Here is a 47942-nt window from a genome sequence, read left to right on the forward strand (position 1 = left end):
CAGCGTCCTGGAGTGCGCCGGCCCTCCGGCGCTTTCGAGCGTCCTCGGGCCTGCGAAAAGCTCCAGAGGCCTGGAGCACTCCAGAACGCTGACGCGCCTGCGTGAGCTCACTGGCATCGTAACGGCTGAGGCCAAATCGTCCGGTCCTCCCCACGACACACGCTGACGCTTGCCACCAGCGCCACGAGGCCGCCGCGTTAGAACGAACCAATTTGTGGGTAAAGGTCAGGCGCTTTCGTGGGCCAGACGACGTTCGAAAAGCTCCAGAGGGCTGGAGCACTCCAGGACGCTCACGCGGCTCTCGAACACGTCGTTGTTCAGCGGAAAAGCTTCGGCGCAAACTCGGCGAGGTAGTCGCGCCAGATGGGCCAGGAGTGGTCTCCGGGCGTGAGACGCCATTCATGGGTCACGCCGTGGGTTTTGAGCGTGCTGACGAGCTGCGTGTTGCGTTCGAGCAGGAAATCCTTCTCGCCGCAGGCGATCCAGAGCAGCTTCAGCTTCGCATTCGTTCCCGCGGCGTCATCGAGCGCGGGTTTGATCTCGTTTTCATCGACCGCACCGCTGAAGGAGCCGATCCAGGCGAATTTATCGAGGTTTGTCATGCCGGTGCTCAGCGACTGCCAGCCACCCATGCTCAGGCCGGCGATGGCCCGCTGCTCGCGGTCGGATGAAACGCGGTAGAGCTTCTCCACCAGTGGCAAAGCGTCCTGGAACAGCTCGTTTTTGAAGGCTTTGAGTGATTCTCCGCGCTTGTCGGCCATTTCCCGCGGCACCATGCCCAGCGGATGGCCGTCGATCATCAGGACGATCATCGGTTTCGCCTTTCCTGCGGCGATCAGATTGTCGAGAATCCAGTTGGCCTTGCCATGCGTCACCCAGGTCTCGTGGCGGTCACCGGAGCCATGCTGGAGGACGAGCAGCGGGTATTTCGTCGTCGTGTCAGCCTCGTAGCCGGGCGGTGTGTAAACCCACGCGCCGCGCTGTTTCCCCAGGGCTTTCGAGAGATAGGTGTGCTGGTGCACGGTGCCGTGCGGCACGTCTTGGAAGTCCCACACGTTCGGCGGTGAGCCGGGGATGTGCAGGATGCTGGCGCTGGGATTGCGCTGGGGTTTCTGCGCCGGGTTGGCGGGATCGATCAGCGTGAGTCCATCGACGATGAAGCTGTATTCCCAGACGCCGGCGGGGACCTGTGGCACGGAGATGCTCCAGACGTTGTCGTCGCTCTTTGTCATTTCCACCGGCTGCTTGTTCCACTGGCCGCGCAGGGACACGCTTTGTGACTTTGGCGCACGGATGCGGAAGGTGACGCTGCGGTCGTCCTGGATCTCAGGCGAGACGATGGGAGCGGCGCGTTGGGCGAGGACAGGGAGGGATGAGGCCCAAAGGAGGCAACAGATCAGGCGGCGGTTCATGGGCGAGTGAAACGCCGCCTCGCCTGACGGCTTTCACCCGGCGATTTCCTGCTTCGCCAGCGTGTGGACGAACGGACTGGTGGGTGCCAGCTTGTATTGCCGGATCGCGGTGGACCAGAAGGGTGCGAGCTCGTGATCGGCGGCGCTCCACAGGCGGTAATGCAGATTCGTGACGGAGTCGGTGTCGTGCATGAGCGCCTTCAATTCCTGCGGATTGAGCGATTGCGGCCCCTGCGTGATCACGCGATGCGCGATCTCGTCGAGGTAGCTGCGGGACACATCGATGGTGCGGCGGCGGCGCAGCAGGCTGACGTGCAGGCCGTTCACATACGGGTCGAGGCAGACCTGCATCAGGCCGAAGTGACGCTCCAGTTCCGGCGGGAGCTGGAGGCGGTCTTTGATCTCATCCAGGTTCTGCTGCATGTTCTTCAGCACGGTGGGCGGCTCGTATTCCTCCGGGGTGAGGAAGATGCTGACGCGTTTGCCGCTGCGGCTGCCGGAAACGAGTGCTGCGACGAGGATGGAGGTCAGGAGCGAGGTGAGGATCGGGCTGATCCAGACGAGGAAGGCAAACGTGCCGACTTTGAAGCCGATGGCGACGCCGGCCGCGGCCCACAGCACGCCCAGCAGCGTGACGCTGGCGAAGGTGAGGATGATCTCGCTCCAGTTCACGCCGCCGTCGATCTTGCGGCGCTGCGTGACCCAGCTCACGCTTTTGCCGATGAGCGTGTAGATGACAAATCGTGCGTGGAAGACCATCAGCACCGGCGCCATGAGCGTGAACACGATGGTGTCGAGGATGCTGCTGAAGAAGGTCAGCAGCCGCAGCCGCAGCGGCTTGAACATGCGGCCGGTGATCACCTCATCGAGCAGGATGACGGTCTTCGGCAGGAAGATCAGCATCGCCGTGACGCCGAGGAGGATTTTTTCCGCCAGGAAGGACTGCGCCAGCTCGTGTTTCACGGGTGTGGCGGCCAGATACGTCGCCAGGGCGAGGAAGAAGAACCACAGCAGCGAACTGACATAGCTGAGGATGCCGTGGATGAAGTTCACCCGGCTCATCGGATGCCAGCCTTTGGCAAACACGAGCCACAGGTGCTGGATGTTGCCCTGGCACCAGCGGCGGTCGCGTTTGAGCATGTCCACCAGCGTGGGCGGGCCTTCCTCGTAGCTGCCGCGAGTGGTGGGCAGCAGCCGCACGGCGTAGCCGGCTTTGCGCATGAGCGCGGCCTCCACGAAGTCGTGACTCAGAATGTGGCCGCCGAAGGGAGCGTTGGCCGGCAGCGGCGGCAGCGCGCAGTGCTCGATGAACGGCGCCAGACGAATGATGGCGTTGTGGCCCCAGAAATTCGCCTCCCCACACTGCCAGTAGTCGAGTCCGGCCATGAACGGCGGCCCGTAGAGCGCCTGGGCGAACTGCATGACGCGGCCCAGCAGGGTGTCGGCGGCGATCTGCTTCGGGAAGGTCTGGAGAATGCCGATGCCCGGGTTTTTCTCCATGATGCGCACCATGTTCGTGAGCAGGGCGCCGGACATGAGGCTGTCCGCGTCGAGAACGACCATGTAGCGGTAGCGCTTGCCCCAGCGGCGGCAGAAGTCGCTCACGTTGCCGCTCTTGCGGTTGATCGGCTTGCGGCGCTTGCGGTAGAAGATGCGGCCGAAGGCCTTCAACTGGCGGCAAAGCTCCAGCCAGGCGGTCTCTTCCTCGATCCACTGGCTGGTCTTGTCGGAGTCGCTCAGGATGAAAAAGTCGAAGTTCTTCGACTGCCCGGTCGCCTCGAGGGAGAGATAAATCGAGCGCAGACCTTCATAAACACGCGTCACGTCCTCATTGAAGACCGGCATGATGATGGCGGTGCTGGCCGTGACCGGCTGCTCGTAGTCGTCCGCGTTCAACGTGCGCCACAGATCCAGCGGATCAGGCTTCGGGCGGTTCATCAGCCACACGCCGAACATCGCCGTCCAGAAGCCGACGTTGAGCTGGTAGTAGAGCGGGATGAAGACCAGCAGCAGCGCCCACTCCGCCATGCGCATGCCGTGTTCGGACAGGAAGATGAAGGACAGCCAGGTGCCCACGATCGTGCCCAGGCCGACCAGGGAGAAAAACGTCGCACGTCGCGTGCGGGAGACGCGCTTCGGCGGCATGCCGGCGGTCATGGCGAGGTTCGCAGTCTGGCTGCCGATGGGTGCGCTCATGCGAAGAGAGAATAGAGATAACCCAGCACGCCGAACACGATGACAAACAGCACGGAGTAGCGCAGGATCGGATGACGGCCGAGCTTGCCAAAGGTGTCCTCCGCCACGTCGGGAATGAGGCCCAGGTCGATGTCACGCGGTGTCATCTTGCTCACGCTCATGCCCGGGCCGGAGGTGCGGAGGGCGGAGCGCATGGCCTCCGCCATGTCATCCGGCATGTTTTCCTCATCCAGGAAGAACTGCGGCCAGCGGACGGGCCCGCCAGCGAGGTGGAAGCCCAGGCGGCCCGTCGCTTCGAGCTGGGCCTCGCTCAGATTGAGGTCGCTGTAGATCGCGCCCAGCCATTCCCGCAGCATGAGCCGCGCCTGCTCGATGGCATGAGCCGTGGGCGTGCGTGAAGGGTCCTGGGCATGGGCTCCGGCGGCCTTCCGCAGCGTTTCGAGAATGAGCTGCGTGCGGCGGATGCGGTTGTGGAGCTGGTAGGAGCGGAAATAATCGGCGAGACGGGCATACGCCTCGTTCCATTCCTCCTCGGTGCCTGTTGCGGGGGCAAACTGGATGTTGACTGCTTCCATGTGGGCTCAATTCGGAGCCGCGCGGAGATTGCACCGAATTGATGCGCTGGAAAGGAGATGATTGAAGCCGCACGCATTTTGCTGCGGCGCACAGCGGCGGGACCCGGGAATCCCCGATGCCGCCACAAGCGTGATGGGGTTTCTGGATGGCCGGCAGCACGGCCGCCGTCTGGCTGAAGAGAGACGAAAGATTGGACCCTTGCGGGTCGTCGCTACGGGTCGCCTCATGAAACCCTTCCTTCTCCTGGCCTGTGCTCTCGCCGTGCCGTTTTCCAGCTTCGCGGCCCTGCCAAACATCATCCTCATGATGGGGGATGACCACGGCTGGGAGGAGACGGGCTACAACGGCCATCCGCATGTCAAAACGCCCGTGCTCGACGAGATGGCGGCGCAGGGATTGAAGTTCGAGCGCTTCTACGCCGCGCACCCGAGCTGCTCGCCCACGCGTGCGAGCTTTCTCACCGGCCGCCACCCGAACCGCATGGGCACCTTTGCGCCCGGCTGGTCGTTCCGGCCGGAGGAGGTCACCAGCGCGCATCTGCTCGCGAAGGCCGGCTACCACTGCATGCACCTGGGCAAGTGGCATGTGGGTGCGGTGAAAAAGGAGTCGCCTGTCAGTCCGCTGGCCATGGGATTCCACGAGAACCTGTCCCACGACAACTTTTTCGAGATGAATCCGTCCTTCTCGCGCAATGGCGGCCCGCCGGAGCTGTTCGAGGGCGAAAGCTCCGACATTCTCATCCGCGAAGCCATCGCCAGCATCGAACGTGCGCTCAAAACCGGCAAGCTGGTGTTCCAGATCATCTGGTTTGGCTCGCCGCATGAGCCCTACAGCGGTCTGCCGCAGGATCTGGCGCTCTACGACGATCTGCCGGCCAGGTACACGAAGAAGGTGAAGCTCACCTCGAACGAAACGGGCGGTGCCACCACGCGGCCGCAGGGCGAGGTGCTGCGGGAGCGCTACGCGGAGATCACCGCCATGGACCGCGCGATTGGCAGGCTGCGCAGCCACTTGAAGGAAACCGGCCTGCGTGACAACACGCTGCTGTTTTACTGCGGCGACAACGGCACCTCGCCCGAGAGCGCTCTCGGCCAGCCGCACCGCGGAGCGAAGGCCACCTTTTATGAAGGCGGAACGCTCGTTCCAGGCCTCATCGAGTGGCCGGCACGCATCCCGCAGCCGCGCAGCACCAGCGTCCGGGCCTCCACCAGCGATTTGCTGCCTACCGTGGCGGCGATCGCCGGCCAGCCGCTGCCAGACCGGCCGCTGGATGGCATCGACCTCGCACCGGTGCTCGATGGCACCATGACCGCGCGACCCACGACGCTGCAGTTTTGGGAGTATCGGCCGGATGGCGGCAAAAAGACGGACTCGAAGCCCTACATCGCTCCCGAATTGCAGCAGGGCACCACGCCGCTGGTGAAAAAGATGGGCGGCAAGGCCACACGCGACTTCAACAACTTCCTCCATCCCGTCATCACCGAGGAGGACCACCTCGGCTCCCGCTCGATCATCGAAGGCGACCACAAACTCGTCATCCACGACTCCAAGAAAGGCGGCCCGAAAGTCGAGCTGTTTGATTTGAAGGCCGATCCCGCCGAAAAGACCAACCTTGCCAGCCAGCAGCCCGAACTCGTGACCTCGCTGCAAACCAAGCTCCGCGCCTGGCAGGACAGCGTGCTCAAAAGCCTCACTGGCGCCGACTATCAAAAGTGATCCCGACCATGAAACACCTTCCACCAATCCTCCGTGTCACAGCTTGTCTCTTCGCTCTTTGCCCTTCGCTCTTCGCGGCCAAGCCCAACGTCGTTTTTATCCTCGCGGATGATCTGGGCTACTCCGACCTCGGCTGCTACGGCAGTGAGATCGCCACGCCGAACCTCGACTCGCTCGCGAAGAACGGCCTGCGCTTCACGCAGTTCTACAACACCGCTCGCTGCTGGCCCACGCGGGGTGCCTTGATGAGCGGTTACTACGCGCAGCAGATTCATCGCGACGCCCTGCCTGAAGTGGGCGGCGGCGGTCAGGGCGTGCGGCAAAAGTGGGCGCGGTTGCTGCCCGATTTTCTCAACCCGGCCGGTTATCGCAGCTACCACAGCGGCAAGTGGCACATCGACGGTCCGGTGCTCGAAGGCGGCTTTGACCGCTCGCTCGACATGAAGAACCAGGGGAACTTTTTCACCGCGAAGGGCAACTCGATCGACGACGTGCCGGTGACGCCACCCGCCGATGAAAAAGGATACTACGCCACCATCGCCACCGCCGACCACGCCATCGATTGCCTCAAGGATCACGCCGCGAATCATGCCGCGAAGCCCTTCTTCCACTACATCCCCTTCATCGCGCCGCATTTCCCGCTTCACGCCCTGCCGGAGGACATTGCGAAGTATCGCGACAAGTATCTCGATGGCTGGGAAAAGCTGCGCGCGGCCCGATTTGCCCGTCAAAAGGAGATGGGACTCACCAACACGAGCCTGTCGGCTCTCGAGCGTGAAGTCGGCCCACCGTATGCGTTTCCGGATGACATCGTCAAACTCGGTCCAGGCGAGGTAAACCGCCCGTTGCCATGGAGCGAGCTCACGGAGGAGCAGCGCCGCTTCCAGGCCACCAAGATGGCGATTCATGCCGCGATGATCGACCGCATGGACCAGGAAATCGGCCGCATCCTCGCGCAGCTCAAAGCGATGGGTGCTTTCGACAACACGATCATCTTCTTCGCCTCCGACAACGGTGCGAGCGCCGAGATCATGGTGCGCAACGGCGGCCATGATCCCGCCGCGTCTCCCGGCAGCGCCGCCAGCTACCTCTGCCTCGGCCCCGGCTTCTCCAGCGCCGCAAACACGCCGCACCGCCGCCACAAAACCTGGGTGCACGAAGGCGGCATCAGCACGCCGCTCGTCGTGCATTGGCCCGCCGGCATCGCCGCGAAAGGCGAGTTGCGCACCACGCCCGCGCACGTCATCGACTTCGTGCCCACCGTGCTCGATCTGGTCGGCATCGAGAAGCCGAAGCAGTGGGAAGGCGAGCCCATCCCCGAAGCGCCGGGCAAGAGCCTCGTGCCGGCCTTTGGCAAAGACGAAACCATCGCGCGTGAATCACTGTGGTGGCTTCATGAAGGCAATCGCGCCATCCGCGTCGGCGATTGGAAGCTCGTCGCCGCTGAAGGTGACGCGTGGGCTCTTTACGACCTCAAAACCGACCGTGCCGAGCAACACGACCTCGCCGCCAAAATGCCTGAGAAAGCCAAGGAGCTCGCCGATCTCTGGCAAAAGCAGACCGACGCCTTCACCGCCCTCGCCAAGCAAACCCTCGCCGACCAGCCGAAAGGCAAAGGGAAGGGCAAGAAGGCGAAGAAGTAGCTTTAATTGATAACCGAACTCCAAATTCAATATGCGCCCGCTCATTGTCCTCCTTTCGTCATTCGTCATTCTGCATTCGTCATTTGCCGCGGAGCGGCCGAACGTTCTCTTCATCGCCATCGACGATCAAAACGACTGGATCGGCCACCTCGGCGGTCATGCGATGGCGAAGACACCGAACCTCGACAAGCTCGCCGCCCGCGGCACGACGTTCACCAATGCGCACTGCAACATGCCGCTGTGCAATCCTTCCCGCACGAGCCTGCTGCTCGGCCTGCGCCCGACCACGACGGGCATCTACGGCCTCTCACCTTGGTTCCGCACGCTGCCGCAATGGAAAGACCGCGTGGCCTTGCCGCAGCACTTTGAAAATCACGGCTACCTCACCGCCGCCACCGGCAAGATCTACCACGGCGGCACCGGCGGTGCGGCAGGAGCCAGGGGCAAAGGCAAAAACGGCGCGAAGAACGCCGCACAGTCCAAACCCGAGTTCATGGTCACCGCTCCGTATGGCGGCGTGGGCACGAAACCGCCGCAGAAGCTCGTGAACCCCACCCCGATGGGTAATCACGCCCTCGTGGACTGGGGCGTGTGGCCCCTCGACAACGACGACACCAGCAAAGGCGACTACCAGGTGGCCTCGTGGACGGCCGAGCAGATCAAAAAAGCACCGAAGGACCAGCCCTTCTTCATCGCCGCCGGATTCTTCCTGCCGCATGTGCCTTGCTACGCCACACAGAAGTGGTTCGACCTCTATCCCGATGATGACAGCGTGCTGCCGAAGATCATCGAGAACGACCGAGCCGACACGCCACGCTTCTCGTGGTACATCCATTGGGAACTGCCGGAGCCGCGATTGAAGTTCCTCAAAGAAGCCAACCAGTGGCGCAACCTCGTCCGTAGCTACCTGGCCTGCACGAGCTTCGCCGATGCGCAGATCGGCCGCCTGCTCACCGCGCTCGATGAGTCCGGTCATCGCGATGACACCATCGTCGTCGTGTGGGGCGATCACGGCTGGCATCTTGGCGAAAAAGAGATCACCGGCAAAAACACGCTCTGGGATCGCGGCACGAAGGTTCCGCTCATCTTCGCCGGACCCGGCGTCACCGCAGGCCAGCGCTGCAACCAGCCCGCCGAGCTGCTCGACCTTTACCCCACGCTCGTCGAGCTCGCCGGTTTGACGAAACGCGATGATTTGGAGGGCCTCAGCCTTGCCCCGCAGCTCAAAGATGCCGCCACGAAACGCGAGCGTCCCGCCGTCACCAGTCACAACCAGGGCAACCATGCCGTGCGCAGCGAAAAGTGGCGCTACATCGTCTATGCCGACGGCAGCGAGGAGCTCTACGACATGGTCAACGACCCCAACGAATGGACCAACATCGCCGCCAAGCCCGAAAACGCCGCCATCATCGCCGAGCATCGCAAATGGCTGCCGAAGATTGATGTGCCACCCGCTCCAAACAGCGCCAGCCGCGTGCTCACCTACGACAAAAAGACCGACGAGGCCGTGTGGGAAGGCAAGACCATCAAGCGCAGCGATCCGATCCCGGAGTGAACCTCATGCGTCTTCCGCTTCTTTTCGTTTCGGTCTTCGGCTGCCTGGTTTCGTCATTCGCTGCTCCGACGCGCCCGAACATCCTCTTCATCTACACGGACGATCACTCGTACCGCACGCTGTCCTGCTACGAAGGCGCCGAGTCGTGGACGCGCACGCCGAACATGGACAGACTGGCCGCACGCGGGGTGCGCTTCACGCACGCCTACATCGGCACCTGGTGCATGCCCTCGCGCACGACGATGCTCACCGGGCGGCATCAGTACGGCGTCGCCACCATGCGGATGACGCCGCCTTATCCGGGTGCGACGTATGATCCGCAGCAGTGCCGATTCTGGCCCGCCGTTTTCCGCCAGCAGGGCTACCACACCGCGCAGATCGGCAAATGGCATGCGGGGAACGATGCCGGTTTTGGCCGCGACTGGGATCACCAGATCGTCTGGAACCGCCCACGTCATCCCGACAACGCGCCGAACTACTACCACGATCAACTCCTCTCCATCAACGGCGGCGAGCCGCACGTGGTGAAGGGCTACTCCACTGACAACTACACGCGCTGGGCCGTGGATTACATCAAGGGCGCCAACCGCGACGCTGACAAGCCATGGTATCTCTGGCTCTGCTATGGCGGCGTGCACGCGCCCTACACGCCCGCGGATCGTCATCTCGACGACTACCCTGGCGCCACGGTGGAAACCCCCGCGGACATCTACCCCCCTCGTCCGGGCAAGCCCGGTTACATGCAGAAGATCGCCGCCTGGGAAAAAGGCCCCGATGGAGAGCCTGTCCTCAGCGACAAAGCCATCGGCAGCGAAGTGGGCGATGATTTCGAACGCGATCGCGGTCGTTCGCTGTCGAAGTGGTCGCGCCAGTATCATCAGGCCGTGCGTTCGCTCGACGAAGGCATCGGTCAGGTGCTCGCCGCGCTGGAGCAGAGCGGCCAGCTCGCGAACACGCTCGTCGTTCTCACCGCCGATCAAGGTTACGCCTGGGGACAGCACGGCTTCCGGGCCAAACTCGCGCCTTACGACGCGAACATCCGCAGTCCGCTCATCATTTCGATGCCTGGCACGATCCCCGAGGGCAAAGTGTGCCGCGTGCCCGTCGGCGGCGCGGATCTGCCGCCGACGTTCTTCAGCTTCGCGGGTCTGGAGCTGCCGTGGGAGATGCACGGACACGATCTGACCCCGCTTTTGAAAAAGCCAGACGCGAACTGGCCGCACACGACGATGATGCCCTTCACCGCGGACAAATTCGGCGCCGATTGCGATGCCGTGCCGCCGCCGCCCGGCAACATCCACAAAGCGGGCGTGCCGTGGTATGTGATGATCGTCGAAGGCCATCACAAGTACATCCGCACGCTGATGGCGGGTGAACCGGAGGAGCTCTACGACCTGCAATCCGACCCCGAGGAGCTCACCAACGTCGCGTCACTTCCCGAGAACGCGGATCTGCTCCAAAAACTCCGCGCCGCCGCCATCGCCGAGCTCAAACGCACCGGCGCCAAGATGGTCACCACGCTGCCGCCGGTGAAGGAATGAACTCACCTGCCATGCGCCTCGTCATCTTTCTCGCTCTCCTCCCCTGGTTCTCCGCCCTCTCGGCCCCGCCGAACGTGATCTTCATCATGGCCGATGACCAGGGCAGCGTCGATCTCGGCTGCTACGGCACGAAGGAGCTCGTCACGCCGAACACAGACGCCCTCGCGGAGCGTGGTGTGCGTTTCACACAGTTCTATTCAGCCGCGCCGGTGTGCTCGCCGTCGCGTGCGGGCGCTATGACGGGCCGCTGGCCGGTGCGCGCGGGCGTGCCGAACAACTGCGCCTCGCAACAAGGGGCCAAGGGCGCCCTGCCGCCGGAGGAGGTGACGATGGCGGAGATGTTCAAGGCCGCAGGCTATGCGACTGCGCACATTGGCAAGTGGCACATCGGTTACACGCCGGAGACTTTGCCGCAGGCGCAGGGATTTGACCACAGCTTCGGCCACATGGGCGGCTGCATCGACAACTACTCGCACTTCTTCTACTGGAGCGGGCCGAACATCCACGATCTCTGGCGCAACGGCGTGGAGGTCTTCCACGACGGCACCTTCTTCCCCGATCTCATGGTGCAGGAGGCCTCAGAGTTCATCGAGAAGCATCCCGCACAGCCCTTCTTCATCTATTACGCCATGAACACACCGCACTACCCCTACCAGGGCGATGCGAAGTGGCTCGAGCACTTCAAGGACATGCCGTATCCGCGCAAACTCTACGCCGCGTTCGTCGCCGCGCAGGACGAGCGGCTTGGGAGGTTGTTTGCAAAGCTCGACCCACTCGGACTTCGCGAAAACACGATCATCGTCTTCCAGAGCGACAATGGGCACTCCACCGAGGAGCGCGCGCATTTCGGCGGTGGCAGCGCAGGTCCGTATCGCGGGGCGAAGTTCAGCCTCCTCGAAGGCGGCATCCGCCTTCCGGCGATCATCTCGTGGCCAAAGTCGCTGCCGCAAAACCAGGCCCGTGATCAAACCGCCCATGCCTGCGACTGGCTGCCCACGCTGGCCGAATTGACCGGCGTGAAGCCGCCGCAGAAGCATCTCGATGGCCGCAGCCTCGCCACGATCATCCGCGATGCGAAAGCGCCATCGCCTCATGAAAAGCACGCGCTGCACTGGCAGATCGGCAACGGGCCGAATGCCGACTGGGCCGTGCGCGATGGCGACTGGAAGCTGATCGGACGTTCCCGCGACACGAGCAGTTCTGATGGCAAGTCCATCCAACTCGAGAACCTGCTCTTCAACATCTCCTCCGATCCCGGCGAAAAAACCGACCTCGCCGAGCAGCATCCCGACATCCTCGCCCGTCTGCGCCAGTTGCACGACGGGCACCTCAAATGAATCATCTCATGCGCCTTGTCCTCCTCCTTTCGTCATTCGGAATTCTTCATTCGTCATTGGCCGCGGCCTCGTCCTCCGAAGCTTTAGCGAAGGATGGAAGCCCCAACATCCTCCTCATCCTGCCCGACCAGATGCGTGCGAGCGCGATGGGCTGCGATGGCAATGCGGAGGTGAAGACGCCGAACATCGACCGCATGGCCGCCGAGGGCATCCTTTTCAAGCGCACCTATGCCAACGTGCCCGTGTGCTGCCCGGCGCGCTCCATTCTCATGACGGGCACCTATCCGCATGTGAACGGCATGGTCGCGAACGACCTGCGTTTGCGCGAGGAGCGCGTCACCATCGCCGAAATGCTGCGCGATGTCGGCTACCGCACCGGGTTCATCGGCAAGTGGCATCTCGACGGCGGCCCGCGTGACCCGGGTTTCGTGCCACCGGGGCCGCGCCGGCAGGGATTCGAGTTCTGGGCGGCCTACGAGTGCCACCACAAGCACTTCGAGCCCGATTACTTTCGCGACACACCGGAGCGCATCGTCGTGAACAAGTTCGAGCCCGAGGCCTCCTGCGATTTTGCAGTCGAGTTCCTCAAATCGCAACCGAAGGACAAACCCTTCTTCCTCACCGTGCAGATGGGCCCGCCGCACGATCCGTATGGCGCGCCGGACAACTACATGAAGCTCTACGACGCGGAGAAACTCACGCCGAATGCAAGCTGGCAGGCCGGCAGTGAAGGACGACCGACACCGAAAGGCGGACTGCGCCGCGGTCCGCTGGCGAATCGCTTTGTGCCCGTCGGTGGCAAGGAGGAGATCGCCGCCTATTATGCCGCGATCACGGCGATCGACGATCAGGTGGGCCGGCTGCTCGCCACGCTGAAGGAAACGGGCGCGGATGAGAATACGATCATCCTGTTCACCTCCGACCACGGCGACATGCTGGGCGACCACGGCATGCGCCGGAAACGAAAGCCCCACGACGAGTCCGCCCGCGTGCCGGGCATCCTGCGCTGGCCCGCCCGCGTGCCGAAGGGGCAGGTCGTGGACACGCTCTTCAGCCATATCGACATGGCGCCCACATTGCTCGCGCTCGCTGGACAAACGGTGCCAAAGGACATGCAAGGCGCGGATCTTTCCCGTGTCGCGCTTGGTGAAACCACGGACGGACCCGAGGCCGTGCTGCTGCAGATTTTTGTGCCGTTCACGCCTGACGGCATCACCACGCCGTGGCGCGGCATCATCACGGCGGACCACACCTACGCGCGTTATGAGAACGAGCCATGGGTGCTGTTCGACGACAAAGCGGATCCGCATCAGATGAAAAACCTCGCCACTGATCCCGCCGCGAAGGATCTGCGCGAGAAACTCGGCGCGCAGCTCGCCGCGCTGATGAAGAAGAATGGCGACTCGTGGAGTTTCAACTCCCCCGAACTCGTCGAAGAAGGCGGCCGCCTCTACAAGCACGGCACCTTTTACACCGTGCAGGAATACCTCGACTGGGCGAAGGCGCATCCGGGAAAGTAGCCGTGTTCCTGTGGAACACGGGAACCTTGTTGCACAGCAACAAGGCAACTGTGACATCGGATGAAGAAACACGCGCGCCTCACGTTCCCAGCGCGTGATTAACCGACTCGTATTTCTTCTCTCTCTTTGCCCGCTGTTTTCCGCCCTCGCGGCGCAGCCGAACATCCTCTGGTTCGTCGTCGATGACATGTCGCCGAGCTTCGGCTGCTATGGCGAGACGTTGATCCAGACGCCTGCGGTGGACAAACTGGCGGCGGAGGGGACGAAGTTCACGCGCGCCTATGTCACCGCGCCGGTGTGCTCGACGTGTCGCTCGGCGCTGATCACGGGGATGTATCAGACCACGATCGGCGCGCATCATCATCGCAGCGGACGCGGCGAAATGAAGATCCACCTGCCGCCGGAGGTGACACCGGTGCCGGAGCTGTTTCAAAAGGCGGGCTACTACACCTGCATCGGCAGCGGATTGCCAGGCTTCGACCATCGCGGGATGCCCTTCACTGGTGGCAAGGGCAAGAAGAAGGCGGGCGGCGGCTCGCGCCTCGGCAAAACGGACTACAACTTCGAATGGGACCCGAAGATGTACGACAGCCACGACTGGGAAGGGCATGGCGACAAGCCGTTCTTCATGCAGGTGCAGCTTCACGGCGGAAAACTGCGCGAAGGTGATGAAAAGGCGCGTGCGGCCTTCAAGCAGCGTGTGATCGCCGAACTCGGCAGCGCCACCGATCCGGAGAAGGTCACGCTGCCGTCCTACTATCCGCGTGATCCGGTGATCCTCGACGACTGGGCGCTTTACCTCGATGCCGCGCGCATGACGGACCAGCATGTGGGCCGCGTGATCGCACGACTCGAAAAGGAAGGACTGCTGGAGAACACGTTCATCATTTTCATGACCGACCACGGCATCAGCCATGCGCGCGGCAAGCAGTTCCTCTACGATGAAGGCACGCACATTCCGTTCGTCGTGCGCGGTCCGGGCATCGCGAAAGGAGCGGTGCGTGATGATCTCGTCATGCAGATCGACATGGCGGCGATGTCGCTCGCCGCCGCCGGCATTTCCATTCCACCGTCCATGCAGGGACGCGACATCCTCGCGAAGGATTACCAGCCGCGCGATGCCATCTTCGCCGCGCGGGATCGTTGCGATGAAACCGTCGAGTATCTCCGCAGCGTGCGCACGGACCGCTTTCTCTACATCCGGAACTTCCTGCCGCTGCGCCCGCATCTGCAACCCAACGCCTACAAAGACGGCAAGGCCATCGTGCAGACGCTGCGTTCGCTGCATGCCGAAGGGAAACTGCCGTCCGTCTCCGAAGACCTGCTCTTCAGCCCCACGCGTCCGACGGAGGAACTCTACGACTATCATGCCGATCCCTTCCAAGTCACGAATCTCGCAGCCAATCCCGACTTCAAAGCTGAACTCGAAGCACGCCGTGCCCAGCTCGATCGATGGATCGTGGAATCGGGCGACAAAGGCCCTGAATCCGAGGCCATGTATGACAGCGACATGGTCGAGTACACAAAGAAGAAGAATCCCGAGGTGGAGAAGAACATCGCGCTCATGAAGCAGTGGGCGAAAGAGGGGAAATGACGAAACCAGAATGATGAATGACGAATGAAATCCCAAGCCATGAAACACCTCGCGCTGCTCATCCTCCTTTCGGTATTCCTAATTCGTGCTTCGTCATTTTCGGCGCAGCCGAATCTCATCCTCATCCTCGCGGATGACCTCGGTTACTCCGATCTCGGCTGCTACGGCAACACCTTCAACGAAACACCCAACATCGACCGTCTGGCGCGCGAAGGCATGCGCTTCACGCAGTTCTATGCGGGACCGGTGTGCTCGCCGACACGCTGCAATCTGCAGAGCGGGCAGGATCAGGCACGCTTCGGCATCACGCAGCACATCCCGGGACATAAGCGGCCGTTTGCGAAGCTGTCCGATCCGGTCGTGCCGCTGCAGATGCCACTGGAAGTGGAAACGTTCGCCGAATGTCTCGCGAAGGCGGGCTACGCGACCGGTTACTTCGGCAAATGGCATCTTGGCGGCGCGGGTTTCGGCCCGGCGGACCAGGGATGGCAGACCGCGCTCGAATGCAATGGCAACACCCAGCCCCCGAGAGTCACTGGAAGCGCGGAAACACGACGCACCACCGACTTCCTCGCCGACAAGGCCATCGAATTCATCAACACGCACAAGGACAAACCTTTCCTGCTGCAGGTCTCGCACGGCGCCGTGCACATCCCGCTTTCGACGACGCCAGAGCTGAAGAAGAAGTATGAAAACAAATCGCCGATGCCCGGTTATCCGAGCAATCCCGAATACGCCGGCCTCACCGAAGAGCTCGATCAAAGCGTCGGTCGGGTCGTCGAGGTCGTCGAGAAGGCCGGCATTGCCGACAGCACGCTCATTCTCTTCCTCAGCGACAACGGCGGACTCGAGCACGAGCAAAGCGGACGCGTCGTCACCTCCAACAAGCCGCTGCGCAGCGAGAAGGGCACGCTTTACGAAGGAGGCATCCGCATTCCCGCCATCGCCCGCTGGCCGGGGAAAGTGCCTGCCGGCAGCCAGTGCGACACGCCGCTCATCACCATGGACGTGCTGCCCACTTTCGTCGAACTCGGTGCCGCGGCGATGCCGAAGAACCAGCCTTGCGACGGCGTGAGCCTCGCCGCTGTGCTGCGTGATCCCGCCGCCACGCTGGCCCGCGACACGCTCTACTGGCACCTGCCGCACTACCATCACAGCTCGCCCGCCAGCGCGATGCGCAAGGACGAATGGAAGCTCATCGAGTTCTTCGAAAACGGCGCACTCGAGCTCTACGATCTGAAAAACGACCCAGGCGAGGAGAAGAACCTTGCCATGGCGGATCCAAAACGGGCGAAGGCCATGCAAACTGCGCTGCAAGCCTGGCGCAAGGAAGTGAACGCCCTCATGCCGGAACCGAACCCCAACTACGATCCTGCGAAGGCCGATCAACTCGGCAAAGGGGACAAGACGAATCGCAAGAAGCGCAACGAGGAGTGATGCCTCACTTCGGATCGAGTCCCTTTCTACCTGCTTCACCTTCCAATCTTCATCGCCATGCGAGCCCTCCTCCTGCTATCGTCATTCGTTGTTCTGACTTCAACATTTGCAGCCTCACCGCGTCCGAACATCCTCTTCGTGCTCTCAGACGACCACAGCTATCCTTTCATCGGCTGCTACGGGCGCAAGGAGATGAAGACCCCGAGTCTCGATCGCTTCGCGGCGGAGGGGATGATGTTTCGCCGCATGTTCACCGGTGCGCCGCAGTGTGTGCCGTCGCGTGCGACGATCATGACGGGTCGTTCACCGGTCGCGGCACGCATCACACGCTTCTCCTCGCCGCTGCCGCGAGATGAGATCACGTTTCCGGAGATCTTGAAGAGCGAGGGCGGCTACTTCGTCGGCGTGTGCGGTCGCAGTTATCATCTCGACGGTTCCGGCCGCGCTCCGGCGGCCACGGAGGCGGTGTTTGACGAGCGGCAGATGCGCACATTTCACGAACGCTTCGATTTCGTCGATGCCACCGGGCAGGAGAACGTGCCGGCGAAGATGAACGAGTTCTTCGACCAACGTCCCAAGGACAAGCCCTTCTTCCTCTGGGTGAACTTCAGCGATCCGCATCATCCCTGGAACAGCGGCAAAAATCCGCCCGATCCTGCGAAGCTTGAAGTGCCGGGTTTCCTGCCGGATCTGCCCGGCGTGCGCGAGGATCTCTCGCGTTACGAAGGCGAGATCGAACACTGCGACGGCGACTTCCAGCGAGTGCTGGACATCGTGAAAGAGCGTGCCGGTCTCGACAACACACTAGTCATTTTCATGGGCGACAACGGGATGGCATTCCCCGCTGGCAAAGGCTCGCTGCATGATCCTGGCTTGAACGTGCCACTGCTCGCCTGGTGGCCCGGCGTGGTGAAACCCGGCGGCGACACCAGCGCGCTCATCTCCGGCGAAGACATCGCGCCGACCTGTCTCGAAGCCGCGGGTCTCAAAGTGCCGCAGCGCATCAGCGGCGTGAGTTTTCTGCCCTTGCTCAAAGGCGAATCCTTCCCGAACGAACGGAAACACATCTTCGCCGAACGCGGACCGCATGGCAGCGCCACCTTTGACCTGAACACCGCCGCCAGCGCCGTGGATTACAGCCGCTGCGTGCGCAGCGCCCGCTACAAGCTTATCTATAACGTCACGCCGCATCAACGCTACGCGCCCGTGGACAGCGCCGGCGATCCGGGCTGGAAGGACATCGTCAAAGGCCACGAGGAAAAGACGCTCGCCACCGAATTCGAGGAACTCTGGTTCACCAGCCCGCGTCCGGTGTATGAGCTTTACGATCTGGAGTCCGACCCGAATGAACTGCACAATCTTTACGGCCAGAAGGGCCTCGAAGAGGTCACACTCGAGCTCAAGACGACGCTGCAGCGCAAGATGATCCTCGATTTCGACTACCTGCCGCTCCCCATCGCTGCGGATCCGAAGGGCAAAGGCAAATCGAAGGGCGACCCGAAACGCGCCGAGATGTTCAAGAAGCTCGACACCGACCACGACGGCAAACTCAGCGCCGTCGAGTTTGGCAAGGGCCGCAAACCCAACGAAGCCGAGGCCTGGTTCAAAGCCCGTGACCGCAACGCCGACAGCTTCCTCGACGAAGCCGAATGCACCGCGAGCAGCGTGCCGAACGCTCCGAAGTTTTGATCTCGAATTCACTCACCATGCGCTTGTTGCTCATTTTTTCGTCCTTCCTCATTCTGCATTCGTCATTTTCGGCAGTCTTGTCCTCCGAAGCTTCAGCGGAGGATGGACAGCCGAATCTTCTGCTCGTCATGGTCGATGACATGGGTTTCTCCGACCTTGGTTGTTACGGCAGCGAGATCGAAACGCCGCATCTCGACAAACTGGCCGCGAATGGCCTGCGCTTCACGCAGTTCTACAACACCGCCAAGTGCCATTCATCGCGCGTGAGCCTCCTCAGCGGCCGCTGGTGCCGCCAGGCCGGTGACGAGAGTTTGAAGCGCGCCGCGATCATTCCCGAAGTTCTCGCTCCAGCGGGCTATTTCACCGCCATGACCGGAAAATGGCATCTCAGCCAGGAACCGACACATTTCGGCTTTCAGCGCTACTTTGGCCATCTCTCCGGCGCGACGAATTATTACCTCGGAGACAAAACCTTCCGTCTAAACGGCGAAAAATGGCCCGTGCCCGAAAAAGGCTTCTACACGACCATCGCAAACGTGGACCGTGCCATCGAGTTCATCAGCGAGGCGCGTCAGGCGAAGAAGCCGTGGTTTCAATACATCGCCTTCAATGCCCCTCACGCGCCTTTGCAGCCTCTGGAGCAGGATTACCGAAAGTATCTCGGCCGCTACGATGCCGGTTGGGACAGTGTGCGTGCCGCGCGAGTCGCCAAACAAAAGCAAATCGGCCTGCTGCCCGCGAATCTCGAAGAATCACCGCGTCCCGAGCACGTGCGTGCGTGGGATCAGCTCACGCCCGAGCAAAAAGCGTGGGAAGCGAAGCGCATGGCCGCCTACGCGGGCCTCATCGACCGTATCGACCAGGAAATGGGCCGCCTCATTGCCGATCTCGATCAAAACGGCGATCTCGCCAAGACCGTCATCCTCTTCGTCTCCGACAACGGCGCGTGTCCTTACGATCGCGGCCGCCCGGAGCCGGACGCGCAGCCGTTTGATCCCAAGACCACGTGGAGCGACAGCACCGGCTGGGCCTGGGCGCGGAACTCGCCCTTCCGCTACTACAAGCAGAACCAATTCGAAGGAGGCATCTCCACGCCCGCTATCCTGCACTGGCCCGCCGGTTTGAAGCAGAAGCCCGGCGCCGTCATCGACACGCCCGCGCATCTTGTTGATGTACTGCCCACCTTTGCCGAACTCGCCGGTGCGAAGCTGCCGGAGAGCTTTCCCGGCCGCGAACTCACGCCGCTCGCCGGCACTTCGCTCGCGCCCATCATCGCCAGTGGCGATTTGAAGGCACGTCCGCCGATTCATCTGCTCTTTTCGAGTGATCGCGGCCTACGCGATGGCGATTGGAAGCTCGTCAGCTTTCAAAGCGAGCCTTGGGAGCTCTACAATCTGCGCACCGACCGCACCGAACTGCACAACGTTGCCGCGCAGCATCGCGACATCGTGCAGCGCATGGTCAACCAATGGCACGACATGGCTGAGCACGTCCTCATGGCCCCGCCCAAGGAATGCGCGCCCGTTTCCACCGAACCCGGCGATCATCGCCACCGCGAATGGACCGACCACGACCAGCCACTCACCGCCGGCAAGGTCCGCCACGGCAAATCAACCGCCACCACGCTCCCTCGCGCCCGCAAAGGCACGAAACTCACCGTCGAAGGCGATCAACTCATCCTCCAATGCACCGGCGACGATCCCGGCCTCGCCTTCAGCGATCTGAATCTCACTGCGCCCGGCCCCTACGTCCTCGAATTCAAACTCCAAAGCCACGCCACCGGCCCCGCCGAACTCTACTGGACCACCGACTCCCAAACCATCCTCCCCAAAGGCAAACATCTCGACTTCGAAGTGAAACACGACGGCCAATGGCATGAGATGAAGCTCAATATCGATGAAGCGAAGACCCTCCATGCCCTGCGCCTCGATCCATGCGGCGGTGAAGGCGGGGCCCGCATTGAAGGGCTTGTTCTAAAAGCAGAGGACGGCAAGGAACTGGCCAAGTGGCCGTGAATTTGCTCAACTAGCCACGATAAACATGGACGTCATTGAAGCCGATCAACTCTTGCAACGACCGTTGGAGTCCAAAGACTTTAACCGGCTGGCGAAGTGGCTGCGTGAGATCTCCGATTCTATTCGACTGGATTTTTTTCGCCGACATTTGCATCTGAGCCATCCTGCTTTTTGGAGGCTCGCCACTTCTTGCATCAATAGTCGAGCTGAGGCGTTCGACTTATTCAAGCGAGGCTTGGATGACATTGTTTCAGCACATTCTCAGAAGACCAAAATCTGCACCCAATTCGGTGTGGCCAAGCTTGGAGCAAAGCGTGCGATTGCTGTAATTGCTGCCAGAATCGATTCTCAACCTCACGTGGTTGATATGGCACTTTACTGGTTGCCTTGCATGATTTCGAAGGATGCGCCAACGTTTGCCTTATTGAAAGCGCTGCAAGCAGAAGCCGAGCGCACAAACATCATCAAACCCACCAGAAGGATTGAAGGTGTCGGTGGCAGCGTCACATATGCTGATCGTTACGGGGCCGAATGATTGTCACATGGAGCATGATCAATGTCTTCCTCTGCGAGAGATGACGCCCGTGATCGTTTGCATCGTTAGATGTCCCGCATTCTCATCCCTCTCCTTCTCTTAACACTGTGCCCCCTAGTGTCTGCCCAGAAGGCAAAGGGTAGATCCAAACCCAATCAGGCCAACTCTCCCGACATGCAGTCGTATCGCCGGTCCCCTTGCTGCCGACGGGTGTCACGCATCACACCTTCCGCAGCGAGTCGATGAAGCGTGACGTGGGTTACTGCCTGTATCTGCCGCCGGGCTATGAAACGGACACGGAGTGGCGCTATCCGGTGATTTATCATCTGCGCGGCGCGGGCGGAAATGGCTCTCACCCCGCCTCGAACATCCGCTCAAACGGCACGAGGTAGTCGAAGTAGTCTTCGTCGGCGATGCCGGGGGCGAGTTCGCCTTGATAGACGAGGACGGTGCGGCAGGGCGTGCCTTTAGGGAGCTTCAGCTTGCGGATTTTTTCCTGCACGTCGGTGATGCAGGAATGGTCGATGCGGCTGCGGAGCTTGATCTCGACGACGTAGAGCGACTTCTTCGTGCGCAGCAGCAGGTCGATCTGACAGGCCTCCTTGCGCAGCGTTTTGCTTTGGAAATAGGGCGCGGCATTCAGAATGGGCGTGTTGCCCAGCTCGATGAGGCGCAGGAGCGCATCCCGGTTGCTGAGAACGAGGTTTTCAAACTGCAGTCCCATGAGCGTGTCCCACTGCGGCAGTGTCTCGAGCGCACGTTGGCGGAACAGGCCTTTGGCGATGCGCTTACGCTCGGGATCGACGTAGCGGAGGTAGAAGCGTGTGTAGTTGTCGCTCAGGCGATACTTGGCGCTGCGCTGCTCCGTGCCGGTGCTGGGATCAAACGGCAGGTCGCTGGTGATGAAGCCGGCGCTTTCGAGTTCCGCGAGCGCCTCGGTGACGATGCCGCCGCGGCCCACGTCGCGGTCACGGCTGAGTTCGGTGAGTGTTTTCGAAGGACCGCTCAGGGCGCGGCAGATTTCGCGGTAACGATCGGCACGGCGGCTGAAGACGCTGCTGAACAGGTCATCAAACTCCCGAAAGAGCAGCCCGCCCGGATCGAAGCACAGGCGATGGATGTTTTGTTCCGCCGTCTGCGCGGGATCGATCTCCTCCAGGTAGCGCGGCACGCCGCCGGTGACGGCGAGGGTCTTGATCTTCTCCAGCACAGGGATGCGCGAGGCCTTGCCACGCCAGAAGGGGATGCACTCCGGCAGCGGCATGGGCGGCAGGGTGAAGACCCACGAGCACCGGCCCACGAAGCCGGCGCTGTTGAGCAAATTTGCCTCGATCCACGATGACATGGAGCCGCAGAGCACGACGACGAGGTCTTTGCGGCGGCTGAAGAGGTTGTCCCAGGCGATTTTGAGATGCCCGGCAAAGTCGGGATCGCCAATGGCCATCCAGGAGATCTCATCGAGCAGCAGCACGGTCTTGCCCTTCTGCGGCAGCACGGTGGCGAGCGTCTGAAAGGCCTGAGGCCAGCTTTCGAGCGTCATCTTCGGCAGAGAGGTCTGCGCGGCAAGTTGCTCGGCAAAGCTGGCGAGTTGCTCCGCTTTGCCAATGCCCTCGCGTGGTCCCAATCCCTCGAACTTCAGGTAATGATCGCCATAGGTCTGCCCGCAGTGCCTGACGAAGGCGCTTTTGCCGATGCGCCGGCGCCCCTGCACCACGACGAGCGAGGGCTTCGTCTGCCGCAGCAACCGGGCGAACTGGTCCGCGTGAAAACGGCGGCCGTGGAAGGGAAAGTCGTCTGGCATGGCGAGGCGGAATGTCGATTCGGTGCTGTGTTTTGGTTGGAAAAAGAGAGCACGAAATCGACATTAAGTCAATTCGGTGCTGCTAGGGAGTCATTCTCTCGGCAGCACGAAATCGACGCCAAGTTGATTCGGTGCTGCTGTATGGATGGCACTGAGAGACACGACCCTCCGCGTCGTTTCCAGCCATCCATGTCTCACTGCCTTACAACCCTCCTGCTTCTTGCCTTCTGCTGCACTGTTTTCGCCCAACCAGCCAAAAAGAAGGCCAACCAGGCCAACTCTCCCGACATGTGGGTCACGTCGCCGGTTCCGGAGCTGCCGGTGGGTGTCACGCATCACACTTTTCGCAGCGAGTCGATGAAGCGCGACGTGGGCTACTGCCTCTATTTGCCGCCGGGCTATGAAAAGGCCACGGAGCGGCGGTATCCGGTGATTTATCATCTGCACGGCGCGGGTGGGAATGAGACGCGGAGCGTGTATTCGGCCGGCGTGCTGCACGAGGGCATTGTGGCGGGGAAGCTGCCCGAGATCGTGATGGTGTTTCCGAATGGCGGTCGCTCGACGATGTATCAGGACAGCGGCGACGGGCGCTTCATGGCGGAGACGATGATGATCAAAGAACTCATCCCGCACATCGACGCCACGTATCGCACGATCGCGGATCGGAAGGCGCGCTGCATCGAGGGCTTCAGCATGGGCGGTCGCGGCTCCACGAATCTCGCCATGAAGCATCCGCAGCTCTTTGGCTCGCTCTTCAATCAAAGCGGCAACGTGTATCGCGTCTCCGACGCCAAAAATCTCCCGAACGCCTATCTCGGTGACGATCCGCAGCGACTGCGTGACAACGATGCCTTCCTGAACTTGGAAAAGAATCTGGAGTACATCAAAGCGAACCTGCGCATGCAGGTCGCCTGCGGCACCGCAGACCCGGATCACCTCGTCACGGTGCGTGAATACCACGAAGCGCTGACGAAACTCGGCGTGACGCACAGCTACTTCGAGGTCGAGGGCCTCGATCACAATCAGAAGAAGATGATCGACGGCCGCAAAGACACGTGGTTCGATTTCCAGATCGAATCCCTCAAACTCAATCACGTCCCGCTCCACTACCTCAAACCATGAAACACCTCCTGATTCCGCTCCTCCTCGTCACCTCGCTCCAGGCCGATTTCATCACGCCATTGCTGAACGATGACTTCAACCGTGATGAAGCCACGCCGGGGAAGGAGGACATCGGCAACGGCTGGACCACGAACAGTGCGTGGCGGGCGAAAGGCCACCAGCAGGTCGATTTGATCGATGGTGTGATGCATGTGACGAAGCATGCTGAGGCTGATCATGGCGTGGCGATCTTCCACAACGTCGAATTCCAGGATGGCATGGTCGAACTGCGCTTCAAACTCGGCGAAGGTGACGATCTCGGCGTCGATTTCGTCGATCGGGAACTGAAAACGGTCCATGCAGGACACCTGTGCATGGCCCGGGTGACGAACAAGAGCCTCACCATCATCGATTCGAAGACGGGCGGAATGAACAACGAGATTCGTGAGCGGCGGCTGAAGGGCGACAAGTCGCCGGAGATCGCCGCGTTGCTGAAAACAAAGACCAAGGCCTTCAAACTCGATTTGAAGCCCGGAACCTGGCATACGATGCACATCAAGATCGTGGCCGATCAGATGACCGTCCGCATTGACGAGCTGGAGACCGGTTCCTTCAGCAGCGAAGGCATTGCACATCCGACGAAGCGCATGATTACCCTCGCCGTGAACAAGTCTGCGGATGTCGATGATGTGAAAGTGTGGAAGCTGAAGTGATCATGCGCATCGCGGTTGCCATTCTTCTCTGCACCACGGCGGCCTTGTCCCAGCCGTACGAGATCGTGCCCGATTGGCCGAAGCTGCCTGATGGGCATGTGCTGGGCCTTTGTGCTGGCGTCGGGGTCGATGCGCAGAACCGCGTGTTTGTGTTTCATCGCAGCGGCCGGAAATGGTCGAATCCGTTTCCGAAGGAGCCGATTCCGCAGCCGACGGTGAGCGTGCTTGATGGCGCGAGCGGCAAACTGCTCACCACGTGGGGTGAGAACCGTTTTATCATGCCGCACGGCCTGACGGTGGATCATGAGGGCAATCTGTGGCTTACCGATGTAGGCTTGCATCAGGTCTTCAAATGCACGCCGGAGGGCAAGGTGCTGCTCACGCTCGGCGAAGCGGGTGTTCCCGGCGCGGATCATGCGCATTTCAACCTGCCCACCGATGTCGCCGTGCTGACTGATGGCTCGTTTTATGTGAGTGACGGCTACAAGAACACGCGCGTGGTCAAATTCAGCGCCGAAGGAGGGTTCGAGTTCGAATGGGGTGCAAAAGGAAAAGGCAATGGTGAGTTCAATCTGCCGCACGGCATCGCCATCGACACGCAAGGCCGCGTGTATGTCTGTGATCGTGAAAACGAGCGCGTGCAGGTCTTCGATGCGAAGGGCGGTTTTCTCGATGTGTGGAAGGGACCGCAACTCGGCAAACCCTACGGCATCGAGATCGGTCCGAACGGGCATCTCTTCATTATTGACGGCGGATCGCCCTCGCTGAAACGCGAGTTGCGCGGCAAGGCGGTCGAACTCGACACGCAGGGCGCGGTGATTGACACCTTCGGCGGTTTTGGTGCAGCGCCGGGCGAGTTTCAGCTCGGGCATGACATCGCCGTTGGCCTCGACGGCGCCGTTTACGTCGCCGAAGGCACCGGGGCGCGGGTGCAGAAGTTTGTGCGCAAGAAGTGAGGCTGCAGGGTTGTTTTGCGACGCCATGAGCCGTCTTCTCGTGATTTTCGCCCTGATTGCCAGCGTCGTTCCATCCATGGCCGCGCTTCCCGGCGCCGATGCGCTGGCAAAACTCATCGCGAAGGAGTTCGACACGAATGCGGATGAGAAAATCGACGCAGGCGAGTGGCAGACGGGAGTGGCGGATGGTTTCACCCAGCTCGACTCAAGCGCCGACGGCTCGATCCAAACGGACGAGGTGTACGATCTGAAGGGAGACATCGCGGAGGAGTCCGGTGACATCGCCGCGTTGTTGATCGTGGAGCTGATCAAGCAGGTGCTCACGGGCCTGGACACTGACAAGGACAAGGCCGTTAGCCGCAAGGAGTATGATGAGCTGTCGCAATCGATCTTCGGCAGACTGGATGCCGACAAGAACAGCCATCTCACGTTGGCGGAACTCGCGGAGCTGCCTTTGAAGATGGTGGCGAAGTAGAGGAGCCCTGCCGCTGGTCAGGCGTTCGCACCACGGCTTTGCTGCGAAAGCAGACGATGCCACCCCGTAATCTTCGTCATCATGACCAACCGCCGCCGCTTCATCGCCACCACCGCCCTTGCCTTTCCCTTCATCGCACGCGGAGCCGCGCCGACGGCGAAGATTCTCGAGACGAAAGTCATCTCGCAACAACCTGAATACTATCACGGCTGGCCGACGTTGGTGCGGCGTGCGAATGGTGAGCTGTGGGTGTCATGGTCGGGCGGACGCGAGTCGCATGTGTGCCCGTTTGGGCAGGTGCATGCGATGACCTCGCTTGACAACGGTGCAACGTGGACCTTCCCGCGAGTGCTGCTCGACTCCGCCACGGATGACCGTGACTCCGGCGTTCTGGAAACCGCAAAGGGCACGCTGCTGGTGACCACCTTCACTTCGCTGGCCTATGAAGACTCCTTCAAGAAAGCCGCGGCGATGGCCGAGCTCACCGACAAGGGCTGGGTGTCGAAGGCAATGCCGGCGGAGCGTTACGCGAAGTGGAAGGCCGCTCACGAGCGTCTCAACGACGAGGAGCGCAGGGCCGAACTCGGTGAATGGCTCATACGCTCGACCGATGGCGGCAAATCGTGGTCCACGCGCATTCCGACGATCGCGAACAGCCCGCACGGACCGATCCAGTTGAAGGACGGGCGTCTGCTTTATGCCGGGAAGCAGTTGTGGACAGGGGAGAAGAAAGTGGGCGTGGCCGAATCGAAGGACGACGGCCTCACCTGGCAATGGCTGGCGGAGATTCCGACACGCCAGGGCGACGACGCCACGAAGTCGTATCACGAACTGCACGCCGTCGAGGCGGCGGATGGCACGATCATCGCGCAGATCCGCAATCACAACACGGCGAACAAGGGCGAGACGCTGCAGACCGAGTCGAAGGACGGCGGGAAAACGTGGAGCGAGCCGCACTCCATCGGCGTGTGGGGTTTGCCTTCGCACCTGCTGCGGCTGCGTGGCGGGCGCCTGCTGATGACCTACGGCCACCGGCGGAAGCCCTTCGGCAACCAAGCCCGCCTCAGCGCCGACAACGGCCAGAGCTGGGGCGAGGCGATGATCCTGTCCGGCGACGGCATTGGCGGAGATCTGGGCTATCCCAGTACGGTGGAGCTTCCTGACGGCACGTTTTTGACGGTGTGGTATGAGGCGATGAAGGAACCGAAACTCGCCGTGCTGAGGCAGGCGACGTGGCGGATCGAGTGAGCGGCCAGTTTGTAAAAGCAGCCAGGACTCGTCAGCAACAGGGGGCATTCAGGGTGCGCGATCCTGAATGTTTGTTTAGTTGTTTCTAGGGAAGACGGCGTAATGAATCGCCTAGCAACCTCTTTTTCCGAGTCACTCTGTCGGCAACTGATGCACGCGACATCTTCCACCGATCCTCCCAGCCACCGTCTCCTGTTTCAGGCGAAGGAGGCGACTGTTCGCGTTGCCAGTTCCGATGGGTAACCGAATGTCGAAGCAGAACCTTGGCAAATTCGGTCCCGTTTTGATTCCCCCTGTGGTGGCGCTGGCCCTGCAGTGGGCTTTGTGGCCCTGGCTGGAGCCGCAGCTCTTTGTGCTGTTTTACCTGGCGGTGATCGTCAGCTCATGGCTGGGCGGACTGCGTGGCGGCGTGGGCGGCACGGCGTTGTCGGCGATCCTAGTGTGGTACTTCTTCATGCCGGCGCAGTTTTCCTTCACGACGAAGGAGCCGCGGATGTTCATCGGCCTGGGCGTGTTCTGCGGCGTGGGAGTGCTGCTGGCGGCGCTGCATGAACGGCTGCGCATCGCCAACCACAAGCTGGAGAAGCGTGTGCGGCTGCGGACGCAGGAGCTGGAGACCTCCCGCCAGATGATGCACGAAAACGAGGCGAAAGTGTCTGCCATCGTCACCTCCGCGATGGACGCCATCATCAGTGTGGACGGAAACCAGACCATCCTCCTGTTCAACAAAGCGGCCGAGGCCATGTTCCGCTGCACCACGGTGGAGGCGTTGGGCCAGCCGCTGGATCGCTTCATCCCCGCGCGGTTCCGGGCGGCGCACAAAGGCCACGTGCAGGGCTTCGGCCAGACCGGCGTGAGCGCACGGTCCATGGGAGCGCTGGGCACCTTGAGCGCGGTGCGGGCGGATGGCGAGGAGTTTCCCATCGAGGCGTCCATTTCCCATGCCGAGGTGGGCGGGCAGAAAACGTACACGGTGATCCTGCGTGACATCACGGACCGCAAGCGTGCGGAGGAGTCCCTGCGCGCGCAGGAGGCGGAGTTCCGCGCCAGCTTCTATTCCGCCGCCGTCGGCAAGGCGCAGCTCGACCCTGCGACGGGGCGGCATCTGCGGGTGAACCCGAAATTGTGCGAGATCACCGGCTACACCGAGCAGGAGCTGCTCGAAAAGACCTCCCACGAGCTCACGCACCCCGATGATCGTGAGAAGGAGGCGGCCGCGCACGCGCAGCTCGTCTCCGGCGGCATGGGGGCGATCAACCTGGAGAAGCGATACCTCCGCAAAGATGACCGCATCGCCTGGGTGAGCGTCAGCGTGTCCCTGATCCGCGATGAGAAAGACCTGCCGCTGCGGATGGCGGCCGTGATCCAGGATGTGACTTCACGCAAAGAGGCCGAGAAGGCGCTGCGGGCGAGCGAGGCCCGCTTTGTGAAGGCCTTTCACTCGAATCCGGCCGCCATGTGCGTGACCACGATGCAGCAGGGGCGTTTCATCGAGGTCAATGAACACTACTGCAAGCTTTTCAACATGACGCGGCAGGAGCTGCTCGGCCGCTCATCCGTGAAGATGGAGATGTGGGCTGATCCTGAGGAGCGGACAGCGCTGGTGGAGCAGTTGAAGGCGGGCCGGCCGGTCCGTGACCATGAGACGCGTTTTGTGCGGAAAGACGGCCGCACGATCGATGCGTTGATCTCGATGGAGCTCATTGAGGTCGCTGAAGAAAGCGAGCCCGTGATCGTGTCGATGTTCATCGACTTCACCGCCCGCAAGCAGGCCGAGGCCCGGCTGAATCAATTGAACGCCGAGCTGGAGCGCCGGGTGGCGGAACGCACGGCGGAGCTGGAGGCGGCCAATGCGGAGCTACGCGGCAGCCGTGCGGAGTTGAAGAGCCTGTTTGAGTCGCTGCCGGGCCTGTACCTGATCCTGCGGCCCGATTTCACCATCGTCACCGCCAGCGACGCCTATCTGGAAGCCACCATGACCACGCGGGAAGGCATCATCGGCCGTGGTCTGTTCGAGGTGTTTCCGGACAATCCCGACGATCCCACGGCCACGGGCGAGTCGAATCTGCGTGCTTCCCTCGAACGCGTGCTGAAGACCGGGAGGCCGGACACGATGGCGATCCAGAAATACGACGTGCGGCGGCCGGACGGCGTGTTCGAGGAGCACTACTGGAGCCCGATCAATTCACCGCTGCTCGATGCCCGGAGGAAGGTGCACTACATCATCCACCGCGTGGAAAACGTGACCGACTTCGTGAGGAGCAAGGCGAAGGAGGCCGCTGACGGCACCCATAGCCTGGACATCCGCATGCAGCAGATGGAAGCGGAGATCTTCCACAGCGCCCAGAAGGTGCAGGAGGCGAACAAACAGCTCGAAGCCGCGAACAAGGAGCTGGAGGCCTTCTCCTATTCCGTGTCCCACGACCTGCGGGCGCCCGTGCGGGCGATGGATGGCTTTTCACGGGCGGTGCTGGAGGATTTCGGTCCGCAACTGCCGGCCGACGGCCAGCGCTACCTTCAAACCATCCGCAACAGCGCCCAGCGCATGGGCTTGTTGATCGATGACCTGCTCACCTTCTCCCGCTTGAGCCGTTTGCCGCTGAGCAAGCGGCCGATCGACACCGCCAGCCTCGTGCGAAGTGTGATCGAGGACCTGGCGCCGCAACGCGAAGGACGCCAGATCGACATCCGCGTGGCTGCTCTGCCCGGCTGCGAGGGCGATCCGGCACTGCTGAAGCAGGTGTGGGTCAATCTGCTCTCCAACGCCATCAAGTACACCCGCAAACGCGACGCGGCCGCGATCGACGTGGGCTGCACCACGGACTCCGGCGGGAACGTCTTCTTCGTGCGTGACAACGGCACCGGCTTTGACATGCGCTACGCCCACAAGCTCTTCGGCGTCTTCCAGCGGCTGCACCGCGCGGAGGAATATGAGGGCACGGGCGTCGGCCTCGCGATCGTGCAACGCGTCATCCACCGTCATGGCGGGCGTGTGTGGGCGGAGGCGGCCGTCGATCAAGGCGCGACTTTTTATTTCACCCTGGAGAACACCCCATCATCATGATTCAAACCCACATCGTCGAAATCCTCCTCATCGAGGACAGCCCGGAGGACCTGGAGATGACCCAGCGTGCCCTGCGGAAGATCAATCTCGGCAACTCCGTGCACGTCGCCCGCGACGGAGCGGAGGCGCTGGATTTCATCTTCTGTGAAGGCGAGTTTGCCAGCCGCCGCATCGAGGACACGCCCAAGCTCATCCTGCTGGACCTCAAGCTGCCGAAGGTGGACGGGCTGGAGGTGCTGCAGCGCATCAAAGGCGACACCCGCACGCAGAACATCCCCGTCGTCGTGCTCACCTCCTCCAAGGAGCAGGAGGACGTGGTCCGCAGCTACAAGCTGGGCGTGAACAGCTACATCGTGAAACCGGTGAACTTCGAAGGATTCACCAAGGCGGTCCAGGACGTCGGTTTGTACTGGCTGCTGCTCAACCAACCTCCCAAGCTCGACAAATAACCCGCATGAAACGGCCGTTGCGCGCCCTGATTCTTGAAGACAATCCGGCGGATGCCGAACTGCTGCTGCTGGAGCTGCGGCGGACCGACTTTGACGTCACCTGGCAGCACGTCTGGACGGAAGAGGACTACCTCGAGCGTCTGAAGCCGGATCTCGACATCATTCTCTCCGACTACGACATGCCCGGCTTCAACGGGCCGCAGGCGCTGAACCTGCTGCAGGAGCGCGGGCTGGACATCCCCTTCATCATCATCTCAGGAACCATCGGGGAAGATGTGGCGGTGGAGGTGATGCGTGCTGGCGCGGCCGATTATCTGCTGAAAGACCGCCTGCCCGGCTCGGCATCGCCATCAGCCACGCCATCGAGCAGGGCCGGCTCCGGCGTGAGACGAAAAGCGCCGCGGACATCCTGCGCCAGAGCGAGGAACGCTTCCGCCAGCTCGCGGAAAACATCCATGAGGTGTTCTGGATCACCGACACCCGCAAGCAGCAGATGCTCTACATCAGCCCGGCCTACGAGACGATCTGGGGCCGCAGTTGCGAGGGGCTCTATGCCGCGCCGCAGAGCTGGATGGATGCCATCCATGAGGAGGATCGCGAACGTGTGCGCCTGGCCGCTCTCGAGCAGGGCAGTGGCCGCTATCATGAGGAATACCGCATCGTGCGCCCGGACGGCGCCCTGCGCTGGATCCGAGATCGTGCGTTCCCCGTGTTTGATGCCTCGGGGGATGTCTATCGCGTGGTGGGCGTGGCTGAGGACACGACGGAGCGCAAGGCGGCCGAGCAGCGCCTGCAGGAGCAGGCCTCGCTGCTCAATCGTGCGCGTGATGCCATCCTCGTGCGCGACCTGGAGCATCACATCACGTATTGGAACCAGGGCGCGGAGCGGCTCTATGGCTGGACGGCCGAGGAAGTCGCGGGACGGAAGATCTCAGAACTGCTCTATCGTGACACCGCCGCCTTCACGGAAGGCACCGCCGCCGTGCTCAAAAACGGCGAGTGGCACGGCGAGATCCAGCAGTACAACAAGAAAGGCGGCCTGCTCCTGGTGGAGGCACGCTGGACGCTTGTGTGCGACGCCGCAGGCCGCCCGCAGAGCATTCTGGCCATCAACACCGACATCACGGAGAAAAAGAAGCTGGAGCAGCAGTTCCTCCGTGCCCAGCGGCTGGAGAGCATCGGCACGCTCGCCGGTGGCATCGCCCACGATCTGAACAATGTGCTGGCCCCCATCCTCATGTCGGTGGAGCTTCTCCGCCTGACGAGTCAGGACGAGCGCATGAAGTCCATCCTGGCCACCATCGAGACCAGCGCCCAGCGCGGGGCTGACATGGTGCGGCAGATCCTCTCCTTCGCCCGTGGGGCGGACGGGCGGCGGGTGCCCGTGGACCCGCGGCACATCCTGCGGGACATCCAGCACCTTCTGCGCGAGACTTTCCCCAAGAACATCGAGCTCCGGCACGATGTGGCACCCAATCTCTGCACCATCACCGGGGACCACACGCAGATCCACCAGGTGCTGCTCAATCTGTGCGTCAACTCGCGCGATTCGATGCCCTCCGGCGGCACGCTCACGCTTTCGGCGTCGAACCTTGCCGTCGATGCTCTCATGGCCTCCATGCATCCACATGCGAAACCGGGCCCGCATGTGCTCATCCGCGTGTCCGACACCGGCAGCGGCATCCCGCCGGAGGTCATGGACAAGATCTTCGATCCCTTCTTCACCACCAAGGAGGTCGGCAAAGGCACGGGCCTCGGCCTGTCCACCGTGCTCGCCATCGTGAGGAGCCACGGCGGCTTCCTCGAAGTCGAAAGCGAGTCCTCAGGCTCCGGCGGCACCACCTTCTCGATCTACCTGCCCTCACAGGCACCGGCCGTGGATGGCGAAGCCGGCGGCCTGCATCACGCCCTGCCGCAGGGCAATGGCGAGCTCATTCTCGTCGTCGATGACGAGTCCGCCGTCCGCACCATCACCCGGCAGACGCTGGAGGCCTTCGGTTATCGCGCCATCGTCGCCGCGGACGGCACGGAGGCGCTCTCCCTCTACACGCAGCACCAGGCGGAGGTGGCCGCCGTCATCACCGATCTCATGATGCCAGTGATGGATGGCACCGTCACCATCCAGGTGATGCGGCGCATGAATCCCGAGGTGAAGATCATCGCCGGCAGCGGCATCGCCACGGATGGCACCGCCGCACGGCTGGCCTCCCTCGGCGTGAAGCAGTTCCTGCCCAAGCCCTACACCGCGCAGAAGGTGCTCACAGCTCTCCACGAACTGCTCGGCACGGCCTGAAACGGCCGCTGCTTCAGGGCTGCCGTGGATTGCTGTCCAGATACGCCGCCAGCGCGCGGCCGAGGCCCGCACCGGTGTTGGAATAGCCTTCCACGGACATCAGCGGGCTGTTCCAGCCGGTTTCGAGCGTGACGGAGATGGTGAAATCGCCGGTGTGATTGCGCACCCAGCCGCTGCTCATGCGGCCGCGTTCTTCCTCGGTCTTCACGTAGGTGGCGAAGCGATACTTCGGCTCCACCGGACGTGGTTTGACGATGTTTGCCGCCGCAAGTTCCATCCAGCGGCGGTAGTTGCGCTGCTGGATGCCGGTCATGCGTTCGAAGGCGAACGGACCGAAGAAGAAAATGCCGTCGCCTGCGCCGGGATTGTGCAGGTCGATGTAGGCGTCGAGTCCGTGCTTTTGGTGAATCTCGCGGATCATCCGCTGCGCGGCGGCGACCTCGGGATAGGTGGGTTCGTCGGCCCAGTCGCGATTGTGATCGCGTGGCACGGCTTCTTTGCCGCCAGCGCCGATGGCGGCGTTGTCCACATCCATGATCGGGATGTAATGCAGGCAGGTTTGGGCCCGCAGCGCCTTCGCTTCGTCGCTGGCATACCAGCGGATGAAACCACGCCCCACCTGGCTGCCACCCGCTTCCCAAGCGTGATGCCGCGAGCCAACCCAGACCTGATGCGGCGCGTTTTCGTCGCCGATGCGGATGCCGTTCACCGCCCGGCCGTCGCGTGTTTTGGAAAGCTCGAAGCGTTTCGACTCCGGCAGCTTCGCCGCGATCTCGGCGAGCAGTTTCTCCGCATCCGCAGGCACAAACGGCGGCCCCCAGGCCACGCGCAGGCTCTCAGAGGCCGGTTTGAGCGTGTAGCTCATCACTTTGTCCTTGCTCAGCATTCCCGCATCGCTCGGCGACCACGTTTCGCCATCGTTGCTGAGCCACGCATGCTTCGGCTGGCACCACGCGGCGGCCAGCACCTGCTTTTCGCGAAACGGCTTCGTCTGCGCCTGCACTTCCAGCGTGAAGGCCTCGCCCGGCTTCAATCCATCGACTTGGAAATACCACCAGCACGGCCAGCCACGGCCTTCGTGCAGCTTCGGCATGATGCGCAGTGTTTTCTTGTTTTGATCCAGCGAGACGACCTCGGCGTTGCCGCCTTCAAAATCGGTCGAGACGCGGATTTCTGCCTGTAGTGGCAGGGAAAGGGCGGCGAGAAGGCAAAACAGGCGTTTCATAAGGTGCATGAACGAGGCAGGCATGGAAGATCGTGCAGAGGGTGGAAGACAAGCGCTGCTTTCCTCGTCTTGTGCGGCATGATTCGCTTTCGTTTTCTCTTCCTCATGCCGGTGATGGCATGCGCCGCCGATCCCTATCAGGAAAAGCCCTCCCTGTCCGTGCAGGACACTGTGAAGGAGCCTCTGCGGGCGGCTTTCTCGCTGGAAGCTGCGGCGGGCTATCTCGACAACAGGGCGCACCTTTCGGAAAACAACTGCTATGCCTGCCACTCGACCTTCACCTATCTTCCGGCGCGGAGCTTGATCGATCCGCTCGCGCCGGAGGTGATGCGCACGCGGGTGATGCTGGAGCGCCTCCTCACGAAGCTGCATGATCCGAAGGAAGCGCCGAAAGTGAAGACGCACCACATCCCGCGTGTGCGATTGCTCGCGGCGGTCGAGTTGGCGCGACATGACGCGGCCACGACGGGCAAGCTGAGCCCGATTACGCGGCAGGCCTTCGACTTCATCTGGACGAAGCTGCAAACGAAGGATGGCGGCATCGACTGGATCCGCGTGCGCGAGGCCCCGCAGGCCATCGACAACTGGTGGCCCGTGGCGCAGATCGCGCTCGGCGTGGCGGCTGCGCCGGAAAAGTATGCGGAGACGGAACTCGCGAAAAACGGCACGGAGAAGCTGCGCGGCTGGTTTCGTGCTCAAGTACCGCAGACGTTGCACGAGCGTGCATTGACGCTGCTGGCACATTCAGCCATCGGCGGCATCCTCGATGAAAAGGCATGCGCGGAGCATGTTGCGGCGATTTTGGCCCAACAGCATGCCGATGGCGGCTGGAGCATGGTCGATCTGGCTCCGTGGCAGCGGAAGGACAAGAAGCCGCTCGATCCGCAACTCACGGATGGCTATGCCACGGCACTTTGCGCGTATGTTTTGGCCCGCAGCGGTCAGCGCAATGAAAAAGCCGTCGCGTGGCTGAAGACGCATCAGCGTGAGACCGGCGGCTGGTTCACGCAGTCGCCGTTTGCGCGGGATCGCATCGCCAGCAACACGGGCACCTCGTTTGCCATCCAGGCATTGGCCGCGAGCGGAGAGATCACGCCGCCGAAAGTCACCGCGGAGCAGTTTGAGGCCGCACATGCCAAAGCGGAAGCCGAAGTGCCTGCGGACACCTTTTTTCCCGAACAAGATCATCCATGAAACACGCTCTGTTTTACCTTTTTACCCTCTCCAGTGCTCTCGCTGGCTCCAACTGGCCTCAATTTCGCGGCGAGGGAGGTCTTGGCATCGGCTCGGGATCGCCGCCGGTGGAGTTCTCAGCGGAGAAGAATGTAAAGTGGCAGACGGAGGTGCCATTCGGGCATTCGTCGCCTTGTGTGTGGGGCGACAAGATCGCACTCACAGGGCTCGCGGAGGGCAAGCTGGTCACGTTTTGCCTGAACGAAGGTGATGGGCGCGAGCTGTGGCGTGTGGCCGTGCCAGCACAGACCATCGAAGGCGCGCATCGCATCGGCAGCCCGGCCGCGCCGACCTGCTGCACGGATGGCGAGAGGTTGATCGCGTATTTCGGATCATTCGGGCTGCTGGCGTATGACTGGAACGGCAAGGAGCTGTGGCAGAAGCCGCTGCCAGCGCCCGTGGTGGAGTTTGGCACCAGCGCCTCGCCCATCATCGCGGATGGAAAGGTGATCCTCGTCGTCGATCAGGATGTGGGCAGTTACATGCTGGCGCTCGATGTGAAAACTGGCGCGGAGGTCTGGCGGGTGGATCGCAGCGAGTTCCGTCGCGGTTTTTCGACACCGTTCATCTGGAAGCATGATGGGGCTGAGGAACTGATCGTCTGCGGATCGCTGTGGACGCGGAGTTATGATCTGAAGGATGGAAAGCAACGCTGGTCCGTGCGTGGCATGGCGCGTGTCTCGAATGCCAGCCCCACGGCGGTCGATGGAGTGTTGCTTCTCGTGAGCTGGAATGTCGGCGGCGACGAGGACGACCGCGTGCTGATGGAGCCGCATGAGACTTTCCTGGCGGCCAACGACGCCGACAAGGACGGCGTGCTGACCCGTGATGAATTCCCGACGGGCAAGATCAAAGACCGCTATTCCCAGATCGATGCCGACAAAGACGGCAAGGTGACGAAGGCGGAGTATGAGGCGATGCGCGGCATGTTTGCGGATGCGGTGAACCAGCTCTTTGCCATCAAACCCGGCGGTAGCGGTGACATCACGGATACGCACATCGTGTGGCAGCAGAGCAAGCATCTGCCGTATGTCTCCTCACCCGTGGTGGCGAACGGGCGCGTCTTCACGATGAAGAGCGGCGGACTTGCCAGCGCCTATGATGCGAAAAGCGGCAGCCCCGTGTATCAGGCGGAGCGTGTGGACGCCTCCGGCGACTACTATGCCTCCGCGGTGACGGTGGGGGACCATGTGTATGTCGTCTCCCAGCGCGGCACGGTGGTGGTGCTCGATGCGACGGGTGACAAGCTCAACGTGCTGGCCCGCAACGAGCTCAAGGAGCCCGTGTTTGCCTCACCGGCCATCGTCGATGGCGTGATCTACATCCGCACGGACAGGCGATTGTTCGCCTTCGGGAAGTAGCACAAGTTTTCCCCGGTCACCAAACCTTCGACGCCCATCACCCAACCTCTCCCCGAAGAGCGATCAACCGGCCATGAAATTCATCGGCGGGGAGAGGGGATTCGTTTTGCGCGAACTCCGACGTCAAATCCCTCTCCCCAGCGCAAAGCATGGCAAACACCTTTCGCGTTTTTGGGGAGAGGTCAGGTGAGGGGCCTGCCGGACGCGCCTCGACGAGTGCAGCTACTTTCCCGGATGGAACGGGTCTCCCGTTTGTGACGGCAATCTAGACCCCGCGCAAGATCGGCACAGCATTGGGTAACTGACGGCGGAGCAGGGGACGTGTTTTCGCGTTTCTTGGGGCACAGTGAACGCGCCTGCTTTGGATCTCGACCGCTCTCGAGTGCCCGCCATGGGCTACGAGGGCTTTGACGTGCGCCCGTTTCTCGTCTTCTGGGAGATCACACGGGCCTGTGCGCTGGCATGCCGGCATTGCCGCGCTGAGGCGCAATCTCACCGCCATCCCGACGAATTGAATCGCGAGGAGTCGAGCCGACTCGTCCGGCAACTGGCCGAATTGAAGCCGCCGATGCTCATCCTGACCGGTGGTGACCCGTTGATGCGTAGCGACGCGCTCGATTTGGTGCGCGAGGCGACTGCTGCGGGACTTCACGTCAGTTTGAGTCCCTCGGCGACGGCCCGTCTGATGAATGCTGACTTCCATGAACTCAAAGCGGCCGGCGTGGAGCGCATCTCATTGAGCCTCGACGGTGCCACACGGCAGACGCACGACGCATTCCGCGGCATCGCGGGCACCTTTGACCGCACCATCGCCGCCGTGCATCGCGCCCATGCGGCCGATCTGGGCGTGCAGATCAACACCACGCTCACCCGTGGCAATCTGGGCGAGTACGAGGCCTTCAAGAAGCTCATGTTCGAGCTCAAGCCGGCGATGTGGAGCGTGTTTCTGCTCGTGCCGACCGGTCGGGCCGGCATCGCGGATCTGCCGGTCCCGCAGGACATCGAATTCGTCTTCCGAGACATGGCTTCGCTGGTCGGAAAGGCGCCTTTCGCCGTGAAAACAACGGAAGGGCATCATTTCCGTCGTGTCACGATCCAGACGCTCGGCGCACGTGCTGGAAAGCATCGCCCGGGCATGCGTTCGCCGCTCGGCATCCGCGACGGTCGTGGCGTGATGTTCATCTCCCACACCGGCGTCGTGTCACCCAGCGGGTTCCTGCCCTTCGACTGCGGCAATGTCCGCCAGGAGCATCCTGCCGAGATCTACCGGCATCATCCGCTCTTCGTTTCGCTGCGCGACAGTGACGCCCTCGGCGGCAAATGCGGCCGCTGCGAGTTCCGCAACGTGTGCGGCGGCTCACGTGCCCGAGCCTACGGCGTCACGGGCGATCCCTTCGCCGAAGATCCGGCCTGTGTTTATCAGCCGCGCGGCGTCGCTCCTCACCTTCTTCAAACCACACCTGCATCATGATCAATATCACCAAACTCTGGACTGGAGCCGCGCAGCCGGCCGACGCACTTCGCTACGGCACCGGCCGCCATCCGGGACATCCCGGCGGGCACACAGCCAGCACGCGCAAGCCGATCACCGTCTGGAACATCACCCGCACCTGCAATCTGCGCTGCGTGCACTGCTACTCCGACTCGCAGGCGATGAACTACCCAGGTGAACTGACCTGGGAGCAGATGGAAGCCGTGCTCGATGACCTTTCCGCCTATCAGGTGCCCTCGCTTCTGCTCAGCGGCGGCGAACCACTGATCCATCCGCGTTTCTTCGACATCGTGAACAAGGCCACCGCCGGTGGTCTCAAGCTGACGATCTCCACCAACGGCACGCTCATCACACCGGAAAAAGCAGCGCTGCTGAAAGCGGCGAATGTGGCCTATGTCGGCATCTCGCTCGATGGCATCGGCGCGGTGCACGATCAGTTCCGCCGCAAGGAGGGCGCGTTCGATGGTGCGGTGCGCGGCTTCCGCAATTGTCACGATGTCGGCCAGAAGACCGGCCTGCGGCTCACGCTCACGCGTCACAACGTCGAAAACATCGAGCGCATCCTCGACTTCATCGAAGAGGAGAAGATCCAGCGCGTGTGCTTTTATCACCTCGTGCCTGCGGGCCGTGGTGCCAGCCTCCAGGTGCTCACACCGGCCGAATCGCGCCATGCGCTCGACACGCTGATCGCACGCGTGGAAGCCTGGGACAAACAAGGAGTGAACCGCGAGCTCCTCACTGTGGCCGGACCGGCCGACGGCGCTTATTTGCTCCTGCGCATGGAGCAGGAGAATCACCCGAACCTGGAGGAAGCGCGACGCCTGCTCGCCTGGAACGGCGGCGGTGCGAACAGCAGCGGCCGTGGCATCGCGAATATCGACACGCAGGGCAATGTCCATCCCGACCAGTTCTGGCAGGACATCACGCTCGGCAATGTGAAGCTGATGCCCTTTTCCCAGATCTGGGAGGAAGGCAACGAGACCAGCGCCGAAACCCTGCGCAACATCCGCAGCATCGGCCGCCTCACCCAAAATGAGCGCCAGGCCCGCATGTCCGGCCCCTGTGCCGACTGCCGCTGGTTCTCCGTCTGCGGCGGCGGCTTCCGCACCCGTGCCGCCTATGGCGAGCACGGCGGTCTGTGGGGCAGCGACCCCGGCTGCTATCTCAATGAAGCCGAACGCACCGGCATGGAGCTGGTGAGTTGAGGGAGCGGCGTTGTTTCACGTTCCAAGTTTCATGATGAATGTCGTTTTCGGCATCCTGGAACTTGAAACCTGAAACGCCCGCTCACTTCTTCATCGGCACCCGTTTCACTTCTTCGACGACGGGCACATCCTTGTTCATCGCGTCGTGGGCTTTTTGCAGACGTTTGACCTCGTCGGGATGCTGTGCTGCCACGTCGGTCTGTTCGGCGGGATCGTTTTGAAGGTCAAAGAGCTGCATGCGGCCCGGTTCCACGCCGGTGGTGACTCCAGGAGGCGAATCGAGGTTGTACTGCTCGAAGGGAGCCAGGATGGTGACGCCGTCCGGAGCGCGGGGGTCGAGCCAGCGGCCGTCCGCGCCGGGTTTCAGCTTCATCTGGCTGGCAGGCAGCACATGCAGCTTCCAGCGGGCGTCGCGAATGGTGGCCAGCTTCGAGTTCTGATGACCGAAGATGAACTCGTGCGGCGATTTCGCCTCGCGGGTGAGCAGCGGCAGGATGTTCCGGCCATCCAGGACACGATCATCGGGCATCTTCGTGTCCGTCGCGTGCAGCACGGTGGCAAACAGGTCCATCATCACCGCCAGCTCGTTGCTGGCGTGTCCGGCGGGGATTTTCCCCGGCCAGCGGGCGATCATGGGCACGCGGTAGCCGCCTTCGTAGTTCGTTCCCTTCATGCCGCGCAGTCCGCCTGTGCTGCCGCCGAACCATGCGCCATTGTCACTGGTGAAGAGCACCAGCGTGTTGTCATCGAGACCCTCCTGCTTCAGCGCATCGAGCACCGCACCGACGCTGTCATCCAGTTCGAGCAAGGCGTCGCCGTAGAGACCTGCGCCGCTCTTCAGGTAGTTCTTTTCAGAAGCCGCCAGCGGCTTGTGCGGCATCGCCTCGGCGAAGTAGAGGAAGAACGGCTTCTTCGCATGGCGATGGATGAAGTCCGTGGCGCGTTTTGCATAACGCTGGGTGAGCGTGGCCTGCACCACCGGGTATTCAGCCACGTGGGTGCCTTCCAGCACCTGCACGGGGCGCATGTCGTTCGAATACGGGATGCCGTAGTATTCATCAAAGCCGCGCTCCGTGGGCAAGGCTCCCGCCTTGTGGCCGAGATGCCACTTCCCGACCATGCCGGTCGCATAACCGGCGGATTTGAGCACCTGCGCCAGCGTGACTTCCGATGCTGGCAAACGCAGTGCATCTGCCGCAGGTCCGCCATCCGGCGCGGGATTCTGTGTCATGCCGCAGCGGAACGGATAACGCCCTGTCATAAGCGAGGCACGTGTCGGCGCACAGAACGGCGCCGGACAATTGAACTGCGTCAGCTTCGCACCCTCCGCCGCCAACTGGTCGATGCGGGGTGTTTTGAACTTCGGATGCCCGTAGCAGCCCAGATCGCCGTAGCCGAGGTCGTCCGCGAGGATGAGGACGACATTCGGCGGTGAAGCTGCGTAGAGCGAAGAGCAGAGGGCGAAGAGACAGAGAAATAGGTGCTTCATGAGAGATTTACTTGGTTGCGGCAGGTTTCGGCTTCGGTGGTGGAACGTATTCCACGGACTCCGGTTTGAAGGTGGCGAGATCGGGCAGCGTGGTTTGCACACCGCCGGCCGGCACGTCGAGTTTCGCGGTCCAGACGATGGCGTTGAGGATGAAGCGGCGGAGGTCGTCGTGGCGCCAGTTTTTGTAGAAGTGCGGCATCACGATGCCGAATCCGCGTCCGCTGTCGTCGCGTTCGACGCACCAGGCGACGGTTTCGCGCTTGGGTTTGTCCGGCGGCAGCATCGAAGTGGCCAGTGGGATCACATTCGCCGCCATCACGTTGCCTCGGCCGAAGTAGTTGTTCGTGTAGGGCTCGTCATGCAGCGTGAACTCCTTCCAGCCACGCGACACCGGATGCTGCGGCGCGGCGGGCGTGATTGTCGCGGCAGGAAAAATCTTCGCGAAGGACTCGTGATGCTTGCACGAGCGGTTCGCAAAGTAGCCGCCCATCCAGCGTAGCAGCGGATGATCGCCCTCGACCGTCACGTCCTCCCCCAGCAGGCCGGTGGCGTAATGCACGCACACGATGCCGCAGCCGCGTTTCATCATCGCATCGAGATCGGCCAGGTTCTGCTGCGGATTGGGCAGGCGGTTCGCCGGAAACGTGTCGCCGATGAACACAACGGTGCTCGCACCGTCACGCAGCGCCTGATCCGGCCACGCGAAGGCCACGTCAGCCTTCACGTTGGGCACATTGGTCATGTGTTCGAGGCAATGCTGCATCACGCGCCCGCCTGCGGCGACCTCGTGCGATCCGGGCGGATGTTTGCTGGGGCCGACGACGATCAAAACGCGTGCCGGATCAGCGGCGCAAGCCGTGGTGACGGCAAAGGCGAGGTGCAGGAAAAATCGATGAATCATGACGGGGACAAAACGTGCCGGGGATCACTCTTCCTTGCTGGTTCCATGCTCGTAGGTCTTCGGCAGTGTGGCGGTCCACGCGTTGAGCTGTGCGGTGAGTTTCTTCAGCATCTCAGGCTCTTTCTCCGCGAGGTTGTTCTTCTCACCGGGGTCGTCCGCCAGATTGAAGAGCGTGACCTCGCTGTTTCTGCGTTGCGTGCCATGCAGCTTCCAAGCGCCTTCAAGGAGCGAGGGGTCGCTTCGTTCCGTGTTGGTCTTCCAAAACAATGCCTTCGTGCGGACATGCACACCGCCGAGCAGCGCCTTCGATGAATCCTCGCCGTCAAAATCGGCCGCATTGATCGCGATGCCGGTGATGGCGCACAGCGATGGCAGCCAGTCCGCGCCGCTGAGCACGGATTGATCATCCACGCGGCCTGCGGGCACTTTCGCCGGCCAGCGGGCGATGAATGGCACGCACACGCCGCCTTCAAGGTCGGTGTGCTTGCCGCCGCGGAAGAGCGGGCCGGCGTAGCCCATCGCATTGAGGCGGATGTCGTCGATGTCGGTGCCTTGCGGGTGTTTGAGGCGCTTTTTCTTCTTATCGCCGAATGTGGTCGGATCCTGCAGTGGCGCGGCACCTTGATCGCTGGAGAAAACGACGAGCGTGTTCTCACGCAGGCCCAGTTCATCCAGTTTCGCCAGCAAACGGCCGATTTCGTCGTCCATCGACTTCACATCGGCCAGAAAGGCCCGCAGATGCGCCGCAGGATCGCCGCCGAGCTTTTTGCACGTGTCGAATTTCTCGCGCATCGCGGGCGTGAACTTCGATTCATCGAGTTCCAGCGGTTCAAAGCGCTCCAGCACGGCTGGCGATGGATTCACCGGGTGGTGCGAAATGTGATCCCAGATGTTGATGTAGAACGGCCCCGCCTTGTGCTTCTCGATGAAGCTGATCGCCTGATCATACATCGGCGCGTCGCGGCTGCGATCCCCCGCAGCCTGTCTGCGTTTGCCGCCTTCCTTTTCCTCCGCACCGATGACTTCGATGCCATACGTTCCCGGCTCCATCACGCTGCCGATGTGCCATTTGCCAAAGTGGCCTGTGGTGTAGCCGTTTTTCTTCAGCAGCTCGGTGATCGTGACCCGGCTGCCGAAGCCGAAATCGGCGGGGTATTTTTGAAACGTGGCCGGAAACTTGCCCGTCATCAGCCCCGTCCGCGCCGGGCAGCAAGTCACGCCGGTGGCGTGGAATTTGGTGAAGCGCGTGCCATCGGCCGCGAGTTTGTCGAGGTTCGGCGTCTTCGCATACGGATGCCCGTAGCAGCCCAGATCCCCCCATCCGAGGTCGTCGGCCAGGATGAAGATGATGTTTGGCCTGTCCGCCGACAAGAGCGACGAGCAGAAGGCGAAGAGGAAGAATCCCAGCGACAAGGTTTTCATGACAAGCGGCTGCGAAAACGATGCGGAACGACGAATCGTGCAGCGTTATCGCCCAGGCAGCGTCCGCAGCCACTCCAGCAGCAAGTCCGGCCACTTCGCAGGCGGAAAGCCGTTTTTCACGCGCTGGGGGATGAGATTGCCGACGCCGTGGGCGCCTTCGTCAAAGATGTCCATGCGCACAGGCACGCCGAGCTTTTCGAGGTCAGCCTTGATGGCCTTCGGCATTTCGATGGGAGTGCCGCCGTTGATGCCGTCGTTCGTGGCGTGGACGAGATAGACCGGCGGGCTGTCTTTCTTGAAGACGAAGGGCGATTCCTTCTGCCGCCAGTGCCACGTGGCGAGCCCGACGGCAAAATCGGGACGGCTGCTCTCACGATCAATGGGATCTGCGGCCATCGGATCACCTGCATCAAAGTTCGCCGCGAGGTTCATCGCCAGATTGCCGCCAGCAGAGTAGCCCGCGATGCCGATCTGCGCCGGATTGATGCCCCATTCGCTCGCCCGATGCCGCACGAGCCGCACCGCACGCTTCGCGTCCATCAAGGTGAGCGCCTGGATGCCGGCGTTGTCGAGCTTGTGCGGCGGACGCAGGCGGTATTTGAGCCCGATGACGGCCACGCCCTTCGGATTGAAGACGTCAGCCGCGTATTCGACATGCGTCTTCCAGTCGAGTCCGCCGTAACCACCACCCGCGCAAACGATGACCGCCATGCCATTGCGTTTGTCAGCGGCGGGCAGGAACAAGGTGATCGACGGCACGGTGACATTGCGAATCGTGCCGCGCTCCTCCCTGACCTCCGCTGGCGGGTTCTCTAAAAACTGCGGCGGCTTGTCCGGCCACAGCGGGATGACTTGCGCGAAGAGCGACGGGCAGAGAGAAAATAGAAGGAGGAAACGCATGGCGTGCCGCCGATTGACCACGCAGCGGTTTTCGCGGGAGGTCTCGAGACTTGGAACCGTGAGCGCTGCGGTGGTTTTCATGCAGCGCCCTCAACGAAGCGGCAGGCCGTGACGTTGCCAGAATGCCTGCAGTCCGGCCTGCGAGCCGTTGAAGACGCTGCGCTCGGCGGGCCGGTCCAGCGTTCCAAAGTAAAGCGGGAAGCGGTGCCGGCCGTGGTGATACACTTTCGGCCGTGAGCCGCCACGCTCCCAGTCCACGCCGCCGTACTGCCACATCGTCCAGTCGGACCAGACTTGGTACTGTTCCACCAGCCCATGCGGACTTCCCGGCGCGGGATAGACCGGCCCCGCGCCGCTGTCGTGCGCATAAAGAGCCAGCCAGTAGGGCATGCGGCGCAGTTTCGCCTTTGTGGCGGCATCCGCGCGGCTCAGCGTCTGCTTGAGCTGCGTGCTGTTTTCAAGATAAGCGACCGGGACGATGCCAGTGCGCGACTCGACGCGGTCCATGAAGCGCAGGATCGATGAAAGCGGCAGATTGCCGTCAAAGTCGCCGCAGATCAGCAGGGAGGGCGCATTCCAGGAGCGGCTTCGCTTCAGCGCATGGACGCGGTTCACGAGCTGGTCCGCCTGCGCCACGGCATCGACATGCCTCTGCACACGGTAGTAAACGCCGGGCAGCAGGCCGACACGATCCGCCGAGGCGAGGAAGGCCGCGCATTTCTCGTCGAGATTCCCGCCTTTGCCGGCACGGGCAATCAGAGCACTGGCTCCGTTCGCACGGAGAGCGGTGACGTTGTGCTCGGAGAAACCCACGCCGGCGCGTTGCTTTTCCTTCGGGTCGTAGGCGGAGACGTTGATGATCTGCGGCATCCCCCACGAATGCGGCGGCAGACTGCCGGGCGTGCTGCCCGGCTGGACGGCGCAACTGGTCAGGAACGATCCGGCAAGAAGAAATGAGACGACGCGCATGGGGCGCGATTAAAACGTCGGCCGCATCGATTTGCCACTCTCCTTTGGCCTGACTTCGATGCCGGGCTCCTCTCCGCCGTCGTCTGGCAAAAGCCCTGCCGAGTCTTGAAATCAGGCTTTACCCACCACGGGCAGTCATTTTACGATTCCGGCCGCCATGAACGCGAAATCCGTCTCTCCCGCCGCCCCGAAGACCTCGACCGAGTATGCGATCTACAAACCCAACGGCCGCGGCAACGGCGGCGTGATCCGTTTCGAGCTCAACCGTGCCAAGGCGGCCGTCTTTGTCGATGCGGCGACGCAAAGCGGCGAAAAGCAGTTCGACTGGGAGCAGAAGATCACGATGAAGTGGGGTCTGAACGATCTCGGAGCCGTCCTGGCGACGCTGCAAGGCCGCCAGGAGCAGGCGAAGCTCTTCCACCAGTCGGAGAAGGCCAACAGCGCCTTCGAACTGACCTACCGTGACGATCCGCAGAAGGCACCGTTCTTCATGAGCATGTCGCGCCAGGAAGGAACCTCGAAAAACGTGAGGAAGGTCTCCATTCCCATCACGCACGCCGAGGCAGCCATCCTGGAGACGGCGCTGCGGGCCGCCATCACGCGGGTGCTGGGCTGGTGAACATCACAGCGCCTCGAACTTCACCGTCAGCGAATCGTAGCCGAGCTTGCGGTCGAATTTCGCCTCGTGCTCGACACGTTCGGCGGCATTGAGGATGGTGATGCGCTTCACACGGTCGCAGCAGAGCTTTAAAAGCGTGCGCAGGATGAGGCGGGCATGCGGAGCGCCGAGGCAAAGGTGGGTGCCGAAACCGAAGCTGAGATGCGGGTTCGGTTTGCGGTCGAGGCGCACCTCATCGGCCTGCGGGAACGCCGTTTCATCGAAATTCGCGGACGACCAGCACAGCGAGACGCGCTCCCCGGCTTTCACGGTGACACCGTTCACGTCCGTGTCCTTCGGGCAGACGCGGCCGATGTGGGTCAACGGCATGAAGACGCGGAAAAACTCCTCGCTGGCCAGCGTGATGCGTTTGGGATCCTCACGCAGGAACTCGAGCGCGCCGGGATTCTCCGCAAGGTGCCCCAGGGCGCACGAAATCGTGTGAATGATCGTGTCACGCCCGCCGGCGAAGGCGAGGTTCGCGAAGCCCATGCACTCCTCACGGGTGAGTTTGCGCCCGCGATAAGTGGCCTGCGTCAGCACGCTGAAGAAGTCATCGCCCGGATTCGCCTCGACCTCGTCGAACTTGGCGGCGAGGTAGTCTTCCAGCACCGTGCCCTTTTTGAACTCGCCGCCGGTCACTTTGAAGACGTGAATGCCCCAGCCGATCCAGGCGTCGGCCTCCTCTTCGGAGGTGTTGAGCAGGTAAGTCAGCGCACGCGACTGGATGGGCAGCGCGAATTCGTTCACGATCTCGATGCTGTCGCGGTTCAAGGCGCCCGTCAGCATGCCGTCGAGCAGCGCCTCGACTTTCGCGATCATCTCCGGATCCTTTGCCCGCTGGAAGAACGGCTCGGCGATGGCTCGGTAATCGGTGTGCTCCGGCGGGTTGGTCTCGATGGGAAGCTGGCGCATGCTGCGCACATCTTCCTCGGATGGAATCGGAACCCGGAAGGGCACATCAGAGCTGAAAGTCTCCCAGTCCTTGGCCGCCTTCCGCACATCCTCGTGGCGCAGGATCATCGTGATGTTTTCGCCGTGAAACGGGCACTGCATCACGCCGGTGGCGGCGCGGGCGTCTTTGAAGGGATCGGAAAAGGCGGGCATGGCGGGGAGGAGGACGGGAACGAGAATGTCGGATGACGAGGCAGCCGGCAATGCGCTTGATTTGCTGTTTGCTGCTCCCACGCTGGTCAGGTCATGGCTGGCCGCTGATCTTCAGATGACGGATGGATGCGGTCTGGCCGCCAACGGCGATCCAGCTTCGCCTCTTCGGCGTCGCCAGGTAGGCGTGGCCTGCCTTCAGCTTCAGATCATCCAGCTGGATCGCGATTTGATCACCGGCCCATTCGAAACGCAGCTTGTGCCACGCGCCGGATTTGAGATCAGCCGGCAGTTTTGCGATGATGTGGCTCGGTTTGACCGAATCTTCCGCCAGGCTTATCTGCTTTGGCGAAATGGAGACCCGGCCGACATGCGTGGGGCCCTTGGGCGTCGTTCCATCGCAGCCGATGATGAGGCTCCTTGAGCCGTCGAAGCGGAACTCGCACTCAATCACGCCCGTGTTCCAGCCCACCTGATGCCAAAGCACCGCCACGTGCTTGTTTTCCGGCTTTTCGGCACACACCAGCACCCCATCCTTCGGCTCATACGTGCCATGCGCGATCTTCCACGTTGAATCCAGGGGCGACTTAAAATCCGGTGCCGCGAGAACCTGAAGTTCCTCCGCCAAGAGTGGGGTGACGAGACAAGCGAAAAGCAAAAGCAGTTTCATGAGCCACAGCAAACGCAGCGGCCATCACCGCCTTGCATTCGCATCCGCAGCCGCCAGCTCCTGCATCGCACGCACGGCCATGAGTTCGCAGTTAAACCACATCGTCGGCGGATTCTGCATCACCCAGGTTTGATAGCGGCCGGGGGCTTTGGCGGTGGATTGCGTGTGCGTGAGTGTCGCGGCGAGGGCTTTGGCTTTTTCGAGGTGGAGCGGGTCTTGGGTCGCTCGATAGGCGGCGAGATACAGGCGCATCAGCTTCGCGCTGCTGGCGCAGACCGGCGCCCAGCAGCGGTATTGCTCGAGCACGCATGGGAGCAGCCAGCGCTTCGTGCGGGCGGCGGCGGTGCCGTCGTCGTTTTGCTTGTTGGGCGTGTCGGAGGGCGGTTGCGACCACATGACGAACTGATCTTCGGCGAAGCGGATCAAATCGAGCGCGAGCTGGCGCTT

General features: G+C 62.2%; 39 protein-coding genes. 25 read left to right on the forward strand and 14 right to left on the reverse strand.

Annotated elements, in window-relative coordinates; genetic code table 11:
• Window positions 1-317: 317 nt before the first annotated feature.
• Genes IAE77_RS07470 through IAE77_RS07480 form a run of 3 tightly spaced genes read right to left on the reverse strand, consistent with a single transcriptional unit; the run spans window position 318 to window position 4183 of the window.
• Window positions 318-1412: an esterase gene (locus IAE77_RS07470; protein ID WP_294224110.1), complete on the reverse strand. Its 1095-nt coding sequence runs from the start codon at window positions 1410-1412 to the stop codon at window positions 318-320.
• A 33-nt stretch (window positions 1413-1445) separates the two neighbouring features.
• On the reverse strand, window positions 1446-3608 hold the full coding sequence (gene mdoH, locus IAE77_RS07475) for a glucans biosynthesis glucosyltransferase MdoH (RefSeq protein ID WP_294224113.1): 2163 nt from the start codon (window positions 3606-3608) through the stop codon (window positions 1446-1448).
• The gene (locus IAE77_RS07480; RefSeq protein ID WP_294224116.1) at window positions 3605-4183 is read right to left on the reverse strand and encodes a hypothetical protein; all 579 of its coding nucleotides are present in this window, start codon (window positions 4181-4183) and stop codon (window positions 3605-3607) included. Before IAE77_RS07480 ends, mdoH begins: the two co-directional genes overlap by 4 nt.
• Window positions 4184-4409: 226 nt before the next feature.
• Here IAE77_RS07480 and IAE77_RS07485 point away from each other — a divergent pair, with 226 nt between their 5' ends.
• The 12 genes from IAE77_RS07485 (at window position 4410) to IAE77_RS07540 (ending at window position 21158) form a co-directional block, all read left to right on the forward strand.
• Window positions 4410-5900 (forward strand): sulfatase-like hydrolase/transferase, encoded by a 1491-nt coding sequence (locus tag IAE77_RS07485; RefSeq protein ID WP_294224119.1) that lies wholly within the window; start codon window positions 4410-4412, stop codon window positions 5898-5900.
• A gap of 8 nt (window positions 5901-5908) precedes the next feature.
• Window positions 5909-7543, forward strand: coding sequence for an arylsulfatase (locus tag IAE77_RS07490; RefSeq protein WP_294224131.1), 1635 nt, complete (start codon window positions 5909-5911; stop codon window positions 7541-7543).
• A 31-nt stretch (window positions 7544-7574) separates the two neighbouring features.
• Entirely contained in the window at window positions 7575-9098 is a 1524-nt protein-coding gene (locus IAE77_RS07495) for a sulfatase (protein ID WP_294224133.1), read from the forward strand.
• Between the two features lie 5 nt (window positions 9099-9103).
• Window positions 9104-10639 carry a sulfatase-like hydrolase/transferase gene (locus IAE77_RS07500; protein ID WP_294224135.1) on the forward strand — a complete coding sequence of 512 codons (1536 nt, stop codon included), beginning with the start codon at window positions 9104-9106 and terminating at the stop codon, window positions 10637-10639.
• An 11-nt stretch (window positions 10640-10650) separates the two neighbouring features.
• Complete coding sequence (locus tag IAE77_RS07505) at window positions 10651-11976, forward strand: sulfatase-like hydrolase/transferase (RefSeq protein WP_294224137.1); 1326 nt, start codon at window positions 10651-10653, stop codon at window positions 11974-11976.
• A gap of 8 nt (window positions 11977-11984) precedes the next feature.
• The gene (locus tag IAE77_RS07510) at window positions 11985-13496 is read left to right on the forward strand and encodes a sulfatase (protein WP_294224138.1); all 1512 of its coding nucleotides are present in this window, start codon (window positions 11985-11987) and stop codon (window positions 13494-13496) included.
• A 94-nt stretch (window positions 13497-13590) separates the two neighbouring features.
• Entirely contained in the window at window positions 13591-15090 is a 1500-nt protein-coding gene (locus IAE77_RS07515; RefSeq protein ID WP_294224139.1) for a sulfatase, read from the forward strand.
• Between the two features lie 39 nt (window positions 15091-15129).
• Window positions 15130-16527 carry a sulfatase gene (locus IAE77_RS07520; protein ID WP_294224141.1) on the forward strand — a complete coding sequence of 466 codons (1398 nt, stop codon included), beginning with the start codon at window positions 15130-15132 and terminating at the stop codon, window positions 16525-16527.
• Window positions 16528-16584: 57 nt separating this feature from the next.
• Complete coding sequence (locus IAE77_RS07525) at window positions 16585-18216, forward strand: sulfatase-like hydrolase/transferase (RefSeq protein ID WP_294224143.1); 1632 nt, start codon at window positions 16585-16587, stop codon at window positions 18214-18216.
• 77 nt (window positions 18217-18293) lie between these two features.
• Window positions 18294-20231 carry an arylsulfatase gene (locus IAE77_RS07530; RefSeq protein WP_294224145.1) on the forward strand — a complete coding sequence of 646 codons (1938 nt, stop codon included), beginning with the start codon at window positions 18294-18296 and terminating at the stop codon, window positions 20229-20231.
• Between the two features lie 25 nt (window positions 20232-20256).
• The gene (locus IAE77_RS07535; protein WP_294224147.1) at window positions 20257-20766 is read left to right on the forward strand and encodes a hypothetical protein; all 510 of its coding nucleotides are present in this window, start codon (window positions 20257-20259) and stop codon (window positions 20764-20766) included.
• A 197-nt stretch (window positions 20767-20963) separates the two neighbouring features.
• Window positions 20964-21158: a hypothetical protein gene (locus IAE77_RS07540; protein ID WP_294224149.1), complete on the forward strand. Its 195-nt coding sequence runs from the start codon at window positions 20964-20966 to the stop codon at window positions 21156-21158.
• Here the strand turns inward: IAE77_RS07540 and IAE77_RS07545 are convergent.
• Complete coding sequence (locus tag IAE77_RS07545) at window positions 21119-22567, reverse strand: AAA family ATPase (RefSeq protein ID WP_294224151.1); 1449 nt, start codon at window positions 22565-22567, stop codon at window positions 21119-21121. The two genes, IAE77_RS07540 and IAE77_RS07545, sit on opposite strands and share 40 nt — an antisense overlap.
• Window positions 22568-22756: 189 nt before the next feature.
• On the opposite strand from IAE77_RS07545, the gene IAE77_RS07550 reads away from it, so the two are divergent.
• From IAE77_RS07550 to IAE77_RS07580, 7 genes are all read left to right on the forward strand, one after another.
• Window positions 22757-23689 (forward strand): alpha/beta hydrolase-fold protein, encoded by a 933-nt coding sequence (locus IAE77_RS07550; RefSeq protein WP_294224154.1) that lies wholly within the window; start codon window positions 22757-22759, stop codon window positions 23687-23689.
• Window positions 23686-24381 (forward strand): family 16 glycoside hydrolase, encoded by a 696-nt coding sequence (locus tag IAE77_RS07555; protein WP_294224157.1) that lies wholly within the window; start codon window positions 23686-23688, stop codon window positions 24379-24381. Before IAE77_RS07550 ends, IAE77_RS07555 begins: the two co-directional genes overlap by 4 nt.
• A gap of 2 nt (window positions 24382-24383) precedes the next feature.
• A complete protein-coding gene (locus IAE77_RS07560) occupies window positions 24384-25337 on the forward strand; it encodes a peptidyl-alpha-hydroxyglycine alpha-amidating lyase family protein (RefSeq protein WP_294224161.1) in 954 nt (317 codons plus the stop codon).
• 25 nt (window positions 25338-25362) lie between these two features.
• On the forward strand, window positions 25363-25812 hold the full coding sequence (locus IAE77_RS07565) for a hypothetical protein (RefSeq protein ID WP_294224163.1): 450 nt from the start codon (window positions 25363-25365) through the stop codon (window positions 25810-25812).
• 81 nt (window positions 25813-25893) lie between these two features.
• Window positions 25894-27060: a sialidase family protein gene (locus tag IAE77_RS07570; RefSeq protein WP_294224166.1), complete on the forward strand. Its 1167-nt coding sequence runs from the start codon at window positions 25894-25896 to the stop codon at window positions 27058-27060.
• Window positions 27061-27307: 247 nt separating this feature from the next.
• A complete protein-coding gene (locus IAE77_RS07575; RefSeq protein ID WP_294224169.1) occupies window positions 27308-30124 on the forward strand; it encodes a PAS domain S-box protein in 2817 nt (938 codons plus the stop codon).
• On the forward strand, window positions 30121-30573 hold the full coding sequence (locus IAE77_RS07580) for a response regulator (RefSeq protein ID WP_294224172.1): 453 nt from the start codon (window positions 30121-30123) through the stop codon (window positions 30571-30573). Before IAE77_RS07575 ends, IAE77_RS07580 begins: the two co-directional genes overlap by 4 nt.
• A 310-nt stretch (window positions 30574-30883) precedes the next feature.
• On the opposite strand, the gene IAE77_RS07585 is transcribed toward IAE77_RS07580, so the two are convergent.
• Entirely contained in the window at window positions 30884-31030 is a 147-nt protein-coding gene (locus tag IAE77_RS07585) for a hypothetical protein (RefSeq protein ID WP_294224173.1), read from the reverse strand.
• 3 nt (window positions 31031-31033) lie between these two features.
• On the opposite strand from IAE77_RS07585, the gene IAE77_RS07590 reads away from it, so the two are divergent.
• Window positions 31034-32866, forward strand: a complete 1833-nt coding sequence (locus IAE77_RS07590; protein ID WP_294224176.1) for a PAS domain-containing sensor histidine kinase — start codon at window positions 31034-31036, stop codon at window positions 32864-32866.
• Between the two features lie 13 nt (window positions 32867-32879).
• Here IAE77_RS07590 and IAE77_RS07595 read toward each other — a convergent pair whose 3' ends face one another.
• A complete protein-coding gene (locus tag IAE77_RS07595; protein ID WP_294224179.1) occupies window positions 32880-34115 on the reverse strand; it encodes a M14-type cytosolic carboxypeptidase in 1236 nt (411 codons plus the stop codon).
• Window positions 34116-34169: 54 nt separating this feature from the next.
• Between IAE77_RS07595 and IAE77_RS07600 the strand changes: the two genes are divergently transcribed.
• From IAE77_RS07600 to IAE77_RS07615, 4 genes are all read left to right on the forward strand, one after another.
• Window positions 34170-35285, forward strand: coding sequence for a prenyltransferase/squalene oxidase repeat-containing protein (locus IAE77_RS07600; protein WP_294224183.1), 1116 nt, complete (start codon window positions 34170-34172; stop codon window positions 35283-35285).
• Window positions 35282-36685 (forward strand): PQQ-binding-like beta-propeller repeat protein, encoded by a 1404-nt coding sequence (locus IAE77_RS07605; protein WP_294224185.1) that lies wholly within the window; start codon window positions 35282-35284, stop codon window positions 36683-36685. The genes IAE77_RS07600 and IAE77_RS07605 overlap by 4 nt, the downstream gene beginning before the upstream one ends.
• A 391-nt stretch (window positions 36686-37076) precedes the next feature.
• The gene (locus IAE77_RS07610; RefSeq protein ID WP_294224188.1) at window positions 37077-38156 is read left to right on the forward strand and encodes a radical SAM protein; all 1080 of its coding nucleotides are present in this window, start codon (window positions 37077-37079) and stop codon (window positions 38154-38156) included.
• Window positions 38153-39382, forward strand: coding sequence for a radical SAM protein (locus tag IAE77_RS07615; protein WP_294224190.1), 1230 nt, complete (start codon window positions 38153-38155; stop codon window positions 39380-39382). The genes IAE77_RS07610 and IAE77_RS07615 overlap by 4 nt, the downstream gene beginning before the upstream one ends.
• Window positions 39383-39464: 82 nt before the next feature.
• On the opposite strand, the gene IAE77_RS07620 is transcribed toward IAE77_RS07615, so the two are convergent.
• Genes IAE77_RS07620 through IAE77_RS07640 form a run of 5 tightly spaced genes read right to left on the reverse strand, consistent with a single transcriptional unit; the run spans window position 39465 to window position 45063 of the window.
• Window positions 39465-40871 (reverse strand): sulfatase, encoded by a 1407-nt coding sequence (locus IAE77_RS07620; RefSeq protein ID WP_294224193.1) that lies wholly within the window; start codon window positions 40869-40871, stop codon window positions 39465-39467.
• A gap of 7 nt (window positions 40872-40878) precedes the next feature.
• Window positions 40879-41772: a ThuA domain-containing protein gene (locus IAE77_RS07625; RefSeq protein ID WP_294224196.1), complete on the reverse strand. Its 894-nt coding sequence runs from the start codon at window positions 41770-41772 to the stop codon at window positions 40879-40881.
• A 24-nt stretch (window positions 41773-41796) separates the two neighbouring features.
• Complete coding sequence (locus IAE77_RS07630) at window positions 41797-43194, reverse strand: sulfatase-like hydrolase/transferase (RefSeq protein ID WP_294224199.1); 1398 nt, start codon at window positions 43192-43194, stop codon at window positions 41797-41799.
• Window positions 43195-43239: 45 nt separating this feature from the next.
• Window positions 43240-44175, reverse strand: a complete 936-nt coding sequence (locus IAE77_RS07635; RefSeq protein ID WP_294224201.1) for an alpha/beta hydrolase — start codon at window positions 44173-44175, stop codon at window positions 43240-43242.
• 9 nt (window positions 44176-44184) lie between these two features.
• Entirely contained in the window at window positions 44185-45063 is an 879-nt protein-coding gene (locus IAE77_RS07640) for a GH25 family lysozyme (RefSeq protein ID WP_294224205.1), read from the reverse strand.
• Between the two features lie 157 nt (window positions 45064-45220).
• On the opposite strand from IAE77_RS07640, the gene IAE77_RS07645 reads away from it, so the two are divergent.
• On the forward strand, window positions 45221-45682 hold the full coding sequence (locus IAE77_RS07645) for a hypothetical protein (RefSeq protein ID WP_294224209.1): 462 nt from the start codon (window positions 45221-45223) through the stop codon (window positions 45680-45682).
• 3 nt (window positions 45683-45685) lie between these two features.
• Here IAE77_RS07645 and IAE77_RS07650 read toward each other — a convergent pair whose 3' ends face one another.
• The 3 genes from IAE77_RS07650 to IAE77_RS07660 form a co-directional block, all read right to left on the reverse strand.
• The gene (locus IAE77_RS07650; RefSeq protein WP_294224212.1) at window positions 45686-46828 is read right to left on the reverse strand and encodes a cytochrome P450; all 1143 of its coding nucleotides are present in this window, start codon (window positions 46826-46828) and stop codon (window positions 45686-45688) included.
• 91 nt (window positions 46829-46919) lie between these two features.
• Window positions 46920-47495 carry a hypothetical protein gene (locus tag IAE77_RS07655; protein WP_294224215.1) on the reverse strand — a complete coding sequence of 192 codons (576 nt, stop codon included), beginning with the start codon at window positions 47493-47495 and terminating at the stop codon, window positions 46920-46922.
• A gap of 24 nt (window positions 47496-47519) precedes the next feature.
• Window positions 47520-47942 (reverse strand): hypothetical protein (locus IAE77_RS07660; RefSeq protein WP_294224217.1); only part of this gene is annotated, 423 nt, incomplete at its 5' end.

This window comes from Prosthecobacter sp. (genome assembly GCF_014879935.1).
Classification (GTDB): Bacteria; Verrucomicrobiota; Verrucomicrobiia; order Verrucomicrobiales; family Verrucomicrobiaceae; genus Prosthecobacter.

Excerpts from the sequence above, each read along its gene's own strand:
- IAE77_RS07485 (WP_294224119.1), top strand. The coding sequence starts at position 4,410 with ATGAAACCCTTCCTTCTCCTGGCCTGTGCTCTCGCCGTGCCGTTTTCC.
- IAE77_RS07630 (WP_294224199.1), bottom strand. The coding sequence starts at position 43,194 with ATGAAAACCTTGTCGCTGGGATTCTTCCTCTTCGCCTTCTGCTCGTCG.
- IAE77_RS07505 (WP_294224137.1), top strand. The coding sequence starts at position 10,651 with ATGCGCCTCGTCATCTTTCTCGCTCTCCTCCCCTGGTTCTCCGCCCTC.
- IAE77_RS07620 (WP_294224193.1), bottom strand. The coding sequence starts at position 40,871 with ATGAAGCACCTATTTCTCTGTCTCTTCGCCCTCTGCTCTTCGCTCTAC.
- IAE77_RS07645 (WP_294224209.1), top strand. The coding sequence starts at position 45,221 with ATGAACGCGAAATCCGTCTCTCCCGCCGCCCCGAAGACCTCGACCGAG.
- IAE77_RS07490 (WP_294224131.1), top strand. The coding sequence starts at position 5,909 with ATGAAACACCTTCCACCAATCCTCCGTGTCACAGCTTGTCTCTTCGCT.
- IAE77_RS07495 (WP_294224133.1), top strand. The coding sequence starts at position 7,575 with ATGCGCCCGCTCATTGTCCTCCTTTCGTCATTCGTCATTCTGCATTCG.
- IAE77_RS07535 (WP_294224147.1), top strand. The coding sequence starts at position 20,257 with ATGGACGTCATTGAAGCCGATCAACTCTTGCAACGACCGTTGGAGTCC.
- IAE77_RS07565 (WP_294224163.1), top strand. The coding sequence starts at position 25,363 with ATGAGCCGTCTTCTCGTGATTTTCGCCCTGATTGCCAGCGTCGTTCCA.
- IAE77_RS07600 (WP_294224183.1), top strand. The coding sequence starts at position 34,170 with ATGATTCGCTTTCGTTTTCTCTTCCTCATGCCGGTGATGGCATGCGCC.
- IAE77_RS07560 (WP_294224161.1), top strand. The coding sequence starts at position 24,384 with ATGCGCATCGCGGTTGCCATTCTTCTCTGCACCACGGCGGCCTTGTCC.
- IAE77_RS07510 (WP_294224138.1), top strand. The coding sequence starts at position 11,985 with ATGCGCCTTGTCCTCCTCCTTTCGTCATTCGGAATTCTTCATTCGTCA.
- IAE77_RS07595 (WP_294224179.1), bottom strand. The coding sequence starts at position 34,115 with ATGCCTGCCTCGTTCATGCACCTTATGAAACGCCTGTTTTGCCTTCTC.
- IAE77_RS07625 (WP_294224196.1), bottom strand. The coding sequence starts at position 41,772 with ATGATTCATCGATTTTTCCTGCACCTCGCCTTTGCCGTCACCACGGCT.
- IAE77_RS07575 (WP_294224169.1), top strand. The coding sequence starts at position 27,308 with ATGTCGAAGCAGAACCTTGGCAAATTCGGTCCCGTTTTGATTCCCCCT.
- IAE77_RS07470 (WP_294224110.1), bottom strand. The coding sequence starts at position 1,412 with ATGAACCGCCGCCTGATCTGTTGCCTCCTTTGGGCCTCATCCCTCCCT.
- IAE77_RS07570 (WP_294224166.1), top strand. The coding sequence starts at position 25,894 with ATGACCAACCGCCGCCGCTTCATCGCCACCACCGCCCTTGCCTTTCCC.
- IAE77_RS07545 (WP_294224151.1), bottom strand. The coding sequence starts at position 22,567 with ATGCCAGACGACTTTCCCTTCCACGGCCGCCGTTTTCACGCGGACCAG.
- IAE77_RS07585 (WP_294224173.1), bottom strand. The coding sequence starts at position 31,030 with ATGGATGTTTTCCGCGAGCTGGCGGAAGCGTTCCTCGCTCTGGCGCAG.
- IAE77_RS07480 (WP_294224116.1), bottom strand. The coding sequence starts at position 4,183 with ATGGAAGCAGTCAACATCCAGTTTGCCCCCGCAACAGGCACCGAGGAG.
- IAE77_RS07520 (WP_294224141.1), top strand. The coding sequence starts at position 15,130 with ATGAAACACCTCGCGCTGCTCATCCTCCTTTCGGTATTCCTAATTCGT.
- IAE77_RS07655 (WP_294224215.1), bottom strand. The coding sequence starts at position 47,495 with ATGAAACTGCTTTTGCTTTTCGCTTGTCTCGTCACCCCACTCTTGGCG.
- mdoH (WP_294224113.1), bottom strand. The coding sequence starts at position 3,608 with ATGAGCGCACCCATCGGCAGCCAGACTGCGAACCTCGCCATGACCGCC.
- IAE77_RS07580 (WP_294224172.1), top strand. The coding sequence starts at position 30,121 with ATGATTCAAACCCACATCGTCGAAATCCTCCTCATCGAGGACAGCCCG.
- IAE77_RS07635 (WP_294224201.1), bottom strand. The coding sequence starts at position 44,175 with ATGAAAACCACCGCAGCGCTCACGGTTCCAAGTCTCGAGACCTCCCGC.
- IAE77_RS07555 (WP_294224157.1), top strand. The coding sequence starts at position 23,686 with ATGAAACACCTCCTGATTCCGCTCCTCCTCGTCACCTCGCTCCAGGCC.
- IAE77_RS07605 (WP_294224185.1), top strand. The coding sequence starts at position 35,282 with ATGAAACACGCTCTGTTTTACCTTTTTACCCTCTCCAGTGCTCTCGCT.
- IAE77_RS07500 (WP_294224135.1), top strand. The coding sequence starts at position 9,104 with ATGCGTCTTCCGCTTCTTTTCGTTTCGGTCTTCGGCTGCCTGGTTTCG.
- IAE77_RS07525 (WP_294224143.1), top strand. The coding sequence starts at position 16,585 with ATGCGAGCCCTCCTCCTGCTATCGTCATTCGTTGTTCTGACTTCAACA.
- IAE77_RS07615 (WP_294224190.1), top strand. The coding sequence starts at position 38,153 with ATGATCAATATCACCAAACTCTGGACTGGAGCCGCGCAGCCGGCCGAC.
- IAE77_RS07650 (WP_294224212.1), bottom strand. The coding sequence starts at position 46,828 with ATGCCCGCCTTTTCCGATCCCTTCAAAGACGCCCGCGCCGCCACCGGC.
- IAE77_RS07610 (WP_294224188.1), top strand. The coding sequence starts at position 37,077 with ATGGGCTACGAGGGCTTTGACGTGCGCCCGTTTCTCGTCTTCTGGGAG.
- IAE77_RS07640 (WP_294224205.1), bottom strand. The coding sequence starts at position 45,063 with ATGCGCGTCGTCTCATTTCTTCTTGCCGGATCGTTCCTGACCAGTTGC.
- IAE77_RS07550 (WP_294224154.1), top strand. The coding sequence starts at position 22,757 with ATGTCTCACTGCCTTACAACCCTCCTGCTTCTTGCCTTCTGCTGCACT.